Annotated in this window: 39 protein-coding genes and 2 CRISPR repeat arrays (1 of these 41 running past the window's edge); of the genes, 33 read left to right on the forward strand and 6 right to left on the reverse strand. The window is 70.8% G+C overall.

What is annotated here, in order from left to right; all coding sequences use genetic code 11:
• Positions 1-92: 92 nt before the first annotated feature.
• Positions 93-2,226: direct repeats of the CRISPR family, unit length 28 nt; unit sequence GGCTGACCCCCGCATGTGCGGGGAGGAG.
• 1,868 nt (positions 2,227-4,094) lie between these two features.
• From cas3 to ACIRYZ_RS36350, 10 genes are all read left to right on the forward strand, one after another.
• Positions 4,095-6,926 carry a CRISPR-associated helicase Cas3' gene (gene cas3 / locus ACIRYZ_RS36305; protein ID WP_402952554.1) on the forward strand — a complete coding sequence of 944 codons (2,832 nt, stop codon included), beginning with the start codon at positions 4,095-4,097 and terminating at the stop codon, positions 6,924-6,926.
• Between the two features lie 211 nt (positions 6,927-7,137).
• The gene (gene casA, locus ACIRYZ_RS36310; protein WP_402952556.1) at positions 7,138-8,730 is read left to right on the forward strand and encodes a type I-E CRISPR-associated protein Cse1/CasA; all 1,593 of its coding nucleotides are present in this window, start codon (positions 7,138-7,140) and stop codon (positions 8,728-8,730) included.
• On the forward strand, positions 8,727-9,503 hold the full coding sequence (gene casB, locus ACIRYZ_RS36315) for a type I-E CRISPR-associated protein Cse2/CasB (RefSeq protein WP_402952558.1): 777 nt from the start codon (positions 8,727-8,729) through the stop codon (positions 9,501-9,503). The genes casA and casB overlap by 4 nt, the downstream gene beginning before the upstream one ends.
• A gap of 51 nt (positions 9,504-9,554) precedes the next feature.
• Positions 9,555-10,727 carry a type I-E CRISPR-associated protein Cas7/Cse4/CasC gene (gene cas7e / locus ACIRYZ_RS36320; protein ID WP_402952560.1) on the forward strand — a complete coding sequence of 391 codons (1,173 nt, stop codon included), beginning with the start codon at positions 9,555-9,557 and terminating at the stop codon, positions 10,725-10,727.
• Positions 10,724-11,551 carry a type I-E CRISPR-associated protein Cas5/CasD gene (cas5e, locus tag ACIRYZ_RS36325; RefSeq protein WP_402952562.1) on the forward strand — a complete coding sequence of 276 codons (828 nt, stop codon included), beginning with the start codon at positions 10,724-10,726 and terminating at the stop codon, positions 11,549-11,551. Before cas7e ends, cas5e begins: the two co-directional genes overlap by 4 nt.
• A complete protein-coding gene (cas6e, locus tag ACIRYZ_RS36330; RefSeq protein WP_402952564.1) occupies positions 11,548-12,204 on the forward strand; it encodes a type I-E CRISPR-associated protein Cas6/Cse3/CasE in 657 nt (218 codons plus the stop codon). The genes cas5e and cas6e overlap by 4 nt, the downstream gene beginning before the upstream one ends.
• A gap of 62 nt (positions 12,205-12,266) precedes the next feature.
• Complete coding sequence (gene cas1e, locus ACIRYZ_RS36335) at positions 12,267-13,190, forward strand: type I-E CRISPR-associated endonuclease Cas1e (protein ID WP_402952566.1); 924 nt, start codon at positions 12,267-12,269, stop codon at positions 13,188-13,190.
• A gap of 28 nt (positions 13,191-13,218) precedes the next feature.
• The gene (gene cas2e / locus ACIRYZ_RS36340) at positions 13,219-13,539 is read left to right on the forward strand and encodes a type I-E CRISPR-associated endoribonuclease Cas2e (RefSeq protein WP_402952567.1); all 321 of its coding nucleotides are present in this window, start codon (positions 13,219-13,221) and stop codon (positions 13,537-13,539) included.
• Positions 13,540-13,560: 21 nt separating this feature from the next.
• A CRISPR array of direct repeats spans positions 13,561-15,052; the repeat unit is 29 nt; unit sequence GTCCTCCCCGCGCGAGCGGGGGTCAGCCG.
• A 39-nt stretch (positions 15,053-15,091) separates the two neighbouring features.
• The gene (locus tag ACIRYZ_RS36345; RefSeq protein WP_402952569.1) at positions 15,092-15,721 is read left to right on the forward strand and encodes a hypothetical protein; all 630 of its coding nucleotides are present in this window, start codon (positions 15,092-15,094) and stop codon (positions 15,719-15,721) included.
• Entirely contained in the window at positions 15,721-16,548 is an 828-nt protein-coding gene (locus tag ACIRYZ_RS36350; RefSeq protein WP_402952570.1) for a DciA family protein, read from the forward strand. Before ACIRYZ_RS36345 ends, ACIRYZ_RS36350 begins: the two co-directional genes overlap by 1 nt.
• 130 nt (positions 16,549-16,678) lie before the next feature.
• On the opposite strand, the gene ACIRYZ_RS36355 is transcribed toward ACIRYZ_RS36350, so the two are convergent.
• Both ACIRYZ_RS36355 and ACIRYZ_RS36360 read right to left on the reverse strand, forming a co-directional pair.
• Positions 16,679-17,980 carry an ISAs1 family transposase gene (locus ACIRYZ_RS36355; RefSeq protein WP_402952620.1) on the reverse strand — a complete coding sequence of 434 codons (1,302 nt, stop codon included), beginning with the start codon at positions 17,978-17,980 and terminating at the stop codon, positions 16,679-16,681.
• A gap of 260 nt (positions 17,981-18,240) precedes the next feature.
• Positions 18,241-19,038 carry an alpha/beta fold hydrolase gene (locus tag ACIRYZ_RS36360; RefSeq protein ID WP_402952572.1) on the reverse strand — a complete coding sequence of 266 codons (798 nt, stop codon included), beginning with the start codon at positions 19,036-19,038 and terminating at the stop codon, positions 18,241-18,243.
• Positions 19,039-19,075: 37 nt separating this feature from the next.
• On the opposite strand from ACIRYZ_RS36360, the gene ACIRYZ_RS36365 reads away from it, so the two are divergent.
• Complete coding sequence (locus ACIRYZ_RS36365; RefSeq protein WP_402952574.1) at positions 19,076-19,756, forward strand: TetR/AcrR family transcriptional regulator; 681 nt, start codon at positions 19,076-19,078, stop codon at positions 19,754-19,756.
• Positions 19,757-19,831: 75 nt separating this feature from the next.
• Complete coding sequence (locus ACIRYZ_RS36370; RefSeq protein WP_402952575.1) at positions 19,832-20,680, forward strand: GIY-YIG nuclease family protein; 849 nt, start codon at positions 19,832-19,834, stop codon at positions 20,678-20,680.
• Between the two features lie 194 nt (positions 20,681-20,874).
• On the opposite strand, the gene ACIRYZ_RS36375 is transcribed toward ACIRYZ_RS36370, so the two are convergent.
• Together ACIRYZ_RS36375 and ACIRYZ_RS36380 are read right to left on the reverse strand one after the other, a co-directional pair.
• Entirely contained in the window at positions 20,875-21,306 is a 432-nt protein-coding gene (locus tag ACIRYZ_RS36375; protein WP_402952577.1) for a hypothetical protein, read from the reverse strand.
• Between the two features lie 43 nt (positions 21,307-21,349).
• Positions 21,350-22,981 (reverse strand): DUF4157 domain-containing protein, encoded by a 1,632-nt coding sequence (locus tag ACIRYZ_RS36380; RefSeq protein ID WP_402952579.1) that lies wholly within the window; start codon positions 22,979-22,981, stop codon positions 21,350-21,352.
• Between the two features lie 478 nt (positions 22,982-23,459).
• Between ACIRYZ_RS36380 and ACIRYZ_RS36385 the strand changes: the two genes are divergently transcribed.
• The 15 genes from ACIRYZ_RS36385 (at position 23,460) to ACIRYZ_RS36455 (ending at position 36,875) form a co-directional block, all read left to right on the forward strand.
• Positions 23,460-24,029 carry a hypothetical protein gene (locus ACIRYZ_RS36385; protein WP_402952580.1) on the forward strand — a complete coding sequence of 190 codons (570 nt, stop codon included), beginning with the start codon at positions 23,460-23,462 and terminating at the stop codon, positions 24,027-24,029.
• 47 nt (positions 24,030-24,076) lie between these two features.
• Entirely contained in the window at positions 24,077-25,309 is a 1,233-nt protein-coding gene (locus ACIRYZ_RS36390) for a tyrosine-type recombinase/integrase (RefSeq protein ID WP_402952581.1), read from the forward strand.
• The gene (locus ACIRYZ_RS36395; protein WP_402952582.1) at positions 25,309-27,657 is read left to right on the forward strand and encodes a tyrosine-type recombinase/integrase; all 2,349 of its coding nucleotides are present in this window, start codon (positions 25,309-25,311) and stop codon (positions 27,655-27,657) included. Before ACIRYZ_RS36390 ends, ACIRYZ_RS36395 begins: the two co-directional genes overlap by 1 nt.
• Positions 27,658-27,701: 44 nt before the next feature.
• On the forward strand, positions 27,702-28,409 hold the full coding sequence (locus ACIRYZ_RS36400) for a hypothetical protein (RefSeq protein ID WP_402952583.1): 708 nt from the start codon (positions 27,702-27,704) through the stop codon (positions 28,407-28,409).
• 123 nt (positions 28,410-28,532) lie between these two features.
• Entirely contained in the window at positions 28,533-28,850 is a 318-nt protein-coding gene (locus ACIRYZ_RS36405; RefSeq protein ID WP_402453897.1) for a hypothetical protein, read from the forward strand.
• A 724-nt stretch (positions 28,851-29,574) separates the two neighbouring features.
• Positions 29,575-29,844, forward strand: coding sequence for a hypothetical protein (locus ACIRYZ_RS36410; protein WP_402952584.1), 270 nt, complete (start codon positions 29,575-29,577; stop codon positions 29,842-29,844).
• Positions 29,769-30,683 (forward strand): Mu transposase domain-containing protein, encoded by a 915-nt coding sequence (locus ACIRYZ_RS36415; RefSeq protein WP_402952586.1) that lies wholly within the window; start codon positions 29,769-29,771, stop codon positions 30,681-30,683. Before ACIRYZ_RS36410 ends, ACIRYZ_RS36415 begins: the two co-directional genes overlap by 76 nt.
• Complete coding sequence (gene istB / locus ACIRYZ_RS36420) at positions 30,680-31,519, forward strand: IS21-like element helper ATPase IstB (RefSeq protein ID WP_402952588.1); 840 nt, start codon at positions 30,680-30,682, stop codon at positions 31,517-31,519. The genes ACIRYZ_RS36415 and istB overlap by 4 nt, the downstream gene beginning before the upstream one ends.
• A 101-nt stretch (positions 31,520-31,620) precedes the next feature.
• Positions 31,621-32,274 carry a class I SAM-dependent DNA methyltransferase gene (locus tag ACIRYZ_RS36425; protein WP_402952589.1) on the forward strand — a complete coding sequence of 218 codons (654 nt, stop codon included), beginning with the start codon at positions 31,621-31,623 and terminating at the stop codon, positions 32,272-32,274.
• A 286-nt stretch (positions 32,275-32,560) separates the two neighbouring features.
• A complete protein-coding gene (locus ACIRYZ_RS36430; RefSeq protein ID WP_402952591.1) occupies positions 32,561-32,749 on the forward strand; it encodes a hypothetical protein in 189 nt (62 codons plus the stop codon).
• 48 nt (positions 32,750-32,797) lie between these two features.
• Positions 32,798-33,373 carry a Uma2 family endonuclease gene (locus ACIRYZ_RS36435; RefSeq protein WP_402952593.1) on the forward strand — a complete coding sequence of 192 codons (576 nt, stop codon included), beginning with the start codon at positions 32,798-32,800 and terminating at the stop codon, positions 33,371-33,373.
• Between the two features lie 1,174 nt (positions 33,374-34,547).
• On the forward strand, positions 34,548-35,150 hold the full coding sequence (locus ACIRYZ_RS36440) for a replication/maintenance protein RepL (RefSeq protein WP_402952594.1): 603 nt from the start codon (positions 34,548-34,550) through the stop codon (positions 35,148-35,150).
• On the forward strand, positions 35,144-35,524 hold the full coding sequence (locus ACIRYZ_RS36445) for a hypothetical protein (protein WP_402952596.1): 381 nt from the start codon (positions 35,144-35,146) through the stop codon (positions 35,522-35,524). The genes ACIRYZ_RS36440 and ACIRYZ_RS36445 overlap by 7 nt, the downstream gene beginning before the upstream one ends.
• Before the next feature lie 73 nt (positions 35,525-35,597).
• Positions 35,598-36,254, forward strand: a complete 657-nt coding sequence (locus ACIRYZ_RS36450) for a GIY-YIG nuclease family protein (protein WP_402952597.1) — start codon at positions 35,598-35,600, stop codon at positions 36,252-36,254.
• 405 nt (positions 36,255-36,659) lie between these two features.
• Positions 36,660-36,875 (forward strand): hypothetical protein, encoded by a 216-nt coding sequence (locus ACIRYZ_RS36455; RefSeq protein WP_402952599.1) that lies wholly within the window; start codon positions 36,660-36,662, stop codon positions 36,873-36,875.
• A gap of 78 nt (positions 36,876-36,953) precedes the next feature.
• Here the strand turns inward: ACIRYZ_RS36455 and ACIRYZ_RS36460 are convergent, their stop codons facing one another.
• Together ACIRYZ_RS36460 and ACIRYZ_RS36465 are read right to left on the reverse strand one after the other, a co-directional pair.
• On the reverse strand, positions 36,954-37,568 hold the full coding sequence (locus ACIRYZ_RS36460) for a hypothetical protein (protein WP_402952601.1): 615 nt from the start codon (positions 37,566-37,568) through the stop codon (positions 36,954-36,956).
• A 224-nt stretch (positions 37,569-37,792) separates the two neighbouring features.
• Positions 37,793-39,268: an HNH endonuclease gene (locus ACIRYZ_RS36465; protein WP_402952603.1), complete on the reverse strand. Its 1,476-nt coding sequence runs from the start codon at positions 39,266-39,268 to the stop codon at positions 37,793-37,795.
• Between the two features lie 645 nt (positions 39,269-39,913).
• Here ACIRYZ_RS36465 and ACIRYZ_RS36470 point away from each other — a divergent pair.
• The 6 genes from ACIRYZ_RS36470 to ACIRYZ_RS36495 all read left to right on the forward strand — a co-directional run.
• Positions 39,914-40,324, forward strand: a complete 411-nt coding sequence (locus ACIRYZ_RS36470) for a hypothetical protein (RefSeq protein ID WP_402952605.1) — start codon at positions 39,914-39,916, stop codon at positions 40,322-40,324.
• 524 nt (positions 40,325-40,848) lie between these two features.
• Positions 40,849-42,030, forward strand: coding sequence for a hypothetical protein (locus tag ACIRYZ_RS36475; RefSeq protein WP_402952607.1), 1,182 nt, complete (start codon positions 40,849-40,851; stop codon positions 42,028-42,030).
• 518 nt (positions 42,031-42,548) lie between these two features.
• A complete protein-coding gene (locus ACIRYZ_RS36480; protein ID WP_402952608.1) occupies positions 42,549-44,711 on the forward strand; it encodes a HEAT repeat domain-containing protein in 2,163 nt (720 codons plus the stop codon).
• 1,309 nt (positions 44,712-46,020) lie between these two features.
• Positions 46,021-51,180, forward strand: coding sequence for an acyltransferase domain-containing protein (locus ACIRYZ_RS36485; protein WP_402952622.1), 5,160 nt, complete (start codon positions 46,021-46,023; stop codon positions 51,178-51,180).
• A complete protein-coding gene (locus ACIRYZ_RS36490; RefSeq protein ID WP_402952609.1) occupies positions 51,177-54,383 on the forward strand; it encodes a type I polyketide synthase in 3,207 nt (1,068 codons plus the stop codon). The genes ACIRYZ_RS36485 and ACIRYZ_RS36490 overlap by 4 nt, the downstream gene beginning before the upstream one ends.
• 18 nt (positions 54,384-54,401) lie before the next feature.
• A protein-coding gene (locus tag ACIRYZ_RS36495) for an amino acid adenylation domain-containing protein (RefSeq protein WP_402952611.1) crosses the window boundary here: on the forward strand, positions 54,402-57,671 show its beginning. Its footprint extends 4,719 nt past the window's final position; only the first 3,270 of its 7,989 coding nucleotides appear in the window; its start codon is at positions 54,402-54,404; the stop codon falls past the right edge of the window.

Genomic DNA, 57,671 nt, shown 5'->3' on the forward strand with positions numbered 1-57,671 from the left:
CCCCACCGCCGCCGACAACGACTGAGCCAGCGAGAGCGCACGATGGCCGACGATTGAACCGTTGAGACCGGCCTCAAATTGGGCCGTTGCCGACACCGCAGGTGCGGGAGGAGATAAAGGGGCACCCCGACTACCAGGCCCACGCCAGCTGACCCCCGCAGGTGCGGGGAGGAGCTGGACGCGGCCGCGGCGCCGGTCGGGATGAGCGGCTGACCCCCGCAGGTGCGGGGAGGAGTCACCATGACAAGTAGGTTGACACTGAATCAGCGGCTGACCCCCGCGGGTGCGGGGAGGACGCTGTGGCGGTCACGGCTGGGCCCCGGAGGACCCCCGCGGGTGCAGGGAGGACCAGGGCGAAGGTTCCGGCCGCCTCGGCAAGGTTGGAGGACCCCCACAGGTGCGGGGAGGACCGCATGATGTCCGACGCCCAGTTCGCGTGGACCGGCTGACCCCCGCGGGTGCGGGGAGGACTCGAGCTGCTTGGCGGCCTCGTGCTCCGTGGCCGGCTGACCCCCGCGGGTGCGGGGAGGACTGGGAGTTGCGCATGCCGAGCTGCAGCATCTGCGGCTGACCCCCGCCTGCGCGGGGAGGACGCGCTAGTTGTGAAGTAACAGGCACGTCCGGCTGACCCCCGCCTGCGCGGGGAGGCCCCCGGACTCAACGGCACTCGCAACGGCCGTAAGCGGCTGACCCCCGCCTGCGCGGGGAGGACCCGTCGAGGTCGAAACCGCCCCGGCCTGCGGCTGACCCCCGCGGGCGCGGGGAGGACCTGGTGGGGGTCGCCACCCAGCTGCCGCTCGAGGGCTGACCCCCGCGGGCGCGGGGAGGACGTGTAGTAGCCGCCCGTCGTCGGCACGTTCAGCGGCTGACCCCCGCGGGTGCGGGGAGGACCTGCTCTACCGGGCGACCGACGTCCAGCTCGGCGGCTGACCCCCGCATGTGCGGAGAGGAGCACGGCTGGGCTGAGATCCAGCAGACGTTCAACGGCTGACCCCCGCCTGCGCGGGGAGGACTGCGGGTGCTCGATCCTCGCGCTGCCGGTGGCCGGCTGACCCCCGCCTGCGTGGGGAGGACTCCGGAGTGTGCGAGGCCTCCTCCAGCTGCTCCGGCTGACCCGCCTGCGCGGGGAGGACTCGAGCAGGGCGGCGCGGTCCGGCCACGCGGCCGGCTGACCCCCGCGGGTGCGGGGAGGAGGAACGCCTCGTGAAGTGGCGCAGGCACTACTGCGGCTGACCCCCGCTCGCGCGGGGAGGAGCGCCCCCACCGCCCCGCCAACTCGAGCATCGCCGGCTGACCCCCGTTCGCACGGGGAGGAGGTGGGCCCACCACCTGCGCACCTCCTCGGCCTCGGCTGACCCCCGCATGTGCGGGGAGGAGGTCAGCGACCGCGCCCGCGAACACTTCGACGCCGGCTGACCCCCGCATGTGCGGGGAGGAGCGCCCACCGGGGAGTCCCGCCAAGGCCCCCGCCGGCTGACCCCCGCATGTGCGGGGAGGAGGTAGGTCGAGGTTATGTCGACTGAATCTCCGCCGGCTGACCCCCGCATGTGCGGGGAGGAGCGCTGGCCGCGATAACACAGGAAACCTGACCTCGGCTGACCCCCGCATGTGCGGGGAGGAGGAGACCGACGGCATGTCCACCGGCGTGATCACCGGCTGACCCCCGCATGTGCGGGGAGGAGTTCGCCACGGCCGCGCCGAGCGCGAACGCCGACGGCTGACCCCCGCATGTGCGGGGAGGAGGACCCGGAGAAGGGCGGCGCGGGACTGATCCGCGGCTGACCCCCGCATGTGCGGGGAGGAGTGGGTGGCCGGCGACGTCGGCGCCGACCGCGACGGCTGACCCCCGCATGTGCGGGGAGGAGAGCAGCTTGGCGGCGATCGGCAGCCAGGACACGGGCTGACCCCCGCATGTGCGGGGAGGAGAAGGGCGCCAGCGACGACCAGCTCCGCCAGTTCGGCTGACCCCCGCATGTGCGGGGAGGAGCAGTTCGGCGAGCTCGCCGAGGTGGTGCAGGTGGGCTGACCCCCGCATGTGCGGGGAGGAGACCCGAGAGCGTTTCGCCCGCGCGCCAGAGGGCGGCTGACCCCCGCATGTACGGGGAGGAGCACAGGACGTTCCCCCGCACGCGGCCCCGCGGCGGCTGACCCCCGCATGTGCGGGGAGGAGTGACCCTCCAGCAGTCGATGATGAAGGGCCTGCGGCTGACCCCCGCATGTGCGGGGAGGAGCTGGTACTGGGCGGCGGTGCGCTTGGGCAGCAGGAGGCTTTCTGACCTGCGGCGCAGCAGCGGCTTTGCTGTTTCTTGACTGGTCCGCCGCCCGCACCCGCGGGCGGCTGAGTGAGGAACCGAGCGAACTCCGTCGGCTGACCCCCGCGGGTGCGGGGAGGACACCACCAAGACCGCCAAGAAGAGCGTCTCCCGCGGTGACCCCCGCGGGTGCGGGGAGGACTCGCGACGATACGAGGCCGCCGACCCGGCGGCCGGCTGACCCCCGCGGGTGCGGGGAGGACCCCGGTTGTCGGCCCGGCTCATGTGTCGCCTCCGGCTGACCGCCGCGGGTGCGGGGAGGAGGCGGCGGAGTTCACCGCGACCCGCAGCCTCTCCGGCTGACCCCCGCATGTGCGGGGAGGAGGGCGGGAGGGCGGTCCTGATGGGCATCCGTTCCGGCTGACCCCCGCATGTGCGGGGAGGAGTGGACCAGCAACGCGTAGATCTCGGCGCATCGCGGCTGACCCCCGCATGTGCGGGGAGGAGCGCCCCGATGCCCGCTTCCTCGGAGCCGGAGCCGGCTGACCCCCGCGGGTGCGGGGAGGACCGGCCGGGCTGGCTCTACCCGGGCGACTACGGCGGCTGACCCCCGCGGGTGCGGGGAAGACTCCTGGACAGTGACATCAACATGGACGGACGCCGGCTGACCCCCGCAGGTGCGGGGAGGACCGCATGTCGCGCGCCGCGTCCAGGCGGGAGGCCGGCTGACCCCCGGGTGCAGGGAGGACCACGAGAAGGCGCTCCTACTGGCGGTCAACAACGGCTGACCCCCGCGGGTGCGGGGAGGACCCGAGGCCCCGTTTCGGGCCCGGCCGCCTCTTCGGCTGACCCCCGCGGGTGCGGGGAGGAGGCCGCGATTCGCGCCGGCCGCTGAATCCCGGCTGACCCCCGCATGTGCCGGGAGGAGGGCTCAGGAGAGGGATGTCGGAGTTTCCATACTGGCTGACCCCCGCATGTGCGGGGAGGACCTGTGTTGGGTCCACCGCGCGCTGCATCGCATCGGCTGACCCCCGCGGGTGCGGGGAGGACTATCCGGCGATCGGGCCGTCGTCGTCACCCACCGGCTGACCCCGCGGGTGTGGGGAGGACGCGGAGAGGTTCACCGTGGGGCGGTTGTCCCGCGGCTGACCCCCGCGGGTGCGGGGAGGACTACTGCTCCTGGAGCTCCGTCAGCATCGGGAGCGGCTGACCCCCGCGGCTGCGGGGAGGACGAGCGGTTGTACTGGCGCCCCCTGATCGTGAGCGGCTGACCCCCCACGGGTGCGGGGAGGACGCCGACATCAACGGCGAACTCGAGGCTGGCGACGGCTGACCCCCCGCGGGCGCGGGGAGGACTTCGCGGACCCTGGGGAAGACCCTCACCGTTGCGGCTGACCCCCGCGGGTGCGGGGAGGACTCCGCCCGCCGCTTGTGCGTGAGCGTGTGCCGCGGCTGACCCCCGCGGGTACGGGGAGGACCTCATCTGTAGCGCCACGTCCGGGTAGGTGTCCGGCTGACCCCCGCAGGCGCGGGGAGGACCTTTCTGACCTGCGACGCAGGAGGGTCTTTGCGATTTCTTGACCGTGCTGCAGGGGGGATGTGATTGGCAGTTCATTGTTGTGGTGTCAAGGTGCGGTCCTCATCGTGTCACGGCGCAGGCCTCGTCGGACGGTCAAAACTGCAGATGGCTCTGCACCTGCGAGGAAGAGGCGGCGCAGTCTCCTCGGCGCCAGTGCGGCTGGCCCCCACCTGCCCGGGGAGGGGAGCCTGATTCTCCTGGCCAGAGGATTACGGCGACTGCTAGTGGGTTGATTGTCAGTGACGACTGATAGACCCTCAGTCATGATTGACAGCAGTCGTGGTGGAGTCGCGGGTTCGGTCGAGCCGGATGCCCGGTTGTGGGGTAAGCACGATGGTCTGCCGGGTGCGTATCCGGTGATCTGCCACCTCCTGGACACCGCCGCTGTGGCCGGTGCGTTGTGGGATGCGGTTCTGGGCGAGCGGGTCCGCGGGCGGGTTGCAGAGGCGGTCGGGAGTTCGGAGGAGGACGCCCGGCGGCTGGTGATGCTGTGGGCGGGGCTACACGATGTCGGGAAGATCACACCGCAGTTCCAGGGGCTAGTGAAGGGCGAGTTCGCGAAGCTGGCGGGGGAGCCCGGCTACGCGGAGGATGATGGGGCTGCGCGGCGTGCTGGGTTTCTGGCGCACGAGGCGGCGACGCACTGGGGCCTGGTGGAGTTCTTCCGGGAGTGCGGCTATCCGGCGGGCAGGCTGGTCAGGCGGTCGCCAGCGCATCAAATCGCCCAGCTGCTGGGTGGCCACCACGGGTGCTTCGCCGAATCGCTGCTGGCCAAGGAGGTCGCGAACCCCTCCGGCCACCAGCCCGGGCTGGGGACCGCGCCGGGGTGGCGGGGACAGCGGCTTGCCCACGCTTTCGCGGTCCGGCGGACGGTGGGGGCGGAAAAGGCCCTCGAGTCGGTTCTGCCGGGGCCGGTGGCGGTGGTGATCGCGGGGCTGGTCGTGGTGTCGGACTGGCTGGCCAGCCAGGCCGACGTCATTGAGCCCCGAATGCCCGGCGAGGACTGGAAAGCCTGCGACGCAGAGCTCACCGAGCACTTCCAGTCGGTCATCAAGGCGGCACCGAGGTGGGTGCGTGACGCCGGGCTCGGGCGCGCGCTCTTCCCGGACAAGCTGTTCTCTCAGCAGTTCCCGTTCCCCCCGAACGCACTGCAGGCCGACATCGCGGAGCACCTGCCCAGCCAGGTGAAGGGGCCCGGGCTGCTGCTGGTCACCGCCCCGACCGGAGACGGCAAGACCGAGACCGCCCTCCACGCGGCCTCGGTGATGGCGCGGGCCTCCGGCGCTTCCGGGGTCTACTTCGCGCTGCCGACGATGGCCACGGCGGACGCCATGTTCACCAGGGTCCGCGGGTTCGCGGAGGCAAACATCGAGGGCGACCGAGCGCTCACCCTCCTGCACAGCATGGCCTGGCTGAGCCCGGACTACGCCGCTGGCCAGGGCTCGACGGACGGGACCGCCGTGCTCGCGGACACCGAGGCCGGCCAGTGGCTGCGCACCGGGCGGCGGGGTCTGCTCGCGCCGCTCGCCAACGGCACGATCGACCAGGCGCTCACCGGAGTGCTCCCGGTCCGCTACGGATTCCTGAGGCTGTTCGGCCTCTCGGACAAGGTGCTGGTGGTGGACGAGGCACACGCCTACGGCCCGTGGATGCACAGCCTGCTGGTGCGGCTGCTGGAGTGGCTCGGGGCATTCGGCGCCCCGGTCGTGCTGCTGTCGGCGACCCTGACCGGCAAGGCGGCCTCGTCGCTCGTCGACGCCTACCGGCGCGGCGCCGGATACCACGAGCCCACAACCGTGGAGCCCTGCTACCCGGGCTGGCTCTTCGTGGACGCCAACAGTGGAACGGTGTCCGAGCCGCACAAGGTCGGCAGCAGCCGGGCCCGCACCCTGCGGATGGAGAGCCGCCGGGTGCACTGGGACGTCCGGGACGCGGACAGTGCCGCGAAGGAGCCCGGACAGCAGGGACGCCGTGCGGCGCTTCGCGAGATCCTGGCCCCGGCCACCACCGAGGGCGGCTGCGTCCTCGTCTGCTGCACCACCGTGGACGAGGCCCAGCGCACCTACCGCTATCTGCGGTCCGTCCTGCCCGAACTCGCTGCCCGGGACGGCGGCCTGCGGCTGCTCCACTCCCGCTTCCCCGCCCACGAACGGCAGCGCATCACCGCCGAGTGCGAAGCCGCCTACGGGAAGCCCGCGAACAAGGCGGCAGCGGCCGTACCACGCGAGGGCTCGATCCTGGTGGCCACCCAGATCGTCGAGCAGTCTCTCGACCTGGACTTCGACCTGATCGTCTCGGACCTCGCCCCGCTCGCGCAGCTCCTCCAGCGCGCGGGCCGCGGCAAGCGCCACGAGCGCCCCAACCGACCGGCGTGGACCGGAAAGCCCAATGAGCCGCGCATGATCGTGCTGGAGCCGCTCGACGACAAGGGCCGCGTGGCCGCACCCCGTACCTGGGGCACCGTCTACGACGCTTCCCTGCTGAGCCGCACGAGCCTGCTGCTCGAGAAGCTGCCTGGCGGCGTGATCGGTGTTCCGGGGGATGTCCAGTCGCTGATTGACGAGGTCTACGCGGACGATTTCGGGGCGGGCCTGGAGCCAGCCGCCGCGCGGGAGCTCGAGCGGGTGGACGCCGAGCGGATCGCCTCGGCCGTCGCGCAGGAACAGGTGGCGCAGCTGATGGCGATCGACGCGCCGTACGACGTCGTCGACGACCTGTTCCGGCTGAGCGAGCGAGGCCTGGGCATTTCGGAGGACCTGCTGACCACCCGTCTCGGGGCCGACAGCGGACGGGCCGTGTGCCTGTTCGAGCGCGAGGCCGGGACGTGGAGCCTGGCCCCCGATCACGACGTGCCGCTGCCCCCGGGCACCGTGGACCGGGAGGCCGTCGCACTGATCATGCGGCACACGGTGCCGTTGCCCGGCAGCTGGCTGGGCGGTCGCACCGACGAGAACGCCCCGCCGCAGTCCTGGAGTAAGCGGCCGCTGCTGGCTGGCCTGGTGCTGGTGCGCATGCGGCGTGACGGCGAGCGCTGGATAGGCCGGCTGGGCGAGCGGGAAATCGAGTACTCGGACGTGGGAATTTCCGCGAACTAGCCTCGTAAGCACCGCACTTGGCACTACGTTGATCGTGCTGGTCCCGGACGGGATGCCCGTCCGAGACCAGTGTGACCCCCGCCTGCGCGGGGACCGTTTCAGCGATGCGGCGGCTTCGTAAGCACCGCACGGCTCACCCCCGCTAGGCGCGGGGACCGCGCAGAGCCTACCCACCCTTGTGATCATCCGTACCTGCCTCGCCGGAGGCCGCATGTCATCCGCACCACCCACTTTCAACCTCGTCGACGAACCGTGGATCCCCGTCCGGTGGCTCCCCCGCGACGAGGGGGAGAATCATCCAGAGCACGGCACGGCCCTGCCGGTCGAGGTCGGGCTGCGTGAGCTCCTGCTGCACGCGCACCGGATCGAACGCATCGCGATCGGCACCGCGCCGGCTCTGTCCGCGCTGTATCGGATCCTGTACGCGCTGACCGCCCGCATGACGGGACTCGACGAGGCCGGGCCTGGGGTCTGGTCGGAACGCCGCCTCGATGTCGCGGACCGCTTGCGCTTCGACCCGACGACGGTCGCGGAGTTCACCGGACGCCTCCGCGAGCGCTTCGACTTGTTCGACCCCGTGCGCCCGTTCCTCCAGGACCCGCGCCTGGCCGGGCAGTGCGACCCGGCGAACACCGCCGGCGTCGACAAGCTCATCACCACCCGCCCCTCGGGCAACAACCACTCCTGGTTCCAGCACGTCAACAGCGCGGCTCCCGACCTGCCCACCCCGGCCGAGGCAGTCCTGCACTTGCTCGTCTGGCACTACTACGGCCCCTCCGGCCGGTGCTCCAGCCGCACCGTAGGAAGCGTCAAGGCCGCCAACAGCACGGCGGGCCCGCTGCGCAGCACGCTGTCGTACCACCCCGAGGGCGCGTCGCTGTTCGAGTCCCTGTTGGCCGGGCTTCCCGAGCCCGGCCGCGATGTGAGGCGCGGCAGTGACCTGTGTCCGTGGGAGCGTGAGGAGTTGCCCGATCCCGTTGCCGCGCCGCCGGCGCTCAAGGGTCCGTGTTCGGGGCTGACGGCCCGGTCCCAGCACGCGCTGCTGCTGGTGCCTGACGACACGGGCGGGCTGGTCCGGGACGCGTTCATCACGTGGGCCTTCCGCGACAAGATCCCGCGCGAGGGTGATCCCTACCTGATCTGGCAGACCAGCAAGGAAGGCAATGCGTATCCGCGGCCGGCCGATTCGCAGCGGGCCTTGTGGCGGGACCTGGATGCCCTGCTCCTGCAGGAACCGGCCGGCAGTGCGAAACCGCGGCGGCCCGCCGTGTTCTCGACCGCTTGGGAGGTCTCGGAGGAGCTGAGGGTGCGTGCGCTCGGCTTCGAACAGGATGGGCAGGCCAAGGACGTGCAGTTCGTGGACGCCTCGACGCCGCCCGTGCTCGGGTTCGTCGAGCGTGGCGGGGGAGCGGCGATCGCGATCGAGATCGGGCGGCTGCGTGTGCTGGGCGAGCGGTACGGCAACCGTCTCAACCGGGCGGTTAAGAAGGCCTGGGCCGGTTTCACTGACGCTCCCAAGATCCGCGACTGTACGTGGGCCGTCGACGCCGCGGCCCGCTACTGGCCGGCCGCCGAGGCCGAGTTCTGGAAGCGCCTCGATGATCGCGACTTCGACGCGGCGCCCGGGGCCTTCCGCGTCCTTGCCGAGCGGGCCTACGACACCGTCACCTACAGCGCGCTGGGAACCATGCGCGGGGCCAAGGCCGTCACGGCCGCGCGCATCGAGCTGTACGGCGGGCCCGCGAAGCAGCCCGCCAAGACCGGCGGGCCCAGCACCCGCACCACGAGCACGGAGGACACGTGAGCCACACTGCCGCCATCCCGGGGCCCGCCAAACCCGCCGACGACGAGGTCCCCCGCCCGAATGCCTCCGACGTGGTCCCCACGCTGGGACGGGCACGCGCCTTCACCACCAGGATCGACATGCGCAGCCATGAGGACGCCGGGGTGCGCGCGGCCCTGCGCCGCGGGGTGGGTAAGGACCTGGACGCCGTGCCGTTCATGCACCGCTTCGTCGCCTCCTGGCTCACCGACGAGCAGACGCGCAACCGCGACGTCCAGCGCGCTTACTACACCGTCGCGTCCCTGATCGCCGCGCAGCGCCGTGACCAGTACGCCGCGGCGAAGAACCAGGCGCAGACGAAGGACGATCCGGCAGGCGGGCCGGACCAGGACGCACCGGGCCCGCAGAACGACCCCGGCTCCGCCGCCAAGCGGAATCCTCCGCGCAGCCTGGGCCATGCGTTCGCCGACGGCGTCCTCAAAGGCGGCCAGGGAAGCGGCCTGCGAGAGACCTCCGCCGAGACCCGTCTCAACCTGCTGACCCGTCAGAGCGTCGACGGGCTGCACCGTCACCTGCCGGGCGCCGTCCGCCAGCTGCGCGAGCGGGACGTCGAGGTCGACTGGGCCCGGCTCCTCGTCGACCTCTGCCAGTGGCGGCGCCGCTCTGCAACCATCAAGCGGATCTGGCTCCAGGACTACCACCGGACCTTGCAGAAGGACGGCGAACGCCGGGCCCGCGCCCAGGACGACCACCACAGCGACGACGCCGGCGACACCGAGAACACCGACGCCTGACCACGGCTGGCCCGCACGACCACCCGTACACCCGCCTCGAAGGAGAAGAGCATGCCCGTCCCCGACCGCACCACCGCCCGCTTCCTCGACATCCACGTCGTCCAGAGCGTCCCGTTCGCCAACCTCAACCGGGACGACAACAACTCCGTCAAGACCGTCCGCTACGGCGACACCGAACGCACCCGCGTCAGCAGCCAGTCCTGGAAGCGCGCCGTCCGCGAGTACTACCAGGACAACTTCGGCGAGCAGGCCCTTCGCACCCGCCGCATCGGCGCCCGTGTCACCCGGCTCCTGCAGGACGAACACGACTGGCCCGCCGAACTCGCCCAGCGCGCCGGCCAGCACATCGCCGCCGGCAGCTCCATCAAATTCGAGACCGCCAAGGACTCGCCCGTCATCACCACCAACGCCATGGTCTACGTCCCCGAAACCGCCGTCGCCGAACTCGCCGCCCTCGCCGCGGCCCACCGCACCGACCTCGAGAACGCCAAGGACATCAAGAAGACCACCGACAAGAGCGTCCTGCCCAAGGACGCCATCGACGCCATCCTGCGCTCGCGCAACGGCATCATCAATCTCTTCGGCCGCATGCTCGCCGAAGTCGACGACGCCGGCGTCGACGGCGCCGTCCAGGTCGCCCACGCCCTCACCACCCACCCCACCGACGTCGAACTCGACTACTTCTCCGCCGTCGACGACGTCACCTCCGCCTGGGGCGACACCACCGGCAGCGCCCACATGGGCCACGCCGAGTTCAGCGCCGGTGTCTTCTACCGCTACGCCACCGTCGACCTCGCCGACCTCGCGCACAACCTCGGCGGCGACCACGCCGCCGCCCGCGAACTCGCCGCCGGCTTCGCCGAGGCCTTCATCCTCTCCCTCCCGCGCGCCAAGAAGACCGCCACCGCCCCCCACACCATCCCCGACCTCGCCCACATCGCCGTGCGCAGCGACCGCCCCCTGTCCTACGCCGCCGCCTTCGAACAGCCCGTCCTCTCCCGCGACAACGGGGGCTACGCGGCGGCCTCCCGCACCGCGCTCGCCCGCTACGCCACCGCCGCGAACAAGCTCCTCGCAGGGCGCGGTACCCTCGCCGCCGGGTGGGCCAGCCTCGAGGAGAAGGACCTCCCCGGCCTCGGCACCCGGGTCGACTCCTTCCCCGACCTCATCGACACCGCCATCGAGGCCGCCTTCGCCCCCGCCCCGGTCAAGGCCGGCGCATGAGCCCCGACGCCACCGCTGCACGGGGGCTGCTCCTGCGCCTGGCCGCGCCGCTGCAGTCCTGGGGCGAGATCAGCGAGTTCAACGAACGCGACACCGCACCGTTTCCCACCCGCTCCGGCGTCATCGGACTGCTGGCAGCCGCCCTCGGCCGCAAGCGCGGCGACGACATCAGCGACCTCACCGCCCTCTCACTGACCGTCCGCGCGGACCGGCCGGGCACCATCCTGCGCGACCTGCACACCGTCGGCGGCGGCCTGCCCGCCTCCCGCACCGTGACCACCGCGGAAGGCAAGAAGCGCTCCGGCGCCACCGCCACCCTGCTCTCCCACCGCTACTACCTCACCGACGCGGCCTTCACCGCGGTCATCACCGCCGAATCCGGTCTCCTCGACGAGTGGGCCCAAGCGCTGCAGAACCCGTACTGGCCCCCCTACCTCGGCAGGCGCTCCTGCCCGCCCGAGGGCCCACTGCTCCTCGGCCTGGTCGACGACCCCCTGCACCACCTCGTCAACCTGCCCATCGCCCGCCGCACACCCACCGACGACACCACCGTCGACCTCGTGTTCCACGGCGACCAGCCACTCGACCGGCTCGGCGAACACCCCCAGCCCGGTGAGAGCAGCGGACACACCCCCGCAGGTGAGGTGACCGACGATCCCCTCACCTTCCACCCCCGCCGCCGCGCCTACCGCTCCCGCCCCCGCTACCAGCGCACCCTCACCCTGCCCGCCGACCACTGCAAAGGCCTCGGCGCCAACTACCTCACCGCGCTCGCCGACTATCTCGGCCGGCATACGACCCGCCCCGAAAGCATCCCCGCATGAACCTGTGGCTGACCCGGATCATCCCCGACCCCCGCAGCCGCGACGCCCGCCGCGACACCGCCGGAGCCGTCGACCTGCATCACCGGATGATGTCGCTCTTCCCCGACAACCTCCCCGACCCCGAACCGCGCCGCCGGCTCGGCATCCTCTTCCGCAGCGAAGCCACGCCCGCAGGCCACCAGATCCTCCTCCAGAGCACCCAGCCACCCGACCTCAGCCGCCTCCCTTCCGGCTACGGCCAGGCCGCTACCAAAACCCTCACGCCCCTGCTGGACGCCCTCCGCCCCGGCCTCCACATCCGCTACCGCATCGCCGCCAACCCCATCCGCAAACCCGGCCGCACCACCCGCGAGCTCTACCAGCTCAAAACCATCGTGCCCCTCCAAGGCACAGCCGCCGACGACTGGTGGGCCCGGCAGGCCGAAACCAGCGGCCTGCGCCTGGGCACCCTTCACTCCAGTCCCCTGGACGCCGCCAGAGGAGCCCGGCGCAGCGACCGCAGCCAGGTCCAGCACCACAGGATCCTCTTCGAAGGCACCGCCGTCATCGCCGACGCCGACCGCCTGCGCACCCGCCTCACCGACGGCATCGGCAAGGGCAAGGCCTACGGCTGCGGCCTCCTCAGCATCGCCCCCCACCGGGAACCCGCGTGACCACCCGACGCCGTCCCGCCCGGGGAGCCGCCCGCCGGAACCTGGCGGCTCCCACCGTCGCCATGCTCCCGCGCATCGCCGACTCCCTCTCCTTCCTCTATCTCGACATCGTCCGCGTCGTCCAGGACGACACCGGCGTCTGCGCCGAAATCACCAGCGTCGACCGCGGAACCGAAACCGTCTACCTGCCTACCGCCGCCCTTGGCTGTGTCCTCCTCGGCCCCGGCACCTCCATCACCGCCAGAGCCCTCGCCACCCTCGCCCGCCACGGCACCACCGTCGTCATCGCCGGAGCCGGCGGCGTCCGGTGCTACGCCGCTGTCCTCCCTGACTCCCTCACCACGGTCTGGCTGGAACGCCAAGTCCGGGTGTGGGCCGATGACACCAGCCGCCTGGCCGTCGCCACCGCCATGTATGAGCAGCGATTCGGCCGCGGCACCGCTCCCGCGGGCAGCAACTTCGCCCAGCTCCGCGGCTTTGAAGGCGACCGGGTCAAGGCCCTCTACCGTCTACTCGCCCAGCAGCACCGCATCGGTCGCTTCCGCCGCAACTACGACCCCAAGTCCTGGGACACCCAGGACCCCGTCAACCTTGCTCTTTCCTCCGCGAACACGTGCCTTTACGGCATCGTCCACGCCGCCATCCTCGCGCTCGGCTGCTCCCCTGCGCTCGGGTTCATCCACAGCGGCAACCAGCAGGCCTTCGTCTACGACATCGCCGATCTTTACAAGGCCGAACTCACCATCCCGCTGGCCTTCTCTCTCCACTCGTCGCCGTATCCGGAAGCCGACGCCCGGCGCGGCTTTCGCGAGGGCCTGCAGCTGTTCCGGCTCCTACCGCGCATCGTCGCCGACATCCAGCGCTTGCTCGCACCAGAACAGCAGATGGCCACGCCTGACCCCGAGGAACAGCTCGTGGACCTCTGGGACCCCGTCTCAGGAGTGCTGCCCGGCGGCGTGAACTACTCGACGGAGCAGGCCCTATGACCGCCTCCCTGCAGCCTGCTGGACAGTCATGACAACAATGACCGTCCTGTCCGCAACCGCTGTCCCTGATCACGTCCGAGGAGCCCTGACCCGCTGGCTCCTCGAGGTCACCCCTCAGCTGTACGTCGGCACCATCTCCGCGAAGGTCCGCGACGAACTCTGGCACGCCGTTAGTGAATGCATCGGTAACGGAGTGGCTGTACTGGTCCACCCGGCATCCAACGAGCAAGGCTTCGTGCTTCGCACAGCGGGTGAGCAGCGACGAAAGCCCGTGGACTTCGACGGGCTCACACTGGTGGCGATGACCCGCCGGCATCACCACCAAGGTCAAGAAATCGCAAACCCCTAGAAACATTGCAGGTCGGAAAGGGTCCTCCCCGCGCGAGCGGGGGTCAGCCGGCGAACGGCCACCACCCGCGCCTCCTGCCCTCGTCCTCCCCGCGCGAGCGGGGGTCAGCCGCTCGCCGACTCACCGGGGCCCCGGTTGTGGACGTCCTCCCCGCGCGAGCGGGGGTCAGCCGGAGATGTACACCCACTTCACAGACCCTCGGCGGTCCTCCCCGCGCGAGCGGGGGTCAGCCGTCACCGAGCCCGTGAGGCCGAGGGCCTCGCGCGTCCTCCCCGCGCGAGCGGGGGTCAGCCCCGAGATCGAGTCCCTCGCCCGCAAGGCACGCCGTCCTCCCCGCGCGAGCGGGGGTCAGCCGCCGAGGACGCCTGTATCACCCTCACCATCCCCGTCCTCCCCGCGCGAGCGGGGGTCAGCCGCGAGCTCGTGTCCGCTGGGTCGACGACGAACCGTCCTCCCCGCGCGAGCGGGGGTCAGCCGTCGTGGCGGGCGACGCGCGCCAACCGCCGCCTGTCCTCCCCGCGCGAGCGGGGGTCAGCCGCCGAGACCGGCGATGGCGGCCAGGCCGTGCTGGTCCTCCCCGCGCGAGCGGGGGTCAGCCGGCCGCCGCGCGCCGCACGGCCGAGGCGAAACTGTCCTCCCCGCGCGAGCGGGGGTCAGCCGACGGCGCGCAGCGGGCCGGGCGGAACGGGGGAGTCCTCCCCGCGCGAGCGGGGGTCAGCCGGGGAACTGGATTTCCTCGACCGGCCCGTTCGCGTCCTCCCCGCGCGAGCGGGGGTCAGCCGCCGCGCAGAGCGTCGACCCCGAGGCGGCCGAGGTCCTCCCCGCGCGAGCGGGGGTCAGCCGCTCACCAGCCGGTCGGAGAGGGCTTCACGGAAGTCCTCCCCGCGCGAGCGGGGGTCAGCCGGTCCTGACGGACGCCATGCGGGCGATGGACGCGTCCTCCCCGCGCGAGCGGGGGTCAGCCGCCGTGACGGGTGCAGCCGGAGCGGCGCCGGGCGTCCTCCCCGCGCGAGCGGGGGTCAGCCGGAGTCGTCAAAGGCCCAGACCGTGGTGGTCCGTCCTCCCCGCGCGAGCGGGGGTCAGCCGTCGGCCCAGCCGTCGTCTGCCGGAATCCGTATGTCCTCCCCGCGCGAGCGGGGGTCAGCCGATTTACCGGCAGGAGGTTCCCGTCTCGGTGCTGTCCTCCCCGCGCGAGCGGGGGTCAGCCGGCGGCCGAGGCGGAGCTGCTGGGCACGGTGCTGTCCTCCCCGCGCGAGCGGGGGTCAGCCGTACCTTGATTTGCAACGTAGTTGGGCGAATGCGTCCTCCCCGCGCGAGCGGGGGTCAGCCGGCCGCCGTCGACCAGGCCGAGAAGGAGAAGGCGTCCTCCCCGCGCGAGCGGGGGTCAGCCGGCGGCCTCCTCGTCGGCGGCGTGGGCGAGCAGGTCCTCCCCGCGCGAGCGGGGGTCAGCCGGCCACCACGGCCAGCACGATGTGCCGGGCGGTGTCCTCCCCGCGCGAGCGGGGGTCAGCCGGCGATCACGGATGCCCACCGGCCTGCCGCAGCGCCGCGAGTGCGCCCACCTGGCCTCCTGGACACCGGCTCCGACTGCACGACGTGCGAGCAGCGCCTTGTCGACCGCCGTTCCACCCGCTGGGCCCTGGTCCGCGAGGCGGTCTCCGCGCTGCCGGACGGCGCCACCGCCGAGCAGCACCGCACGGCGATCGATGCGCGGCTGCACCGGCACGCGATGCTGCGCGCCGAGCAGCAGGTGGCGGGCCGCAAACGGGCCGAGCAGCGGCGGGCGGAGGCCGAGGCCCGGCGTGCCGACGAGCTGCGCGCCGAGATGCTCCGCAACCGGCCCGCCGGCGCCGACCTGTCCGGCATCCGGGCCTCCGACCTGCTCACCGTCCAGAACGCCGCCGCTGAGTACCGGGCCAGCGCCCTCGTGCTGCTGGCCCGCTCACCGGAGGCCGACGCTGAGGCCGAGCTGGCCCACGCGGCCGCGATGCGTTCCGCTCACCGTCACCCCACTCGCGGCTCGGCCCTGGCCGCTGCCGATCGGGCTGCCGAGAAGGCCCGCACCAACACCGCCCGCCACCTGCTCGTCCGCCGCCTGGGGGCCGTTGAGGCCCTGCGCACCCGCGCTGACCAGATCCGCGCGGCCGCCGCCGAGCAGGCCCGTGAGGCGGTGAACGCCTGATGCCGCAGCCCCAGACCAGCGGTGCCGACCTGGCCCGCACTGCCCTGCGCGCCGCCCGCCAGGCCTCCCGCACCAGCGGCAATGCTCCCGTCCAGCGCACCACCCGGCAGACCACGGCCGCGCCGCGGCGTGGCCCGCGCGAACCCGAGCCGATTGCGGACGTGTTCCTCGCCCTGGTCGCCGCCCACGGCTGGACCCTCGGCACCGCCGGCGGAGGCCTGCGCGACCGCTGGCCGACGATCGTCGGCCCCGACGCCGCCGCCCACTGGCACCTCGCCGGCTACGACCCCACCATCCGCCGCCTGCGCGTGGTCGCCGACTCCCCGGCCTGGGCCGCCCAGCTGCGCCTCCACCACCGCCGCATCCTCACAGACCTCGAGCAGCTGCGCCCCGGCACCGTCCGGGCCATCGACGTCCGCGTCGGCCCCGCCCCCGTGGTGCAGCACGACCAGGACCCCGACGACCGGCCCACCCGCCGTGACGACCGGCCCACCGCCCAGCCGGCCCGGCCGCCGTTGGCCGACAACACCGCCTACCAGGACCTGCGCCGCCGGATGCGCGAGGACGCCGCCGCCCGCCAGGCCGCGCTCGACGAGACCGCCGCCGAACGGGAAGCGATCCTGCGCCAGCACTACAACCGGCTGCGCGAGCCCGAGGACGCCCACCACCGCGCGATCGAGGACACCCCGGCCCCCGACGCCGACCACCACGCCCGCCAGCAGCGCGAACGCCACCGCGCCGCCCTCGCCGTCGCCCGCGCCACCCGGGCCGGGGCGATCCCACTGCGCACCGCCCGCCCAATCCCGCCGTTGACCGGAGCGGCGTAAGCCGCAACCGGCTTCGCTCATTTGGGGAAAGCCGGGACAACCGCGCGGCGGTGCGACAGGGTGGCCGCGACAACCGTCTGTCGGCCCCGCTCGGCAGGGCCCCGGAGTGTGCTGCAGATGTCCGGTTTGATCACGTGATGCCGTGGAGTCGGAGGATGGCGGCGGGGTCGGTGTGGGCGCGTCTGGCACCGGCGGCGTTGGCCCAGCCGATCGCGCGCAGGGTGCTGCGGACGATGTCGCCGAGGCCGGCCATGATGGCCGGGGCGTTGCGGGTGCGGATGGTGCGTGCGTCCTCGCCGAACACGACGTCTCGGATCCAGTGGACGCTGTTCTCGATTGTCCAGTGGTCGCGGGCCCAGGCGGCGATCTCCTCGGCGCTGGCCTGCTCGGTGGGCAGGTCGGTGACCGCGTAGACGATCTCTTCGCTCCATTTCTTCGTGCCGAGTGGGCGGCGTCGTCGGCGGATGCGGACGACCTGGCGCGCGTGGGGAAAGAGGAGGTTGTTGACGGAGGCGACCTGGACTTCGCGGATTTCCTCGCGGCCGTGGCCGCGTTCGCGGGTGCGGTGCAGGACCGGGATCTGCTTCCAGGGAAGGGACTTGAGCTGCTGGGCCAGGTGTTTCTGGTTGCCCTTGACGGACAGCAGGTAGTGGGCGCCGCGCTCCTCGACCAGGCAGCGGGCGTGCTCGCGCTGGGCGTGCAGGGCGTCCAGGGTGACCACCGCGTCCTTCAGCTCCTCGTCGGGGATGTCCTCCATCAGAGGCTGGAACTCGGGGATCTCGTTGGTCTTGGCGCCCACCTCGCGGGCGGCCGCGGTCAGCGCGTCGTGGTGGCGGACCGCGGAGAACACGTAGATCTGGGTGCCGTCCGGGCGCTTCGCCCCGCGCAGGCACTTCCCGTCCGCCGCGAACGCGACCCGACCTCGGGGCCTGGCGTCCCGTTCGGCCGCACGGTGGTGGGCCCGGCGCTGCTCGCGCTCGGGAAGTCCGTGCGGGGTGAGTCCGCTGGGGGCGGCCGACGCGTGCTGACGCGCCAAGGCGGCCAAGCGCTCGAAGCCGGCTCGTGTCAGCTCGCTCGCGTCGACTCTGCCGTATGCGTCGCGCAGGGTCTTCTCGTCGGGGCAGCGCATCCGCCCGGCCATCGGGTCGTACGGGCAGCCGAGTGCGGCGAGGGTCCGCTGGTCACAGCGGCGCGCCCACTCACCGATCGACACAAGGGAGTTGTGGCCCGCCGCTGTCATCGCGCAGACCCCGATCGCCAGCAGAGTGGCCAACCGGTAGCGCACCCCGCGCGGGTCACGCGGATCCGGAACCCGGTCCAGCGCGCGCAGGAGCCCCTCGGGCTCCACGGGATCCGGGGCGGTCGGCCCCGCGGCGAGGGAGGGCGCGTACGACGGCGCCCCGGTCATGGGAGAAGATGGAGCGACGAGCACGGCACCCTTGCAGATCTTGAGCGTAGAGAACTCCATGATCCACAAGGGGCCGTGTTCGCTTCACGCCGGGGCGCCTCCGGCGCTCACGAGATCAAACCGGAGGCCCGACCGGATGGCGCCGTGGCACGTTCCGTCAGGCATAGGCGATGCCGTCGGCCGGGAGGACTCCGGTGCGATGGTGACTACTGCGGCCTCGATTGCTTCGACCTGGCGTGCAGTCGCTCGGACTGCCGCCCATACGCTGGACGCCTTCTTTGCGGTCAGCACCCGGCCAGGCTGTCGATGAGTCCGGCAAGTTCTGTGGGCGCGTGGATGTGAGCGAGATGACCTTGTCCCGGAAGAACCTGGATGCAGGGCTGATCCAGGCGGCGCCGAATGCTTTCGAACGCCGTCCCATAGGGGCCCGAGCCGATGTTGGCCTCGCCGATGATGAGGGTGGTGTGATCCGCTCGCTGCGCCAGCATCTCCGGAGCTGGAGACGCGTTGAGTGCGGCCAGCTCCGCATGAAGCGGCTCGCTCAAACGCCGCAGCATCGACCAGCCCTGCCGATCCGCGCGCAGGGCTTCGACATGGTCACTGCGAAACCCTGAGATGTCCATGTTGACGATCTCGACGCTGCGATCCCAGTCCCGGTCATCAGCGGCAGCCGCCAGCGCGGGCAGCGCGTCGCGGGCGAAAGGGCGAATCACAGGTTCATACGCGATGACCTGCTTCACCGAATGTTCCCCTGCTGCCATCAAGGCGATCAGTCCGCCGTAGCTCCAGCCGAAGAGGGCTTCCGCGCCCTGGATCTCGTTCAGCACCGCAACCAAGTCTGCGATCTCCGTCTGGAGCGCGTAGGCGCGGGTCAGCGGGCCCGACGGTACTCGCCCGCGCCGGTTGACGACGGCGACCGACGGCCAGGCGTGGATCTCACGGGCGACGTGGCGCCAGGTGTGTGCGTCGCTCATGACTCCGGGCACCATCACGAGGCCCGGCGCATCCGCATCGCCGTAGACGTCGATCGTGACCCAGCTGTCTGGAGACACGGCCACTGTTTTCTGAATCGTTCGCTCCATAATCATATTATGGAGCGAGTGCTCTACAATGCAAGCCATGTCCACGCTGCACCCTGGCCGACCCCGCGCCTTCGACCGCGAGCAAGCCGTCCTCGCCGCAGCACGCCTCTTCTGGGAAAGCGGCTACTCGGGCACCTCGACGCGGGCCCTCACCCACGCGCTTGGGATCTCCACATCCAGCCTCTACGCCGCCTTCGGCAGCAAGGCAGGCTTGTTCGAAGAGGCGGTGAAGACCTACGCCGAGCGCTACCGCGAGATCTACCGGCAAGCCGTCGGCGAACGCGACATCCGCCTTGTCGTCGACCACATCCTGACTCACTCGGTCTACGAGTTCACCCAGCCTGCCGATCAACATCCCGGATGCCTCGTCACCAGCGCCGTGTTGGCTGACAGTGCGGAGACCATCGACGTCCGCACGTACATTGCCGATCTCCACCAGGACAACGAGCGCATACTCCTGGCCCGCGTCCAGCGAGCGGCAGAAGAGGGGCAGCTGCCCGCCGACGCCTCTGTGAGCGCGCACACCGGACTCGTCCAGGCCGTCTGGCACGGCCTGTCCGTCCAGTCCAACCTCGGTGTCCCTCGTGACGAGCTCCTTGCCGCGGCGGACCTCGCGATCCGCCAGTTCGCCAGGCGCCCGTCGGCGACTATCTCGCCCGAATCAGCGACAACCGCCAGCCCGACACCACGCGTTCAAAGTCAGTCGCAGCCCGCCTAAATGCGACATTCCTCTACTTCTCCGGGGCCCTGCCCGCTCGGCGCCGCCAGACAATCAGGAGAGAGGCAAATGTGCATGAGCGAGCAGGACTCCACAGAGACGCCTCCACCCTTGAAGCGGATCGTCTATGCGATCGGCAGCAGCGCCTCGTCGCTGGTGAAAATCGGAATCACCAAAAATCTTCCACAACGGTTGCTGCAAATTCGCACGATGTCCCCACTGCCCCTCTCAGTCACCTGGCAGCACGAGACGGAAGATCTGCAGCTCGAAAACAAGCTCCACCGACACTTCGCCGACCGTAGACGGCACGGCGAGTGGTTCGACTTCAGCGGCCTCGCCGTCGACCAGGCCCTGGACAGCGCAGTCCTCTGCCTGGAGTCCCGCCTCCCGGCGCAGCGGTCCGCCGAACCGGTGGAACGCCTTGAAGCACCGGGTCTCGACAGAAATTCCCCAGACTGCAACTGTGGCCATTCCGTTCTGCTGCACTCTGGGCCGAATGTCAAAAACGACCCGCCGTATCTTTGTGCTGCAAACGACGGGCACGGATTCGACTGCATCTGTCTCGGATACGACCCGGAACCGATGACCACGGAGAAATGGCTCAAGCTCGGGATGCGGGCAGACTATGCGGTCTATCATCCGGCTTTCCAACCCAAGGAAGTCCGGCTGACCTCACCGCTACGCCCGGCTCTGGCCCGCCTCATGCTGGGCGACCCGAGCGCCCACCCTGAGGGCCGCCGACTCGTTCTCCGGGACGTCGGCCTCTACCTCACCGCGCTCAGCCTGATCGAAGCCAACGGCTCGACCAGCGCAACCGAAATCGCCGAGGCCATCGGCGGGCATCTGTCCATCGAGACCGTCCACGCCGAGCTGGAGGCCCTCCTCGAGCAGGACCTCCTACGCACAGCGCAGCCGCCCGAGTAAGCAAGGCAACTGACTGTCGCTCTGCCGGACTATGTCGCCAGAGGTGGCCGAACCTGGCACGAGCGGCTGGTCCAGCCCCAGCGTGGGCCAGGTCGGGCCGCGACAAGGCGCTCCGCGCCGGCGGCGACCGGGGACCGACTCCCAGTGGGCCTGGAGCGGTGAGGCACGGGTGAGTGCCGCCGGCAGCCTCGTGGTCAGCCGTAGGCGGCGCTGTCCCACTCGGTGCCGGTGGCGGGTAGGGCCAGGGTGCTGTCGGGGCGGAGCCGGATGGCGACGGTCGCGCTGGGGGCCCGTTGGGGGTCCGCCCAGAATGCGGCCCATTCCCGTGCGAGCGCCTGCTGCCCGTCGTCGGCCCGGACACGGTCGTCGATCTGCTGGGCAGTGGCCTGTTCGTCGAACGGGAAGTTACGTCGGTCGGTCACGACGACCGACGCGATGGCGTGTTCAGCCAGTTGCCGCATCGCCGTCTCGGGGTCGGCGGCAGGGTCGTGCTCGGGGTAGGGGCCGCGGGGCGGGGCGTCCATGAGCAGGCGCAGGGCGAACACCGCAGTGCTGGGTACGTCCCCGGTGTCGGGGTGGACGGCGTGCAGGGCCAGGCACACCAGCTGCGGGGTCTGCTCGGTCACGCGGGCGTGCCACAGGCTTGACATGTCGTTGGTCGGCTTTCGGTCAGAGGGTGAAGGAGCCCTGGGAGATGGCCCGCGCGAGGCGGGCGATCTTCTGTGCGTCCAGGACGTTGTTGAAGGGGATCTCCTGCGGTTTGGTGGGACGTGTCGATCGCCTGGCTCCCGGCGGTGCCGCGGGAACGGGGAGCGGGAACATGGCCTGAGCGAGACCGCCTTCCACGTCGTCGACGGTGAGGTTGGCGCTGCCCCCGCTGCCCGCCAGGAACTGGTTGTGGGCGGTGGAGTTGGCTGTTCCGATCTGCTGCAGGAAAGCGTATTCGGGCTGAGTCCAGGTGGGGATGCGCGTGTAGTCAGCGAGGTCCTGGAAGCTCATGGCTGACAGCGCGACCGGCTGGCGGGGGTCGACCGGCTGGCGACTGGCGAAGGTGAACGTGGCGTTCTGCTGGAGCGTCCAGCACGGGTTCGCCTGTGTGCCGTCCAGCAGGTATTCGACGAAGCGCAGGGAGGCGGGGAAGCAGTCGGAGGCGGCTTGCTGGGCCCCGGTTCCCGCGGTCGCGTTGTAAGGATGGTAGGTGAGGGAGACGCCGCAGTAGACGTACCGGCGATTGGCGGGCGCCGCAGTGGCGTTGTGATTGCGCGCTGCGGTGACGTCCGCCTTCAGCTGGCTCTCGTGCAGGCTCTCGTAGCGCTGGTTGTCGCTCTGGGAGGCGACCACGAGGTTCTCGGCGCCGCCGTGCCCACCGGCGATGTTGTTGACGAGGTGGAAGCGGATCCAGTTGCCCTGCTGCAGGTGGCCGGCCCGCACGAGGTCCTGCAGGTAGTCCCACCCCGGCGGGTTCTGCTGGGGGGTGTTGCCCACGAGGGAGCCGTCGGTGACCATCTCCGACTCCAGGGCGCGCGGATACCCGGCCGACGAGCGGGTCTGCGTGTGGAGCAAGAACCCGACCCGGGGCGGGGCCGTGATCGGGGTGGTGGGAGGCACGGCCAGGCGCTGGACGGGCGGCGCGGTGGCGCCGGCCCGTACGCCCTCGACCGGGTCTGGCGAGGACGCGGGTCGATCCGCGACCGGCTGGTGCATCGCGCGGGTCGCGTTCGCCTCGGCTTCGCGTTCGAACCGGTCGGACGGGTCGGAGACCCGCAGCCCGTTGCCGTTGTCGGTACCGGCGACGGGGCCTTGGCGCTGCTGGATGACGTGGGTGAGCTCGTGGGCAAGGGTGTGCTTGTCAGCGCCGCCGACGCCGATGACGACGTGGCTGCCGGAGGTGTAGGCGCGGGCGCCGACCTCGGCGGCGGAGGCCTTGGCCGTGGTGTCGTCGTGGACGCGCACGTCGGAGAAGTCCGCGCCCAGGCGCGCTTCCATGTCGGTGCGGGTGGCGGTGTCCAGGGGACGCCCGCCGGTCGCCAGGACGTTGTGGACGGCGGAGCGCTGCACCGCAGCCGCCCCCTCAGCGGCCTGCTGGTGACCGCAGCCGGCGCCGTGCTCGTGCCGTTGCTGGCCGTGAAGCAGTCCGGCCCGGCGCATCATCTGCACAACGGCCGTATTGCCCACGGAGGCCTGCAGGGCGAGGATCCCCCGCGCGGAGGCCGGCACCGCCGAGGCGGTGCCGGGCGCTCGTGCGGCAGTGCGCGCGGTGGCCAACTGCTGGTCGGGTTTGTGCTCCTGCTTGTGTGGCACCGGTGCCGCCTACTATCGAAAGCCCCCTTTGTGGGGGCGGAGTGAATGAGCTGCGAACCTCCTTGAATACGGCATCCGGGCCGCCGCGACCAGAGGCGTGAGGACAGTCTTCACGGCCCCAAGGGCACGCCGGGAACCCCTTGCGGGCAACCTGGCCGCCGCCCGCGAGCGCTCCGCCACCTCCTGGTCCCACCTGAGCCGCCACCTCGGCGCTGCCCTGCCCGACCTCCACCCCGACGACCGGATCCAGGTCCTGCTCCGGGTAGAAGACACCACCGCAGCCGGTGACCTGTTTTTACCGGGGTGAAGTAGAGCCACGGCTTCGGCCTGTTGGGGAGCCAGCGGTTCTTCGGTGAGATTGAGAGCCAGTCGGTGTGATGGTGTGGAACATGCCGCTTTCGGAGTAATCGCGGGGGCTTGCGCCGTTCGGCCGTCACGCTGTGCCTGTTGATCACGGTCCAGGTCAGGGAGACCGCTGGTGCACAGGTCACGTGAGTGGCTATTCGAGAGGATCCGCCGGGCCCAGCGCGAGCAGGGGCTGTCGGGGCGGGAGCTCGCTGCGCGGTTCAAGGTGTCGCGGAACACGGTGAAGAAGGCGTTGGAGTCGCCGGTGCCGCCGAAACGCAAGGCGCCGCCGCCGCGCAAGAGCGTGCTGGAGCCGGTGAAGGGCTTCATCGACGCGATGCTGCGCGAGGACTTGGACGCTCCGGCGAAGCAGAAGCACACGATCCCGCGGATCATGGAGCGTCTGGCCGCGGAGCACGACTTCGAGCTGGGTCGGCAGACCACGGTGTGGGAGTACGTGAGGAAGCGGCGCCCCGAGATCAAGGCGGAGGCGTTGGAAGGCCGCCGACACCTGGACGGGATGGTCCCCCAGGCGAAAAGGCCGGGCGAGGAGGCAGAGGTCGACTTCGCGGACTTCTGGCTGGACCTGGCCGGGCAGCGACGCAAGTGCGTGCTGTTCACGCTGCGGCTGTCCTGCTCGGGCAAGGCCGTGCACCGACCCGTTGACCGCACTATCGGCGTGTCCTACGTGTTGGCTCGGTGAGGGCGAGGAGTCTCCGTTCGGGATGTTCCCGACGAGACGGAGACGTGATGGATCACGCTGCGGTGACGGCGGAACGCGAGGTGACTGGGCTGGTGGTGGCCCGGGTCGGCAGAGTGGAGGCGACCGGTGCCGCCACGCTGCCCTGGGTGGTTCTCGACGGGGCGGGCCAGCCGATCACGTCGGCAAACGAGTTCCTGCGGGAGTTGCTGGCCTGCGGCAACACTCCAGCTTCCTGCCGTTCCTATGCCTTTGACCTGCTGCGATGGTTCCGCTTCCTCGCGGCAGTGGATGTGGAATGGAGCCGTGCGAAACGAGTGGACGTACGCGACTTCGTCCTTTGGCTGCGGACGTGCCACAACCCGGCGCGGGACCGGAACCGACCGGATGCACCCGTGCCGGGATCGCTGAACGCGCGCACTGGCAAGCCGTACCTGAGGTCGGGCTACGCCCCGGCAACCATCAACCACGCGGTGTCGGTGCTGGCGGCGTTCTACGACCACCATCTGCAAACCGGGCAGGGTCCCGTCGTCTCCCCGGTGCCGCCGCAGTCCCGTGACGGACGCCGGCTGGACGCGCATCACAACCCGTTGGAGCCGTTTCGGCTGCACCGTCGTGGCGCCTACCGGCAGAAGCAGGCCCACCGCGAGCCCCGTGCTGTCCCCGACGATGTCGTCGAAGACCTGTTCACCTCACTGGGCTGTCACCGCGACCGGGCACTGTTCTCCATGTTCTTGTCCAGCGGCGCACGGGCCGCCGAGATGCTGGGCATGACGATCGGCGACATCCACCCGGGCGAGGGCCGGATCTACGTGCAGACCAAGGGCTTGGGCGGGGTGAAGGAAGCATGCCCAGCCTCCCCGGAAGCCTTCGCCTGGCTGGCCCTCTACCTCGGTGACCTGGCCCAGGACGGCCACCGGCCCGCCCCGGACGAGCCGGTGTGGTGGACCCTGCGCGGACAGACGCGCCCGCTGACCTACACCGCACTGCGAGCGGTGCTCAATCGGATCAACTCCCGGATCGGGGCGAACGTAACGCTGCACGACCTGCGGCACACCCTGTGTCTGCGCTTGATCGAAGACCCGGCCATCACCCTGGTCGACGCTCAGCAGGTGATGCGCCACCGGCGCATCACCACGACCAGCACCTACCTGCGGCCCAGGATCGATGAGGTCATCACCAAGGTCCACGAGCACTACACGCGGCCCAAGCCGCCACCGCGGCCGCTGACCGGCTGGACGTATGACCCGGACGACCTCGCCGACGTCTTCGGGAGCCGCTGATGGCCCGGCACGGCCGCGTCGCCCGCACGCCGGTCAGCCCACGCGACCCCGCCCTCCTCACCACCGTGCTGCCCGAACCAAGGAGCACGACCCGGGGCAGCGGCCGGGAAGCGGCGCATCGCGATGAACTCGCCCGCCTGGCCGAGAGGCTGCTGAGAGAGCCGACCGCTCGCAACCTATGGCGTCAGCAGCTCTCACTGACCCGCATCTTCGACTGGCTGGAGGGATTCCCGGCCGACACCTGGCAAGACCGATGGCTGCTGAGCGGTTCCGACGGACTGGGCTCCGGCTGGGGACCGCAGGGGCTCAGCGCGGGCACCCGGTCGCGGTTCACCGCTGGTCTCGGCACCTTGATCGTCCTCCGGGCGATCCGGCCCTCCTACGCGTGGCTCTTCGGCAGCCGCCTCCTGGGCGTCTACGACGCCTACCGTCGCCACAACCAACCGGCGCTGTTCGCCGAACTCACAGAGCGCGCCGGCGGACAGCGCTGCGACGAGCACGCGACCGAAGCCCTGAACGTGCTCACCCGCATGAGTATCGTCACCGGCAAGGACCTGCTGGCCTTCGACCTGGAGGACCTCACCGACTACGCCCGGGCCCGTCGGGACAACGGCCGGACGGTGACGGCCCTGGCCCTCGCCTACGACATCCTTCACGCCGTCGGCGGTCTCAAGGACTCGCCACCGACCCTGCGCGAGGCCCAGGCCCGCGGCCAGCTCACCCCCGCAGAGCTGATCGACCGCCACCCGATCGCCAATCGCGCGGTCCGCGACGTGCTCGTCCACTACATCGCCGAGCGATCCGCAGTCCTGGACTACGGCTCCCTGGTCAATCACGCCCAGATGCTGGCCGACCTGTTCTGGGGCGACCTGCAACGCCACCACCCAGCGATCTCCTCGTTCAACCTGCCCGACGAGGTGGCCCAGGCATGGAAGCAGCGCGTCCGGGTCCTGCCCGACGGGCGACCGCGCCGCACCGCCCACGCCGTGTTCCTGGCCGTCCGCTCCTTCTACCTGGACCTCTCGCAGTGGGCGATGGAAGACCCGGCCCGCTGGGCGACCTGGGCCGCACCCTGCCCGATCAGCGAAGCCGACATCCGCGGCTACATCAAGGAGACCCGTCACCGACAGGCACGGATGCAGCAGCGCACCCGCACCCTGGTCCCTGTCCTGCCGCAACTCGTCCGCGCTGCCGAGGCTCGGCTGCAGCACGCCACGCTCCTGCTACAGGCAGTCCGCTCCACGAAGCCGGGTGAGGAGTTCACCGTTGAGGGCTCGCGCTATCGACGCACCGGCCGCAACGGCAGCCACTGGCGCCCCACCGCACTGTTCCTCGCCCCCGTCGACGAGCCCGGTCCCCGCTTCGATGCCGAATGCGAGGAGAACAACGCGTTCTGGACCTGGGCGAGCATCGAGGTCCTGCGACGCACCGGGGCCAGGATCGAGGAACTCCTGGAGCTCACCCACCTGAGTCTGCGTCAGTACCAAGCTCCCACCGGCGAGACGGTGCCTCTGCTGCAGATCAGCCCATCCAAGACCGACCGAGAGCGCGTCATCCCCGCCGACCCGGACCTCGTCGCAGTCCTCGCCCGGATCATTCGCCGTATCAAAGGCACCGGGGAGCGGGTGCCGCTGCTGACCCGGTACGACGGCTACGAGCGGGTCTTCGGCCCACCGATGCCCCACCTGTTCCAGTGCCCCTCCCAGCACCGGCTCCAGGTCATCTCCCCCAACCGGATCCGCGAGCTCCTCACCGACCATGCGCTACGGGCTGGCATCGTCGACGTCGACGGGACACCGCTGAGGTTCACGCCGCACGACTTCCGCAGAATCTTCTCGACCGAGACGGTCAACGGCGGCTTGCCGATCCATATCGCCGCAAAGGTCCTTGGCCACCTCGATCTCAACACCACTCAGGCCTACGTCGCGGTCTATCCCGAGGAAGTCGTCCGCCACTACCGGCAGTTCATCGACCAGCGCCGGAGCCACCGTCCCGGCGAGGAGTACCGCGAGCCCAGCGGAGCCGAGTGGCAGGACTTCCGTGACCACTTCAGCCTCCGGAAGGTTGCCCTCGGCACCTGCGACCGGCCCTACGGGACCCCGTGCCAGCATGAAAGCGCCTGCGTCAGGTGCCCCATGCTCCGCCTGGACCTGGCCCAGGAGCCCCGGCTGCTGGAGATCGAGGCCAACACGCGCGAGCGCCTCGGGGAGGCCCAGCGGATGCAGTGGCTCGGTGAGGTCGCCGGGCTGCAGGAGAGCCTGCGGCACATCGCCGTCAAGAAGCAGCAGGCCGAACGCCTACGGGCACAAGCAGGGCGGGGAGAGAGCGGACCCGGCTCCCTCAGCTGAACAATCACATTGACCAGCGTGGGCGAGATAGAGATCGTGAGCCCATGACGGACAGCACATGGCTCAACCGCGATCACCAGCTCATCCCCGGCAAGGAGGTCTTTCGCAGCGAGCGCAGGTTCCACCTCTTGGCCTACACGGCGAGCCACGGCCAGCTCCTGATGCGGAGCATCGGCCGGCCCGACGAGCCCGGCGAGCCCGAGACAACGATTGACGTGCTCTTCAAGCCCGCCGCCGTGGTGAAGATCCGTGACGACTACCGCGGCTTGGCGATCAGATGCGCGACCGCGGCCGAGAGCGAGCAGGTCAAGACCGACCACGCCAGCGTGTCCTTCAGCCGGGACGATCGCGTCTTCGTTCTGGAGAGCCAGGGTGAGTCCGACTACGTGGTCGCCATGGCCGTCGGTTGGAGGGAAGGGGTGCTCGGCCGCACGCAACAGAGCTTCTTCAACGACTTCTACCCCGACAGGCCGATCTGGCCCAGCCAGCCGCTCTCCGGGGTCGACGCTGGCCTCAACATCGCCTCGTCCCAGGAGCTCATCGACGCACTGCTGGCTGAGGACAACGCCGCGGTCCGCCGCGAGCGTCACCGCCGCGTCTACGTCGTTATGACGCGGGTGATCCGCCCCGACGGGCCCGACGTCACCGGAGCGGGCGTCTTTCTGACCAGAGCCGACGCCGAGGACGCCCTGGCCGTGATCACCGCGAAGTCAGTCCACTGCTGGATTGAAGAGCTCCCGATCGCGATCTGACCAGGATCCGCTCAGGCGCTGTCGGCGTACGAGTTGAAGTGCAGAGGCAAGTACGAGTGATCGTGCAGAGCTGTCTGCAGAACGCGGTCCTATGCTTCCTGGCCGTAAGGCATGATCGCGGGTATGGCAGAAGCAAATCTGGATCAGCTGGCACAGTTGTGGGATGAGTTCAGGGCCATGCCCTTTCCCCGGGGCTTCTACCTGCGAGAGCCCGAGGGTGAGTGCATGGTGATGATGGACTCGACGCTCGCTGGCTGTATCTCGTCGGCCTTGGACGGCCCTCTGGATGACCGGAACCGAGACATCCTGCAGGGACGCATAACAGTCCTTGGAACGATCCTTCCGTCCATCGCCGATGACGAGTACGCCACCGAGTACTTCACGCACTTGCATGGGACTGCCGTGCTGGCCGCTGAGGTCGATGGGGATCGAAGCAAGTAGTGCTGGTCAGACCGGTCAGGCGACCCCACCTACCGGCTCAAGAACCGCCTCACCGCCATCGAAGGCGGGGCTGGCATCGCCTGACCACGCTCCCGTTGGTCTCGCTCCTGGCGATCAGCGGGGTGTTGTCTCAACTGACACTCGAACTGAACGATGTCGGAGCCGGGCGGCTATGAGTTCCATTTCGACCAGCGTCCCCACCAGCCCGGTTGTCGCCAACTCATCTGCCAGGGTCCTTGCCTGCACGAGTGTCAGGTCATGCACCTCTCGAAGAGCACGCAGGACAGCCACCGGACTTGCCTCGGGCTCTGTCAGCCGGAGCCGAGCAGGTCCGTGTTCGGCCAAGAGCGCCTGACGGATCTCCTCTGGGGTCTCACGGCCGCTGTCCTGCTCGCACCACCCGACGGGGCATGTCCGGCAGGCCCCTTCAGTTCCCCACCACAGGCGCCCACGGTCGACGAACTGGCCGATGTTTCGAATCAGCACACCGCCGCAGGCCTCACACGGCGCTGCGATATTCACGCCCTGGCTGATCACCTTGCTCCTCGTTGTCGGCCCCGACCCTGGATGATCAAGCAGATTCTCTCAGGCAATCAGCCTGATGCACTCTGCACGTTCATCCGTACCTGGCTCTGCACGTTCGTAAGTACGCCGACGGGCGCCCTCGATAGTGCAGAGAAGCGTCTATGCGACCGCGTCCCAGGAGGCGTTCCTGGAAGGGCACGTGGAGGCGTTCACGGTGCTGGGCGGGGTGCCGTCGGTGCACATCCGCTACGACAACTTGAAGCCGGCGGTCAAGCAGGTGCTGTTCGGCCGCTCCCGGCTGGAATCGGCCAGGTGGGCGTCGTTCAAGTCCTGGTACCAGTTCTCGGCGTTCTACTGCGCGCCGGGCGAGGACGGTGCCCACGAGAAGGGGGGGTGGAGCACGAGGGCGGGCGGTTCCGCCGCAAGCACCTGGTCCCGCCGCCGCAGGTGGAGTCGCTGGCGGAGCTGAACGAGCGCCTGGCTGCGATCGACATCGCCGAGGACGCCCGGCACATCCACGGCCGGCCGACCTCGATCGGGTTCGACTTCGAGGCCGAGCGCGAGCGGCTGCGGTCGCTGCCGGCGGACGACTACGACTGCGGGATCGACCTGACGCCGGTGGTCGCGCGCAACTCCCGGATCACGGTGAGGCAGTGCTACTACTCGGTGCCGGCGAAGTTCATCGGCGCGAAGGTCCGCGTCAAGCTGCGGGCGAACGAGTTGTGGGTGTTCGACGGACGCAAGGTCGTCGCCCGCCACCCGCGCCTGACGCGCCGCTACACCTACCACGACTTCCTGGACCACTACCTGGAGATCCTGCTGGTCAAGCCCGGCGCGTTCGCCGGAGCCTCGGCGCTCGCGCAGGCCCGCGCGGAAGGCGGCTTCACCAAGGTCCACGAGGCGTTCTGGGCGGCGGCGAAGAACAAGGCCGGTGACCGTGAGGGCACTCGGATGCTGATCGAGGTCCTGCTGCTGCACCGCCAGCTCCCGGCCGAGGCCCTGGTCACGGCGATGGAGACCTGCCTGCGGGTCGGGTCGGTGAGCACGGACATGGTCGCGATCGAGGCCCGCAAGGCGATGGAGGGCACCGACGCGGACGACGCCGAGCTCCTGGCCGGCCCCGACGAGGCGGCGACGGACGACTCCACTGCCACCACCGCGGACGGCGGGGCCCGGGTGATCTCCCTGCATGCCCGCCGCCTGCCGCCCGACCCGCGCCAGGCACTGCCCGACATGAGCAAGTACGACCGGCTGCTGAATCCGGTCGCCGGCCGCGACAGCCAGACCCAGAAAGGCCACGGCGCATGAGCCCGATCACCGTCACCGACCAGGACGACGAGCAGGACACCGGCAAGGTCCCCGGCCGCAGGATGTCGCTGCCCGGCGACCCGGAGGACATGCTCATCGACGAGGCATGCCGGGAGCTTCGCCTGCCCGCGTTCCGCGAGCGGTTCATCGACCTGGCCGGCACCGCCCGGCGCGAGCAGGCCACCTACAAGCAGTTCCTGCTGGACGTGCTGCAGGTCGAGCTCGCCGACCGGGACCTGCGCCGCCAGCAGCGGCTGCTGCGGCTGGCCCGCTTCCCACGGCCCAAGCGGCTGGAGGACTTCGACTTCGAGAAGAACCCGAACGTCACCCCCGAGGTCGTCGCGGACCTCAAATCCCCGACCTGGGTCCGCGAGGGCCGGCCGCTGGTGCTGATCGGCGACTCTGGCACCGGCAAGTCCCACCTGCTGATCGGCATCGGCACCGCGATCGCCGAGACCGGCCTGTCGGTCCGCTACACCACCACCAGCGCGCTGGTGAACGAGCTCGCCGAGGCCGACGCGAGCCGCCGCCTGTCCTCCGTGATCGCCCGCTACAGCAAGATCGACCTTTTGTGCCTGGACGAGTTCGGCTACCTCAACCTGGACCGCAAGGGCGCCAAGCTGCTGTTCCAGATCTTCACCGAGCGCGAGGAGCGCAAGGCCACCGCGGTCGCCACGAACTCACCCTTCACCGAGTGGGACAAGACCTTCGGCGACGCCCGCCTCTGCGCGGCCATCGCCGACCGGATCACCTTCCGCTGCACCCTCATCCAGACCGGCACCGAGTCCTACCGCTACCAAGCCACCCAAGAATCCCTCTTCCCGGCAACGAAGTGACGACCCAGCAGCCCTGAAACACACGCCCCTGTCGGAGCCAGCCGAGCGTGGACCGTGGCCGCGGTGGGCACGCCCTGGCCACTGAACTACGGTCTCTGGCTATGAACACTGAAGCCTGGTTGGCAGACACCCGGACCTCCTACGACACCGTCGCCACCAGCTATGCGGACCAGGTGCGCGACCTCCTGGACCAGACGCCCTACGAGCGCACGGCCCTGACGCTGTTCGCCGACTTTGTGCAGGCCAGCGGCGGGGGGCCAGTCGCGGACGTGGGATGCGGGTCGGGGAGGATTACGGCCTACCTGCGTGACCTGGGCGTGGACACGTTCGGGATCGATTTGTCGCCCGCGATGATCGAGGTGGCTCGGCGTGATCATCCCGGCCTACGGTTCGAGGTCGGTTCCATGACGGATCTCAACCTCGCCGACGCCTCGATGGCGGGCCTGGTCGCCTGGTACTCGCTGATCCACGTCCCTGACGACGAGATCGGCTCGGTCTTCACGCACTTCCGGCGGGTGTTGCGGCCCAGTGCTCCACTGCTACTCAGCTTCCACGTCGGTGATGAGTCACAGCTGAAGACGCAGGGCTACGGCGGCCACCCGATGAAGACCTACGTCCATCGCCGCCAGCCTGGCCAGGTGGCCGCCTGGCTCAACGATGCCGGCTTCGCGGTCGAGGCGCAGATGACGCTCAGCTCAGCCGAGAGCCCGCTCGGAGCAATTCTCTTCGCGCGCCGCCAGCCCGATGCCCAGTAGGGCCATAGCTCGACTCGTTCTTGCAGATCGCCTGCACAACCAGGTGCGGGCCCGTGGCCGCGACTTGTCAGGGAGGCGACCCGGGCCCGCGATCACAAGCTACCGACGCTCCGGCCCCGGCCCTTACGGACACTCCGCCCGGCGCACCAGGTCACCCGATCAGTGGCTCCCAATCTCGCCGGAATGGCTCCCGAACTCGACGGAGAACACCCGCCACGGTCGAGTACGTCACCGCCACGAACGGCCTAGACCCGGCTCCCGTTCACGCCGAAGCGATGGCTCTCATATGACCCGACAAAATCACGGTGACCCGCTGCTCTCCTCCCTGCTCGCCGCCAGCGACACCCAGCACCCGGCCCTCTACCGCGAGGTGGCAGCCCGCCTCGGCCACCAGGTTCCTGCTGGCGCCAACGAGACCCGCGCACACTGGCAGACCGAAGTCCTCCGCCTGCACCAGCAGTTCCGACACCGCTGAACCATAGTGGGCGGCCCCGGGGCTGGCTGGCCCGGGACAATGGAGTGCGTGAGCGTTGCCGCTGTCGAGCAGCACGTCGGGCCGTGGACCGTGGACGACGTCCTGGCCCTGCCCGAGGACACCCATCACCGGATCGAACTCCTCGGGGGAGCCCTCCTGCTGACTCCCCACCCCGAGGTCCCCCACCAGCGCGCCAGCTCCCGCCTGGCCGTGCTCCTGAACACTGCCATCGAGGCCTGCGCCGCTCCGGTCGAGGTGCTGACGGCGATCAACCTGCTCGTCCCGGACGGACTGCTGATCCCGGACCTGGTGGTCGCCGACGTCGCCGCGGCCGCCACGGCTGGCCTCACCCTTCGCGCCAGCGACGTCCTGGTCGCGATTGAGGTCACCGCCCCGTCCACGCGCGTGGCCGCCACCGTGCTCAAGCCCGCCATGTACGCCGCCGCCGGCATCCCGCACTACTGGCGCCTCGAACTCGACCCCGCCCCACGCCTCCACCTCGGCCACCTGGAGGACGGCGTCTACGTCGACCGGCTCGTCCAGGCCGGCGAGACCACCCAGCTCACCGACCCGTTCCGGCTCGATCTGGATCCTGCGGTGCTGCGCCGTAGTCCCAGGCACTGATGAGCTTCACGTACATGTGACGTGACCCTGGGATCACGTCACATGTACGTGAAGGCGGGTTCCACTACCCAGTGCGGGGATGGACTCATGGTCCATTTCCGGGATTGTGGTGCCCCCAAGATGGACCATGAGTCCATCCCCGCCCCTTCGCTCTTCCCCACCCCTGCAACGCGCGCCGCCTGCCCTGCCGGCCAAGCCGGGAACGGGCGGCAACTGCGAACCGATGCGGACCGCGGCCGTGTGGGTGGCTGGGCGCGGCGTGCTCCGCCCCCGCACCCGTGGCCAGCGCCAAGGGCTGCGCTGGACCAGCCCCTGCCGCCTGCCCTGCGCCGCCGGATCCGTCGCCAGGGCCGTAGCCGGCCCCGCCGTCGGCCCGTCGCCGCACCGGTCACGCCGAAGACGGCGTGACACTGGGCAGTTGCCATCGAGAAGGTGGCCGATGCCCGTATGAGGTGGGGCCACCTGACGATCCGGCCTGCACTGAGTACCGCGACCTGCCTACCCACCGAGCGGTGGCCGACGTCACCACCCACCTGACGAGCACCGTGCTGCCCAACCTGACTACCTGGAGCAATGCCTGGAACCATCCGCAGCCAGCACCAAGGCACTGGACAGCGGCGCCCCCGAACCGCAGGGACGGACAGCGCCGTCGGAGAGCGAGTAGGCATGGAAAGGGCCCCCTGGGGCCCGGGTCCGGCGGCAGCCGGACTTCCGTGACTGGCGCAGTGACCTCCGCTGGTGAGGTCAGCAGGCCCACATGCCCACATTGGTGCCTGGCCCGGGTGGCGGCAGCGGCAGGGGAAGCCAGCCCTCCGGAGGCGACCTGCGGTAGGACGGGGCGGGCCCTTTTTATGTAAGAGGGAAGTCCGGCAATCATGCCTCTGACCTGCAAGCTTGGAAAATCAAAGGTATGGCTACGCCGACACTTTGGGTGTCTTGGGGTCACTGAACGCGGACATTCAGGCCCAATGTTTCGCACCATTGCGAATCATTGGGTCGACGTGGTGTGACGCCGCGGGGACGTCCGCATGATCATCCGACCTGGCCAGGTGATTCTTCCTCGTCGGAAGCTCGGCCATCGCCGCGACACGTGTTTCGCACCCACACGCAGGATTCTTCGCACTGCTGCGAAGAACGTGTAGCGTGACGTCGACACGAGCAAAGGATCACGGTCTTGGCACAGGCAGAGCGCGACAGCACCCGCAGGCAGGCGCCCCAGCGCACCCGCCAGCCGAGACTTCAGCCCGCCGGTCCCCAGCACCAGCGTGATCTCGCCGCCGAGATCGTCCGCGGATACGCCGGCCACCTCCCCGACGGCATCTACGAAGCCCGGACCCGGTTCTACCGCCGCGCCCCCCACGAAGTCCTCGGCTCCGACGGCTACGCCCTCCTAAGCCGCTACTTCGCCCGCTACGTCCTCCCCCAGGCGCTCATGTCCGGCGAGATGACCAAACTCCAGTGCGCCGTGCTGTCGAACATCGTCGGCCGGGCCGAGCGCGGCGTCTGCCACGCCATCCAGCGCGAGATCGCCGACGAGATCGGCACCAGCCGCTCGAGCGTCAGCCCCGCCCTCAAGCACCTGGCCACGCGCAACTACATCCGCAGCATCGGTCGGGGGATCTGGCAGCTCAACCCGCTCATCGCGTACAAAGGCAACGGGGACGAGCAGCAGGCGTTCTTGGCCGAACTCCGGGCGCTTGCCCTGGAAAACGGATTCCCTGACATCATCGGATTGGAAGCCGTCCAGAACGGGGACAAGGAGTCGCCAGCATGCTGATGGTCACTGACCTGTTCGGGATGCTGCGGCGCCTCGAACTCACCCCCACCGCGACGAACGTCCTGTCCGTCATGGTCGAGCGGCAGAACCCCGGCGGCGCCGTGCCAATCACCCAGCAGGACATCGCTGAGGAACTGCAGATCCTCCCCTCCGTTGTCAGCCGTGGGATGACCCTCCTCGTCGAGCGCGGCCTCGTCTTGCGCAAGGGCTACCGCTACCGCCTCCACCCCGCCATCGCCGGCTACAGCTCCGAACTTGAGATGCAAGCCGCCATGGCCCGCGCCGCACGCGAAGGCGTCCCGCCCATCCTGATCCCCGACTACCAAGCCACCCCGCCGAAGGCCGGCCGCTCCCGGCTGCGTGCGGTCGGCTAACCCCTACGAACCTGTGGGCGCCCCGCACTACGGTGACTGCAGATAGTCAGACCGTAGGGCGATTGGGGGGCTGGTGCAGCCAGCAGCGGAGTTCGTCTACCTGATCACTGCCGCAGACAGCCGGACCGCGAAGATCGGCCGCAGCACCGATCCGGAAGGGCGACTGGCAGCGCTTCAAGCGGGTTCTCCGGTCCAGCTGCTACTTGCCGCGACTTATCCGGGAGGGCCGCGACTGGAGCGGCATCTCCACAAGGAGTTCGACAGGTACAGGATCCACGGGGAGTGGTTCGACTTCGGCGACCAGGACCCCGTCGCTGAAGTCACCGCGGCGGCCGAAGCGTACGAACCCGAGCCAGGGCATGAAGACCGAGCAGGACGATACCGGGATGCCGGACCCCCGCTCCACACGCTGGCTCTCACCGGCGGCGAGTGGGCCACCATCGACTGGATACGCGAGCACGGTGGAGCGCAGACGCCCATCCGGGTTGCACCCGACGTCGTGGCGCCTGAAATCCTCGCCAGCACCACGACCGTCAAGGTCGCCCTCGCCCGCCTCGTCGGGCTCAACATTCTCCTCAAGACGAGCCCACGTAGCGGTACCTACCAGCTCAACCCCCGCCGGTTCTGGGAGGGCAGCAGCGCCGCCCAGTCCGCTGCGTGCCGCCAGGTGAACGCGCCGCCCATCGCACCAGACGAGAAGGCCCGCACGGTGACCGCACGACAGCGGTAGCGCTACGAAGGCCAGCTCGCCAACCTCGCATCAGCGCGTAGCGGACGAGACTTGCGGCGGCCCGGGCAATCGCCTGGGCCGTCTTCGTTGGCCCTGCCAGTAGGGCCAAAGCACTACCACCCGTGATAGTGGTCTGGCCCTACCAGCAGGGCCAGACTGCGAGGTGCGTGCGGCGGCGCGGCTTCCGCCAGGCGCCCGTTACCGCCAGCGGTAGCGGGATTGTCCCCGCAGGCTTGTGGCCGCCCCAGCCGGACGGCAGTGAGTGGTAGTTGTGGCTTGACCGCTTTGTTCTGGGGATCTGAAACAAGGGCCAGCCTCGGCCCTGGTAGCCAGGGCCAAACCGCTACCACCGGTGATAGCGGTTTGGCCTACCCGGCCTCGTCCCGGGCTGCGAGACTGGTGATCATGACCGACCGTCGCCCTCTCGCGCTGCCTGCCTTCTCCGAGTCCGCCACCGACGCGCCCCTGCCTGCCCAGTCCGGCGGGCGCCGGCTGCTGCCGGTCGAACAGGGCGCCGACTTCCGCCAGCCGCCCGGCGAGACCGTGGCCGGGCCCGCACCAGCCCGGCGCCGCCTCTCGCCCGGCGGTCTGACCTTCTCCGACCCGGACCGCCAGATCTGACCACTCTGCCGCAGGTTGCTGACCTGCGGCGGTTGAAAATCGTCCCTCAAATGAGGGCCTAAAAGTCGAAGGTCACGGCTAATTCGCTACCGAGCCGTCACCGGCCGATCCGGACTGCCCGAAACCAGGCGGTAGAGGGCCAGTTTGCACTATCCCCGCATTGTCCAGAAGCCTGGGCAACGGATGGCCGGTCCGTGCTTCAATCTCGTTCTGGAGGAGGCGTCCAAGTGCGTCACGGGTGTTCTGGGCCTGGCACTCGATATCACCGAGATCGGAAGTCGAGAGACCCAGCACAACTCCTCGCAATTGCCGGGTAATCTCCCACATTCCTGCGATGATGGGAGCGTCCCGCTCTACGCCACCGGACAGCGCCCGGGAAAGCTCGACCCCAGGCCGCGCGAGATCGGTCACGGCGACGGTCACCGCGTCCATTGTCGCCTCAGTGGCCCGGTCAAAATCAGCAATGTCGACAGCCCTGCCTGCCCGGAGATCCTGGACGGTACGGTTCACCACCCGAAGCCACGTGTGCCCGGCCTGCCGCGCCTTCGCCACCGTGGTGTGAGCGTCACTGCTCTGCTGCGTGTTGTCTCGGCGTCTTTCCAGCGACACCGGACCGTACACCGCGGCGATTGTTCCCAGGGCCGCCCCACCGAGGCCGCTAATCATACTGAACACTATCGTCGCATCCACCACAGCGCTCAGTGTGCCTCAGAAGCGCACTCTCCGAAGCGATATACCAAATTGATCACTCGCGGTGACGCTCAGCCCGCGCCACCGAGGAATACGCGACTCATCAACATGAGAGCCCACCAGTCAAGTCCCCGCCTCTGGCCTGCGGGGCTGCCAGCCGTCCATCGCTCGGACGGGGCGATTTGTACATTGCCCCGCCAGGGACCTTGGCCCGGTGGCATTGGTCGCTACGGGCCCGCTTGCACGATGCCGAGGCGTCCCTCCATAGCCTCGGCATGCCGGGCGCGGGCCACCTCCCGCAGGGATTCCTGCATGGCCTCCCGGCCTCGACCTCGGGTCTTCAGAGCGTGGCAGTTGGGGCAGAGGGCGATCATGTTGGCGGGGTGGTCTTCTCCACCGTCGGCCAATCCGATGATGTGGTCGACCTCCACGATCGGATCCCCGTCGTCGGTCGTCGCCCGAAACCCCGGACTGAGGCACGCCGGGTTCTCACAGCAGCGCTCGGACCGGGCGACGACCAGTGCACGCGCGACGGGCGAGCGGACCGGGCGCAGTACAACGGCAGCGCGGCGACGCCGGGAACGCTCGGCCTGGGTGTACTCCAAGGTGGCGGTCTTCTCCCGGTAGTCGCCGGCCCTCAGCAGGACGGCAGCGGGCCCGTACCAAGCCGTCGGTGGTGCTTCCGGGGACGAAGGCACCTGCGCCGGCACCGCAGGTGCGGGATCGCGAGGTGTCGCAGGCGCGGCGGGCCGTGATCCTGGCCTTGGTGTGTGGGCGTGCTCGAGGGTTCCCGAAGCGATCGGACCGAGGAGGTAACGCTGGATGCCCTCAACCGTACGGACGGCCCAGTCAACGGCGTCGTCACTCATTGCCTCCGAGCCGTCAGAAAACCTGCTGACGGCGGGGACAGGACAGTCGGCCCACAGGCTGAACTTCCGCTCAGGCTTCCACGACAGCGGGGTACCAATGAGCGCAGCCACCGATTGCGCGTCCTCGCGCAGCGCCGCCATCACTTCCAACTGTGACGCTGTCGGCCTGCTGTCGGCAGTCAGGTAAGCCCACACCGCCGGCTTTCCGGTGTTGCCGTCATAGGCGTTCACGGACATGGCGAAGCCATCGGGCGTTTTGACACTGACGGACTGGGGGCTCACGACGGCGCCACCGTCCAGGCGGGCGGCTACGGTCGCCAAGAACTCCCGCCGCATGGCGATTCGTTCGACCTCAGCCAGATGGATCGAGGCCCGGCCTCTGGGAAGGGGAACAGCGAGCGGCGCGGGTGCCTGCTGCCCGCGAGCAGACGATGGCTCACGGCTCACCGGGGGGAGAGCCGCGACGACGAACCGGCTCAACCGCTTCGCGACGTTCACCGCCCAGTCGACATCCGTGCCAATGACCGTGCCTCCGGGAAAATCCTTGGAAGGGTGCCATACCCGAACACGGTAAGAAGCCCGCACCGCTACCTCGTGAGAGCCCCAATGAAGTGCGGCGCCGACCTTTCCGTCGATGACAGAACCCTCGGATTCCAGAGCCGCCATCGCCGAGCGCACAGCCCGGCTGCGCCGTCCCAGCTCGGTCAGCCGGACGGTCACCATGGGGTGTTCGGCGTCCGGCGAGTGGATGATCAGGTCAGCAGCCTCCCCAGAAACGAACGCCTGGTTCTCATCGCTGGTGGCACCTGGCAGCCGTTCGGCCACAGCGGTCATGTAGTGCCGAAGCAGCGTCTGGCCTTCCAGTTGAGCTGTACGGACTAACCACGACTACCTCCCCCTCGGCAGACCGCACTGCCCGACCTGCTGTCCATTGATGTACCAGCGCCCTACGACATGACATGAGGAGGGTGAGCTGAGGCCTACCAGCCGTCCATCGCCCGGATGTCCCCGGACAGGGCGTAGCGGCGGCAGGCGAGGATCTCCTCCGTGGTGATGCCGCCCACCACCATGCGCATGCGCATCCGGCCGGGCCCGGCGCGGTGCGCAACCGACCCGGCCGGCTACCCGGCCAAGGCCTGCGGCGGCCGCGACTGCGATCCCCGTCGCAGTGCCCCCACCTGCGGCATCGCACTCCGCGCACCTGGCCCGCACCCGCTCTTGCGCATCGTGATTCGGGCAGTTGCGACCCGGATCGCACTGTCGCACCCGGCTCCGGCCGTTGCGCAGCCGGCGGGTGCGCGGGCCGTCGCAGTCGCAGCACCCGGCGGTGCAGCACACGCTGCTGCTGCACCGCCGAAAGCAGCAGCAGGGTGCAGCAAGGGCGGCCTTGCTACACGCCGAGCAGCAGCACGCCCGGGTGCAGCAAGGGTGGCCTTGCTGCACCCGTGACCGTCCGGTCCGGCGGGCGGTTGCACGGGCATGACGACCTCTCCGCTGTCCTGGCTGCCGCTGCCCTCCCCGGCCGACCGTGCCGAGGACGAGCCCGCCTCCGGGTCCGACGACCAGGCGCTCGACCCCGTCCAGCTGGCCGCGCTCCACCGGGGTCGCGACGCCGGAGAGGCCGCAGCGGCGTGGGCGCGCACCCACGCGGCCGCTGCCTCCCCCGCGTCGGCGGCCCGGTGCAGCGCCGCCAGCTCGGCCGCGCGCTGCACCGGGTCCTCGCCGTCGTGCGCCTCGGCCTCGTCGTGGGCGCGGGAGTGCAGCGGCAGCGCGGACAGCGGAGAGGTCGTCATACCGGGTGCAACCGCCGCCGGGTCCGGCCGGTCACGGGCAGCAGCGGGCGCAAGCAGCGCAGCCGCCCGGCTGCACGAGCAGCGGCCGCTGGTGTAGCAAGGGCGCCCTTGCTACACCACTCGGGGCAGCAGCCGGCGTGTAGCAAGGCTGCCCTTGCTGCACCCGCTGGCGGGCGGCGCTGCTCGCTGCCCGGCTGCGACTGCGATCGCCCGCGCAGCCGTGCTGCCCGCGCTGCGACAGCCGTCGCAACGCCGGGCGCCGGGGTGCGCAGGCGCCGGTGAATTTGCCGCCCATCGGGTGCGACGCAAACTCCCCACCGCAGGTCACGGCCGGTGCGAACGGGATCGCACCCCGCCCGCCGCAGGCCTCGGCGCGGCCCACCGACCCGGCCGCCGACGCCGCCGGCGGAACTCGCTGCGCAGCAACGGGCCAGCCCGCTGCGCAGGCGCAGCGGCCGGTTGCAGCGCTGCATGCGCATGCGCACGGCGGCGCTGCGCATGCGCAAGGACGGGTGCGCAGCGCTGCGCACCCGCTGCTGCGATGGGCTGCTGCTGCCTACCGGAGTGCGGAGTTCCACCCCGGGGTGAAAGGCGATGCTGCGCCGAACTAGCATCCCGATCATGAGTTTCTCCCCGGGGCAGAAGTCGATGGCCGAGCCGATGCTGTTCGGTGCGCCGACCTGCACGGTGTGCGGCAAGGAGATGGAGCCGAGCGCCACGGGCCGCCCGAGGAAGTACTGCTCGAAGGCGTGCTCGTCGAAGGCGGACCGCGCCCGGGAGAAGGAGAAGCGGGAGCAGGTGCTCACCGCGGCCGCCGAAAACCCCCGGGGCGAAACTCCGCCCCTCGCCGACCTGCCCGCCGATGGCCCGGCCGTTGAGCTGCTGGAGTTCGGCGAGGAGCTGCGCCGGCACGGCGAGCGCTTCCTCCTCCAGCTGGAGCGTGCGGAGCGTGAGAGCGATGGAGCCCTTGCCTGCCACGCCCTGGAGGAGATCCTCCGCGCCGCCGACGGTCTGGCCGCGCGCCACCGAGAGCTCGCCGAGCGGATTCTGAGCACGCATTCCACCCAGACGTCCACCCCCGGCGAGAGCGCCCCGGAGCCCCTCGTTTCACCCCGGGGCGAAACCGCGGCCTCGTCCGACATTCCCGCGAGGACGGGCGTACAGGCGTCGGCGGCCGCCCCCGGACCGGCGCCGGTGACTGGCGGCCCCGGCCCCGCGGACCGGCCCGCGCGGGTCTCGCCCCGGGGCGAAACTCCCCCGCCCACCGACCCCGTTCCGGCCCGGCCGCAGGCCTCGCCGACGCCGGTTCCTCCCCGGGGGGAAACACGGCCCGTTGCGCGCCCGGCCGTTGCGGAGCCCGTTGCGCCCCGGGGTGAAACGGCGCCCGGCGGCGAGCGGCTGCGCGGGCTCGTCGACCAGCGCCTCGCCCAGCAGCAGACCGCGAACTGGCCCACCCCGGCCGTGCCCGCTGCGGAGCGGCCACCCACCGAGGTCCTCGTCCCGGCCGATCCGATGCACCGCCGCCTGCCGCCCAGCGACGTGCGCGTCGCCCTCGATGCGGAGCGGTTCGGCGACTGGTGGGCGCTGGCCGGCTGGACGGTCAACCCGGACGTCTACCTCGTGACGGGCGAGGGCCACCAGGTCGGCTGGGTCGAGCGCGGCCTGACCGGCATCGGCGACCGCTGGGTGGCGGTGTACGAGAACTACTTCATCGGCGACATCAGCACCCAGGAGGCGATGCTCCACGACACCCCCGAGCAGGCCGCCTTCACCGTCCACACCGCCTACCTGCAGAACCTCTGACGGCGCTGCGGGCGTGATCCCGGTCGTGCCCGGCTGATCCAGCGCGCCACCGCCGGTGAGCTGCGGCATCCCTGCCGGACGTCCGCCCTTTGCGGCTCGCGAGCTGTAAACGGCTGGGTGCGGGGAGCCGTCAAGGCTACGATCCGGACCGTGAATGGCGACCCGGGCCGTAATTCGGCCGCCCCCGCTGACGTGCCGTTCGACGTGCCTGTGACTCCGATCGGTAGATTGCGAATCCGAGCCTTAGTTTGCGAACGGCGGTCCGGGGACTCGTTGCGGTGAGCCGTGACACGTTAGTTGGAACTTGGACGCGGTTGTTGGAACTGGAGCGCTGGTCGGATGTCGATGAGGCGGGGCCGGCGACGGCCGGCTCCCGCGCCGGGCCACGCCGTCAGGCGGGCGCGGGCGGTGGCGCCCTCTCCCGGCCGGCGGCACGGTCAGGCCGCGCACCCGGCGGGACCGCTCTCAGTGCGGGACGCGGGCTGTCGTTGTCGGTGGTGGCTGGCACTGTGGTCCGCGTGATCAACGATCTTGAAAGTGTCGACTGGTCGTCGATGAGCCATGCGTACGGGCCGGCCCACGAGGTTCCGGTGTGGCTGCGGGCGATGGCATCGGCCGACGCCGGGACCCGGGAGAGGGCGTTCGGCGACTACTACAGCGCGGCTCACCACCAGGGGGACGTGTACCCGTGCACCGTGGCGAGCCTGCCGTTCCTGTTCGCCCTGGCCGACGACCCGGCAACCCCCGACCGCGGCGCGGTCGTCCACCTGCTGCTCAGCATCGGGCGCGAGGCCGTCGACTGCGGCGACGACATCATCGTCGCGCCGGACGGCAGCGAGTCGACGGCCGCCGCGGACAGCGTGGCCATGCTGCGCGAGCGCTCCGGTGCCTTCCTCGCCTACGCGCAGGACCCGGACCCGTGGGTGCGCCGGGCGGGCATCGAGGGCCTGGGCCTGTTCGTCGAGGACGCCGACCGGGCGCTCGGGGCGCTGCGCGAGCGGCTGCCTGCCGAGGACGGGACCGTGGAACGGCTGCTCGTCGTCCACACGGCGGCGACCCTGGCACTGCGGCTCCCCGCGGCGCGCACCGCCGCGACGGCCTGGCTCGCCGCCCTGGCGGACGACCCGACGACGGAACCCGACATCCGGCTCGCCGCCGTCGTCCACCACGCCCGCTGCGGGGAGGACCGCGACGACGCCGTGCCGACCGCGATCGCCCTGCTGCGCCGGCTCGCGACCGCACCGGAGCGCGGGAGCGAGGAGGCCGGATGCCGGTCGGGAACCGGCTCCGGAGCCTGCGCGTGCCGGAACGGGCGTGAGGGCGAGGGCGAGACCGACACGCGGGCCGACGGCGAGACCGACACCGAGGCAGAAGCGGTCGCCCAGGACGGCGTTCCGCCGCAGGTCACTGCCGCGTTCGAGGACCTCGACCGGCACGGGTGGTTGCACGCCCCCACCACGACCCTGCTGCGCACCTTCCATACCGTCCTGAACGCACGGGTGCCCGAGCGCACGGCGCTGCTCACCGAACAACTCCGCAGCCCGGACCCCGCCGTCCGCTACGACGCAATCCGCATGGCCCAGGACCTCATCACGTCCTGGCGGGGCGAGCACACCGGCCTCGTCCTGCTCCTCGCCGACTGCCTGACGCCCAAGGACCCGTACACCGCCGCCGCAGCAGCCGAGAGCCTGCGGGCCCTGGGGCCCGTCGGCGAGCCCGCTCGCGAGGCGCTCGCCGCCCACGTCGCCGCCAACCGCACCACCCACGGGCCGAACGCCTGGGCCGCCACGAAGACACTTCCGGGACGCGCGCACCAGGAGGCCGTCATGGCCCTGGCCGCCCTCGGTGATCCCCGCGCCCTGCCCTGCCTGCTGACAGCGCTGGACGGCGGCACCGACGCCTGGCGCGCGGTGCAGGTCGCCGGCCGGCTGCGCCCGGGAGCCGGTGAGCTGGTGCCGCGACTGTCCCGGCACCTGGCCGCCGCCGACCTGTCGAGTGCGTGGGCCGACATGGGCACAGGCGCCCTGATGTCCGCCTTGGCCGAACTGGGTGACGCGGCCGCCGTTCCCGCGCTCACCGACGCCGTCACCGCCGCCGTCCGCCATGACCAGCCGCGCCTCGGGGCCTCCGCGCTGAAGGCACTCGCCGCCTTCGGCACCGAGGCCGCGTCCGCCCTGGACGTGGTCCGCCCGCTGGCCGACGCCGCGGACGTGAACCTGCGCGCGGCCGCCACGGCCGCGCTCTGGGCGCTCGAACGCGACCCGGCCGACGTCGTGCCCCGGCTGTGCGACCTGCTCGATACCCACGCGCACCACGACGCGGCCGATGTCCTCGGCCTGATCGGCCTGCCTGCTGCGGCCGCGCTGCCGCGCCTGCGCACGATGCTGACCGCCGGGTACGAGTGGACCCGCGTCCACGCCGCGACCGCCCTGTGGGACATCGCCGGCGAGGCCGAGGCCGACGTCGTGGTCCGGACGTTGCTGGCCGCCTGGGAGAAGAACGACGCGACGTCCAACCACGTGCTGGCTTGCCTGGATCGGATGGGCCCGGCCGCCGCACCCGCCCTGCCCCGCATCCGGGTGGAACTGGCACAGGCCCGCCGCAGCGGCCGCTTCGGGCGCGTCGCCAACGACGAGGAACTGCAGCGCACCTGCCGAACCGTCCTGGCCCGCCTGTCCTGACTGAGCCGAAGACACTTGTCCTGAACCGCGAGGACAACGAACTCCCGGCAGAGCAGGCACTTCGTGCCAGCTGGTCGGCGCGCGTCAGGGGCCCACCGGTGCGCCCCTGACGCGTAGCCACACCCCGTCGTGCAGAGAGCGACGCCGGTCGGCTGGCGCGGGACTGACCGGAGAACCGGTGGTCGGGGCCGGCCCCGGGGCGGAGATGAAGCTCGACTGGTCCACCGACCCGGTGGCGGTTGCCCTGCGCGACGCACTGGCTCGACAGATCCCCGAGTTCCCCGCCGTCCGCTCTGCGTGGGCGGCTGCTGCGCCGCCTCGAGGCGGTAAGGGCCGGTTCCGCCGCCTACTGGAGTCCGCGGCCGTACCCGTTCGCGGGGGTGTCGGCCGGCAACTACCACCTGGCGCTGCCGGTGGTCGCCACCACGCTGCGGCTGCTCGACGACCACGGCGCCGACGCTGCGTGTGGCGGCGCTTCGACCGGGCAGCGCGCCGACGCCGCGGCAAGACCGACGCCGTCGACGCGGAAGCGGCGGCCCGCACCCCCGCCACAACCTGAACCTCCGGGCGGGGCCTCGTGGCCGGTCAGTCAGCCGCTTCCTGAGGGGCGTCCGGCGGGGCGGCCCGCTTCATTTACGGGCACCGGGCTGCGCTCCGCCTTCGCCGGGCAGGGGCCACTTCCTTTGAGACCGGACATCCACACCGTCTGCCCCGCCGACCACCCCGTGTGGGGGTGGCACTGTTACTGCCGCTCCGTTTCCCCGAGCCGACCGCACAGTGCCACTCGCTGGCACTCCCGAAGACGCCTGCCAGCTCTACCGCACCACTCCCGACACGCCACCCACGACAAAGGCTCCCGGGTCAACCCTCGAAGGACTTCCCGAGCCAACCACTTAGGTCCTGGGGCAGCAGGGCGCTGTCGAGGACGCGGGTGAGGCGGTCGGCGGTGCGGGGGCTCGGGTGTACTCCGGATCGCTGTGCGCCGCTGGCCCAGCCGGACCCCGGCGTCAAGACGCTGGCCGCCCGCGTCAAGGACAGCGAAGAGACCGCCGCCCCGCCGACCCGAAGCGATATGACACAGATCACCTCATGCCAAGAGGGCGGCCGGTCCTGCGGCCGTGATGACGGACAGCGTTGCAGGTCCCAGGGTTGGCGGCCTCGACTGACGCGCGCATTTCACGTCCTCCAGGCGGTCGGGCCACCCTCCGCGGCCGGTCGGCCAGGAAATTTCGGGTCCTCTTCGACAAGATCGAGATATAGTCAACCGCATTGACGATCACGGGGGGTGTTCGACATGTCTGGTTCATCCATGCGTCCATGCGCGAGCGACATCGCGGACTGGCTCGCTGCTCGGGTCGGAGAGGATCTCCAGTTACCTGAGGCGGAAGTCGACCGCGGCGCGACGTTCGCATCTCTGGGCCTGGGCTCCCAGGCCGCCGCCGCTCTGATCGCCCGCCTGGGACGGCACCTTGGGTGCTTCCTGCCCGTGGCTCTGCTGTGGGCCCACCCGACGGTGAACGGATTGGCCGCCGCCGCGGCCGGAGAGGACACGGGCTCCCAACTCCCGGGCGCGACCCGGTCGTCGGCCGGGGATCCGGCCGAGCCGGTGGCCGTCGTATCCATGGCGGTACGCCTTCCGGGCGCCGACTCCCTGGCCGAGCTGTGGGAGTTGGTGCTCGCCGGGGCGGACGCCATCGGTCCGCCGCCGGCCGGGCGGTTCCCGCGGAACGGTCCCTTCCTGCCCGACGCAGGCTATCTCCGGCAGGGACTCGACGAGTTCGATCACCGGTTCTTTCATTTGACTCCACGTGAGACGGCGACCCTCGACCCCGTGCAGCGGCTGTTCCTGGAAGTGTGCTGGGAGGCCATCGAGGCTTCGTCGCTCCCGCGCACCGGCCTGGCCGGCAGCGCGACCGGGGTCTACGCCGGCAGCATCTGGAGTGAAAACGCCGCGGCCGCACGGCCGGGCCGTCACACCGTGCACACGGCGACCGGCTCCAGCCTGTCGATGGTCGCCAACCGTGTGTCGTACCGCTACGACCTGCGGGGCCCGTCGGTCACCCTCGACTCTGCCTGTTCCTCCTCCCTGGTGGCCGTGCACCTCGCCGCCCAGGCCCTGCGCCTGCGGGAGATCGACGCCGCCATCGTGGGCGGAGTCAACCTGCTGCAGTCCGCAGCGACCACGGCTGACCTCGTAGCCTTCGGCGGTCTTGCGCCGGACGGGCGCAGCAAGGCGTTTGCAGCCTCAGCCGACGGCTTCGGTCGTGGTGAGGGGGCGGTCGCGCTCGTTCTCAAGCGTCTGTCCGACGCCCAGCGGGACGGCGACCACGTCTGGTGCCTGATATACGGGACCGCCGTCAACAACGACGGGCACACCAACGGGCTGACCGCACCCAGCCCGGCGGCGCAGCAGGCCGTCATCCGGGAGGCGCATGCCCGCGGCGGTACGGATCCCGCGCGGGTGAGGTACGTCGAGACGCACGGGACCGGCACGACCCTCGGCGACCCCATCGAGGCGACCGCCCTGTCGGACGCCCTCCGAGGCGGGACGGCCCCGGTCCTCCTGGGGACGCTCAAGGCCAACATCGGCCATCTGGAGGGCGCCGCCGGAGCGGCGGGACTGGTCAAGGCCGCCCTGGTCATGCACCACGGCACCGTGCCCCCGTGTGTGGTGTCCGGCGCCACCAACCCGTACATCGACTTGGACGCGCTGAACCTTGCTCTGCCTTCCAGTCCACTCGAACTGTCGCCGCACGAGCCGGTGTTGGGTGGCGTCAGCAGCTTCGGTTGGGGCGGCACCAACGCGCACGTGGTGGTGGGACCGTACGGCCAAGGAGTCTCTCCGGCGCTGGACGCGCCAACCGCGTCGCAGGCCATGGTCGCGCCGGAGCGGGACCGCTCCGGCACCGCCGCTGGCGCCTGCCGCCCCGCCTTCGTGTTCTCTCCCTTCGGTGGTCAGTGGCAGGGCATGGGCCGTGAACTGCTTCAGTGTGACGCGGAGTTCCGCGCGGCTGTCGTGGAGTGCGACCGGGGCGCGGCACCAGTGCTCGGCCGTTCGCTGCTGGAGCTGATCGCCTCTGGTACCGATCTGGAGCCGTACGGCGTGGCCGTCGGCCAGCCGGCTGTGTACGCGATCCAGGTCGGCCTTGCACGGAGCCTGGCGGCACGTGGCGCACAACCAGGCGTGATCGTCGGGCATTCGCTCGGCGAGATCGCTGGCGCGGTCGCGGCCGGCGCCCTCACTGCGCAGGAGGGCGGCCGGATAGTGGCCCACTACGCGGCAGCGCAGCAGCGGCTGACAGGCCGGGGCGGTGGCATGGCGGTGGCGGCGCTGTCTGTGGCGGAGCTCGAGCCCTACCTCGCCGCCCGGCCCAATATCGTTGTGGCTGGCATGAGTTCGGCCCACTCCACCAATCTGTCAGGGCCGGAGGGCGAGCTGGACGACCTCGTGGCGACCCTCACCGGGCTTGGCCACAAGGCCAGCCGCATCAATGTCGGCCTTGCCGCGCACGGTCCGCACATCGACGAGGTCCGGGATGAACTGGTCGCCGCACTGGCGCCGGTCGACCAGTACCCCCCGGACGTTCCCATGGTCTCCGCCCTCGACGCGCGGGTGATGAACGCCGGCGACTTCACGGCCGAATACTTCGCCACAGCCCTGCGTGAGCCGGTCGACTTCGCCACCGCGTTCGCCCACCCGCTGGTGGGCGAACGTGACCTGGTGGTCGAGATCAACGCCCATCCGATCCTGGACGCCGCGCTACGCGAGACGGCCGACGAGCACATCCGGGTCCTGCCAGCCTACGCGCGTTCCGGCGATCGCCTCGCCGAGGTCGCCGCAGCATGTGGCGCCGCGCCCGCGTCCACGGAAACGCTTGTGACGCTCAGCGCCCACACCCCCGCCGCACTGGCCCGGCGCTGCCGCGACGTCGCCGGGTGGTGGCCGGAGGACTGCGGTCCTGCCGACCTCGCCCCTACTCTGGGCCACCTCGCCACCCTTCCGTACCGTGTGAGTCTGGTGGCCGCCGACCGCGACGAGGCGGTGGCCCGCCTACGCGAGCGCGCCGAGAGCCTGGAGACCACCGGGGCGGCGCCGGCCGCCCGTGGGCCCGCCCGCACTGTGTTCGTCTTCCCCGGTCAGGGCGGTCAGTGGCAAGGCATGGGCCGGGACCTGTACGCCCGCGAGCCGGTGTTTGCACGGCACCTGCGCCGCTGCGACGAGGCCTTCCGGCAGGCCTGTGGAATGGAGATCCTGCCGCTGCTGCTGGAGGACACCCGCGAGGAGACCTTCATCGACGTCGCCACCGCGCAGCCGCTGCTGTTCGCGATGCAAGTGGCACTGGCCCGCACTCTGGAGCACTACGGAGCCGAACCGCACGCGGTGGTCGGTCACAGCATGGGCGAGGCGGCCGCCGCGCACTTCGCCGGTGCGCTGTCCCTGCAGGACGCCGCAGCGGTCATCGGCCGACGCTCCCGGCTGATGGAGGGCCTGACCGGCGTCGGCGCCATGCTGGCGACCGAACTCACCCTGGCGGAGGCCGAGGACCTGTGCTCGGGCATCCCCGGAATATCGGTGGCGGTGAGCAACTCCCCCCGTTCCACGGTTCTCTCTGGCGAGGCGGCGCAGATCGCGCGCACCGCCCGGGAGCTCACCGAACGGGGTGTGTTCAACCGACCCGTCCGGGTCCAGGTGGCCTCGCACAGCCCGCAAATGGACCCGGTCCTGCCGTCGCTCGTCAAGGCCCTCGAGGACATCTCCGCGGGTCCGTCCAGGCTGCCGATGTACTCGACGGTCCTCGGCCGAGTGGCCGACGGCACCGAACTGGACGCCGGCTACTGGGCCCGGAACCTGCGCGATCCCGTCCTATTCGCCGACGCCACCACCCGGCTCCTGGACGACGGCTACACGTGCTTCATCGAGATCAGCCCGCACGCGGTGCTCAGCCCGGCGATCGACGAGACTGCCCGTGGGCGGGATGCCGTGGTCGTCGCCGTCCTGCGCAGACAGCAGCCGGAGCGACCGGTCCTGCTTGCCGCGCTCGGCCGGCTGTACGAGGCCGGGGTCCCGGTCGACCTGACCGCGCTCAACCCCCCGATCGGTTCCCGGCCGGTGCCGTTGCCCTATCCCTGGGAACGGGTGTCCACGCCGGTGTTCGCCGGCCCACCCGGCGGCTTGGGAACTGACCCTCTCGGCGTTCGCACCGAGCTGCCGCATGACCCGGCGGTCTCTGTCTACGCGGGACGGCTGGACACCGCCGTCTGGTCACTGGGTGACCATGTCGTAGGCGGGCGCAGCGTGGTTCCCGCTGCGGCGTTCGCCACGGCTGCGGCACACACCGCCGCCCCGATCGTCGGGGACGGACCTGTGACCATCCGCGGCCTACGGCTGGCCGTGGCGCTGGAGGTAACCGGCGTGGAAACGGTCCTGCAGACCATGGTCCGCGACACCGGGGCAGGCGTCACGACCGAGTTCTTCGGCCGTGATGGCGGGACTTGGACCAAGGTGGCCACCGCGAGGGCCGAACGCGCCGCAGAGGTGCCGGACCACGGCGCGGCGCCGGTCCGCACGCCCGGTTCCGAAGCGGAAGTCTCCCCGGAGGCGCTGTACCAGCGGTTCGCCGCGCGCGGGCTGGCCTTTGGACCCCAGTACCGGCGTATCCGCCACCTGACCATCAGTGAGGGTGGCGCAACGGCTCTGCTGGAGTGGGATCCTCGGCACGCCGACCCCCTGCTGCCCGTCGATCCGCGCCTGCTGGACGCCGCGCTCCAGGTCGCCGCCGCCCCGTTACTGACCGGGCCGCGCACCTTGGACGCCGAATGGACGGTGCTGACCACCGGTATCGGTGAGGTGACCCTGCTCGCCCCGCCGGGCGCCGACCCGCGGGTGGTGACCTCCCTAGCCGCGGGGCCGGAGGTCGGTTCCTTCATCGCCGACGCCGAACTGACCGGTGACGACGGCCGACCGGTGATCCGCATCCGGAGCGTGGAGATCCGCACGGTCCCCCTGCACCTGTCCGCTTCGGACAGTGAGGCCACCAGGTCCCCGCAGGACGAGCTGGCCGCGTTGCCGACCGTCGAACGCACCGGGCGCCTGACCACGCTCGTCCAGCAGGTGGTCGGACAGGTGGCGGACCTTCCGCCCGCCCAGGTCGACTTGGCCGAGCCCTTCCACAGCCTCGGCATCAACTCGATCATGGGCTTGGAACTGCGAAACCGCTTGGAACGCCTCCTCGGCACGGCCCTGTCGCCGACGGTGGTATGGAACCACCCCACCACAGAGGCCCTGGCAGCCGAACTGTCCCGTCGACTGGAGCTCGCGGGTACGGCCGATACGGGCGTGGAGCCTGGACAACGACCCGAACCGCGCCACAGCACGGAGCATGGCACCTCCGCACTTGCCGAGGAGAGCGACCTCGACGCCCTGCAGCGAGAACTGGAAGAACTGGAAGCGATGGTGGGGGAACTATGACCGCAGACGCGGAGACGGGCGCACGGCTGCGCAGCGCCCTGTCAGCCGTCAAAGGCCTGCGCGCTCAGGTGGAACAGCTGACGGCGGCCCGGCGCGAGCCCGTCGCGATCACCGGTATCGGTCTGCGGCTCCCGGGCGGCCTCACGAACCCCGCAGCGCTGCACCAGGCGCTGACCGACGGCCGCGACCTGGTCGGCGAGATCGGCCCCGCGCGCTGGAATCATGAGGAGTTCTACGACCCCGATCCCGAAATCGTGGGGCGGACGCCCTTGCGGCACGCTGCGCTCGTCGACGGAGTCGACACCTTCGACGCCGCCTTCTTCGGCATCTCGCCCCGGGAGGCCGCGCATATCGACCCCCAGCAGCGGCTACTTCTGGAGGTGGCCTGGGAGGCGTTTGAGGACGCCGGGATTCCGGTCGGCCGGCTGGCCGGCTCGGGCACCGGCGTCTACGTCGGAGCGAACTCCAGCGACTACCTCTCGATGCAGCTGGCGCGTCCCGAGACGGTCGACCTCTACACCGTCGTCGGCAGCACCAACTGCATCATCGCCAACAGGCTCAGCTACCAGCTCGACCTGCGCGGTCCCAGTCTCTGTGTTGACACCGCCTGCTCTTCCTCGCTGGTGGCCGTGCACCTCGCAGTCCAGGCCCTGCGCGCGGGCGAGTGCGACACCGCGATCGCCGCAGGGGTCAACCTGCTGCTCTCACCGGCGACCATGGTCGCTCACTCCAAGGGCCTGCCGCTGTCGGCGGACGGGCGATGCAAGACCTTCGACGCCGCAGCCGACGGCTATGTCCGCGGCGAGGGAGTGATCGCCGTCGTCCTGAAGCGGCTGTCCGACGCGCTGGCCGACCGCGACCGCGTCTACGCGGTCATCCGGGGATCGGCCGTCAACCAGGACGGCCGCACCAACGGACTGACCGCCCCCAGCGGGCGGGCGCAACGCGACTGCATCACGGCCGCGCTGCGCAACTCGGGTGTCACACCGTCACAGGTCGGATTGGTGGAGGCACATGGGACTGGAACAAGCCTGGGCGACCCCATCGAGGTGGAGGCCATCGCTGAAGTCTACGGCTCGGTGGACGGGCCGGACTGCCACCTGGGATCGTTGAAGACCAACATGGGCCACCTGGAGGCCGCCGCCGGGATCGCCGGGCTGGTGAAGGCCGCGCTCGCCGTACACCACCGGTCGGTCTATCCATCGCTGCACCTGAAGGCGGTCAATCCGCACCTGCGGCTCGACGGTACACGGCTGCGCCTGGCGCGCGACCGGGTCCGGCCCTGGGAGGCCGGTGACGACCAACGGCTCGCCGCCGTCTCGGCGTTCGGAGCCGGCGGCACCAACGCGCACGTGGTGCTCGGGCCGGCCCCGGCCGGACCGATGGCGGAGGAACTCACCGCCGCGTCTCCCGGCGCCCCGCTGACCCTGCGTCTGTCCGCGGCGGCCCCGGCCGCCCTGGCCGAGCTCGCGGACCGGTACGCCGCGCTGCTGGACGCCGCCGACGAGGACCGCGTGCGGGCCGTGACCGCGGCCGCTGCCCGCCGCAGAACCCCGCTCGCCACCCGGATATCGGTCTCCGCCGCCACCCCCAAGGAACTGGTCCAGCTGCTACGGGAAGCCGCCGAGGGCCAGCCCGGACTGGCCGGCGTGACCGGTACGGCCCGGGGCAGCGGCGGCACGGTCTTCGTCTTCCCCGGCCAGGGGCCCCACTGGACCGGGATGACGGCCCGGCTGCGCACGACGTGTCCCGCCTTCGCCGAGGCCGTGCACGAGGTGGACCGCGCCATGAAGCCCGTGCTCGGCCGGAGCATCCTCGATCTGATCGACCACGGCGACGCAGGACAGCTGCCCACTCGGTATGTCCAGCCCGCCCTGTTCACCGTCGCTGTGGGGCTCACCGCGGCCTGGCGAGAGGCTGGCATCCGTCCCGACGCGGTCATCGGCCACAGCATGGGCGAGGTCGCCGCCGCGTATGTGGCCGGCGCCCTGTCCCTGTCGGACGCCGTGACGGTGATCTGCGAGCGGTCGCGACTGCTGGCCGGGCTCGACGGGCAGGGCGCCATGCTCGTGGTGGGCGTCGGCCAGGAGCGGGCCCGTGCACTGTGCGAGGGATACGACGACATCTGCGTTGCGGTGGTCAACTCACCTGGTTCCACCGTGCTTTCGGGAGCCCGGTCGTCCCTGGAACAGGTGGCGGCCCGGCTGGCCACTGAGAATGTCTTCAGCAGGTTCGTGGCCGTGGACGTCGCCTCGCACAGCCCCCAGGTGGACGTGCTATGCGAGGAACTGCCGCGGGCCCTCACCGCCATCCGACCCAGCGCCCCGGAGCTGGACATGATCTCCACGGTGACCGGTTCCACGCTCACCGACGCCCCTTCTCCCGCCTACTGGTACGCCAACATGCGCGAGCCCGTGCGCTTCGCGGAGGGCATCGGACGGCTGCTTGCGGACGGGCACGACACCTTCATCGAAATGTCACCGCATCCCACGCTGGTGGACGCCCTGGACGAGCTGTGCGCGGAGACCGACGGCCAAGCGGTGGCCAGCTGGTCGCTCCACCGCGACCTGTCGGACGACATCGCGCTGGAACGGGCCTTCGGCTTTCTGTACGTCCACCGCCGCCGTGGGCCCTGGCCGTGTCCCGCCGGCGAACCTTTCGCGGAGCCGGTGCCCATGGTGACGCTGCCGAGCTATCCGTTCGCCCGGGAACGGCACTGGTTCACCGCGGACCAGTGGGCGAACCCTTGGATCGGCCGGCCTGTGGCCGCCGGGCCCGCCACAGCGTCCTGGGCGGAGCCAGAGCAGCCGCAGAACCGGCGGTGGTCCGCGGAGGAGGTGACTGGCACCGTGATCCGGGCAGTCGCCGAGACCCTGCGCTTCGATGAGACCGCCCTCGACCCGGACGCCGGATTCTTCGCCCTGGGGATGGACTCCATGCTGGCCACGCGCCTTGGCACGCGCCTGGCCCGAACCTTCGGACTCCCCCTGCCCACCCGCCTGATGTTCGAGCACCCCACCGCCACCAAGCTCGCCGCGTACCTCACGAGCTCCCTTCGGCGGGAGTGGGGCGTGGAGGAACCCACAAGGACACTGGCGGCCCGGCGCGCTCCCGCCGCACCGCAGCGCACCACGCCTGAGGGGCTCGGCGACGACGACCTCATCAAGGCGCTCACCGCGCATCTTGAGCGCTCGACCAGCTGACGCACGGGGGAAACAGCCATGACCACTCAACTACCGGACGACACCCGGGGACTGATCCGATCCGCACTGGAGCGCATCACGTCCCTCACCGACGAACGGGACGCACTGCGCAACAGGATCAGCGAACCGGTCGCCATCGTCGGCATGGCCGCGCGGATGCCCGGCGGCGCACACGACACCACCGCCCTGTGGGAGCTGCTGGCTCAGGGTCGGCAGGTGACCGGCCCCTACCCGAACGCGAGGCTGGACGACGTGCCCGGCGGCTTCCCCGGCGGGCTGCCCACGGGTGGGTTCCTGGACTCGGTCGACCGCTTCGACGCCGAGTTCTTCGGGATCTCCGCGCGCGAAGCCCGCTTCATCGACCCGCAGCAGCGGCTGCTACTGGAAGTCTCATGGGAGGCGCTGGAGAATGCCGGCGTCCGACCCGCCTCCCTCAGGGGCGGCAGGACCGGCATCTACGTCGGGGTCACCAACAACGACTACATGCAGGCATTGCTGACCCACACGGCGCCCGAGGAGCTGGAGGCGTACGCGCTGACGGGCGGCGCCTCCACGTTCGCCGCCGGGCGGATCGCCCACTGGCTGGGCGTGCACGGTCCCAGCCTGTCCGTCGACACCGCCTGTTCGTCCTCCCTGGTCGCCCTGCACCTGGCGGTCCAGGCCCTGCGTGGCGGGGACGCCGACCTGGCCCTCGCCGGCGGTGTCAATGTGCTCTTGTCGCCCGAGTGGTACACGGTGCTGGGCAAGGCCAGCATGCTGTCGCCCGAGGGCCGTTGCAAGACCTTCGACGCCTCGGCCGACGGGTACGCCCGGTCCGAGGGGTGCGGCGTGGTCGTCCTCAAGCGCCTTTCGGATGCGCGGGCCGACGGTGACCGCATCCTCGGCGTCATCCGGGGCAGCGCCGTGAACCACGACGGCCGCGCCAGCGGCATCACCGTGCCCAACGCCGAGGCGCAGCGTGAGGTGGTGCGGGCCGCCTTGGCCGCGGCGGATCTGTCGGCCGAGGACATCGACTACGTAGAGGCGCACGGCACCGGCACCCGCCTCGGTGATCCCATCGAGGTCAACGCGCTCGCCGACGTGCTGTGCACGCAGCAGCGCTCGGGCCCGCTGCTGCTGGGATCCATCAAGGCCAACCTCGGGCACCTGGAGCCCGCGGCGGGCGTCGCGGGCCTGATCAAGGTCGTCCTCAGCCTCCGGCACGGACTGCTCCCCCCCCAGCCAGGCCTGTCGAAGGTCAACCCGGAGATCGACCTCGCCCGGCTGGGCATCGAGGTGCCGGTCGGGGGGCAGACGTGGAAGCCCGGCGAACGGATCCGGCGCGCTGGCGTCAGCTCCTTCGGTGCCAGCGGCACCAACGCGCATGTCATCGTCGAGGAGGCACTCGCCGACCCGGCACCCGGCGAACCGCGGCGGGATCCAGGGGTTCACGTGCTGCCGCTGTCAGCCCGCACCGCACAGGGGGTGGCCGACCTCGCTCAGCGGTACCTGGACCGGCTCGGCCCCGCCGACGGGGAGGCACCGGACGCCACGGTCGCCGACCTGGCGTACACGGCCGGCGCCGGGCGCGACCACTGGCCGCACCGGTACGCCGCCGTCACGGTGAGCGCCACCGAGCTGCGTTCCGAACTCCGGCGGGTGGCAAAAGGAGAGGCCGTCCCGGCCGACCCAGTGGGGCGGTCCCGCAGGAAGACGGCGTTCCTGTTCACCGGACAGGGCTCCCAGTACCCCGGCATGGGCGCCGACCTGTTCGAGCACTCGCCCGCCTTCCGCGACGGCCTGCTGCACTGCGCGGAGCTGACCGACGGTCTGCTGGAACGTCCATTGTTGGAAGTGATGTTCGCCCGAGACGACCGTGTCATCCATGACACGGCGTTCACCCAGCCGGCGCTCGTGGCGCTCGAGTGGTCACTGGCGCGGATGTGGCGCGAACTGGGCATCGAACCCGATGTCGTGGTCGGCCACAGCGTGGGCGAGATCACCGCCGCGGCGGTGGCCGGCGTCCTGGACGTCCGGGACGCGCTGGCCGTGGCGGCGGCCCGGGGCCGGCTGATGCGGGAGTTGACAGAACCGGGCTCGATGGCGGCGGTCTTCGCCCCGGAGGCGACGGTCCGCGCGCTGCTGGAAGGCCGGGACGACATCGGTCTCGCCGCCCTGAACGGCCCGGAGCACACGGTGATCTCGGGCCGCCCTGCCGCCGTGCGCGAGGTGCTGGCGCAGGCATCCGGGCTGGGCGTGCGGAGCAGACAGCTCGAGGCGGTACGGGCCTTCCACTCGCCTCTGATGGAACCGATGCTGGACGACTTCCGGCGGGAACTCACCGGGATCGCCTTCTCGGCCCCGACCCTGCCGCTGGTGTCGTCGCTGACCGCACGCGCGGTGGACGGGCCGGGCTGGAACGCGGAGTACCTGGTGGAGCACGCTCTGCGGCCCGTCGACTTCGTCGGCGCCATGACGACCGTCATGAACAGCGGTGCCAACCACTTCATCGAGACGGGACCTGCGCCCACGCTGCTCGCCATGGCGCGCCGGTTCGTGCCGGAGGAGCGGCGCCGCGGTCTATGGGCAGCCTCGTTGCGGCCCGGCCGTGCCGACCGTGAGGTCGTCGCGAGCGCCGTCGGCGAGGCCTACACGGTCGGAATGGACATCGACTGGCGGAAGCTGTGGGCCGGCCAGGACGTCCGGCTCACCGATGCTCCGACGTATCCGTTCCGCCGGTCGCGCCACTGGTACCAACCGAGCCGCCGGACCAGTGCCCCGGCCGCCCTGACGCCGACCGCCACCGTGCCGCAGCCGGACTCCGGCTCCCTCCTCGGCACGCGCGTGCCCACGGCGGGCCCGGGCGCGGCCTTCCTGGCAGCCTTGGACAGCACTGCGGACCCTGCCCTGGCCGACTGTGTCATCGGCGGCGAACCCATCGTCAACGTCGGCTTCTTCCTTGAGGCCGCGGTACAGGCCGCCCTGACGGTGAGCGAGCGGAAGACCGTCCACCTGGCGAACGTCACCGTCCCGCAGCGCCTGGGGTACGACGACGAGCGGCCCCCGACGGTCATGCTCACCCTGGAACCGGCGGGCGACGGCACCCTGCGCTTCGACTACCGGTCCGACCCGGCGGACCCCACGCTGGAGTGGCCCGTGCACTGCCGGGGCCGGATCGGCGCCTCACCGGCGACCGCTGTGCCGTCGGCCATCCCGGCCGCCAGCCCTGCGCACCGGATGACCGGCGCAGAGTTCTACCGCCAGATGTGGTCCCGCAAGCTCTACCTCGGCGACTCCGCCAGATGGGTG

Origin of the sequence: Kitasatospora sp. NPDC101155 (assembly GCF_044768305.1) — a bacterium.
GTDB lineage: Bacteria > Actinomycetota > Actinomycetes > Streptomycetales > Streptomycetaceae > Kitasatospora.

Coding starts and splice junctions, on each gene's coding strand:
- cas3 (WP_402952554.1), top strand. CDS start 4,095: ATGATTGACAGCAGTCGTGGTGGAGTCGCGGGTTCGGTCGAGCCGGAT.
- casA (WP_402952556.1), top strand. CDS start 7,138: ATGTCATCCGCACCACCCACTTTCAACCTCGTCGACGAACCGTGGATC.
- cas7e (WP_402952560.1), top strand. CDS start 9,555: ATGCCCGTCCCCGACCGCACCACCGCCCGCTTCCTCGACATCCACGTC.
- cas5e (WP_402952562.1), top strand. CDS start 10,724: ATGAGCCCCGACGCCACCGCTGCACGGGGGCTGCTCCTGCGCCTGGCC.
- cas6e (WP_402952564.1), top strand. CDS start 11,548: ATGAACCTGTGGCTGACCCGGATCATCCCCGACCCCCGCAGCCGCGAC.
- cas1e (WP_402952566.1), top strand. CDS start 12,267: ATGCTCCCGCGCATCGCCGACTCCCTCTCCTTCCTCTATCTCGACATC.
- cas2e (WP_402952567.1), top strand. CDS start 13,219: ATGACAACAATGACCGTCCTGTCCGCAACCGCTGTCCCTGATCACGTC.
- ACIRYZ_RS36350 (WP_402952570.1), top strand. CDS start 15,721: ATGCCGCAGCCCCAGACCAGCGGTGCCGACCTGGCCCGCACTGCCCTG.
- ACIRYZ_RS36360 (WP_402952572.1), bottom strand. CDS start 19,038: ATGGAGCGAACGATTCAGAAAACAGTGGCCGTGTCTCCAGACAGCTGG.
- ACIRYZ_RS36365 (WP_402952574.1), top strand. CDS start 19,076: ATGTCCACGCTGCACCCTGGCCGACCCCGCGCCTTCGACCGCGAGCAA.
- ACIRYZ_RS36370 (WP_402952575.1), top strand. CDS start 19,832: ATGAGCGAGCAGGACTCCACAGAGACGCCTCCACCCTTGAAGCGGATC.
- ACIRYZ_RS36390 (WP_402952581.1), top strand. CDS start 24,077: ATGGATCACGCTGCGGTGACGGCGGAACGCGAGGTGACTGGGCTGGTG.
- ACIRYZ_RS36395 (WP_402952582.1), top strand. CDS start 25,309: ATGGCCCGGCACGGCCGCGTCGCCCGCACGCCGGTCAGCCCACGCGAC.
- ACIRYZ_RS36400 (WP_402952583.1), top strand. CDS start 27,702: ATGACGGACAGCACATGGCTCAACCGCGATCACCAGCTCATCCCCGGC.
- ACIRYZ_RS36405 (WP_402453897.1), top strand. CDS start 28,533: ATGGCAGAAGCAAATCTGGATCAGCTGGCACAGTTGTGGGATGAGTTC.
- istB (WP_402952588.1), top strand. CDS start 30,680: ATGAGCCCGATCACCGTCACCGACCAGGACGACGAGCAGGACACCGGC.
- ACIRYZ_RS36425 (WP_402952589.1), top strand. CDS start 31,621: ATGAACACTGAAGCCTGGTTGGCAGACACCCGGACCTCCTACGACACC.
- ACIRYZ_RS36430 (WP_402952591.1), top strand. CDS start 32,561: ATGACCCGACAAAATCACGGTGACCCGCTGCTCTCCTCCCTGCTCGCC.
- ACIRYZ_RS36445 (WP_402952596.1), top strand. CDS start 35,144: ATGCTGATGGTCACTGACCTGTTCGGGATGCTGCGGCGCCTCGAACTC.
- ACIRYZ_RS36455 (WP_402952599.1), top strand. CDS start 36,660: ATGACCGACCGTCGCCCTCTCGCGCTGCCTGCCTTCTCCGAGTCCGCC.
- ACIRYZ_RS36465 (WP_402952603.1), bottom strand. CDS start 39,268: ATGACCGCTGTGGCCGAACGGCTGCCAGGTGCCACCAGCGATGAGAAC.
- ACIRYZ_RS36470 (WP_402952605.1), top strand. CDS start 39,914: ATGACGACCTCTCCGCTGTCCTGGCTGCCGCTGCCCTCCCCGGCCGAC.
- ACIRYZ_RS36475 (WP_402952607.1), top strand. CDS start 40,849: ATGAGTTTCTCCCCGGGGCAGAAGTCGATGGCCGAGCCGATGCTGTTC.
- ACIRYZ_RS36485 (WP_402952622.1), top strand. CDS start 46,021: ATGCGTCCATGCGCGAGCGACATCGCGGACTGGCTCGCTGCTCGGGTC.
- ACIRYZ_RS36490 (WP_402952609.1), top strand. CDS start 51,177: ATGACCGCAGACGCGGAGACGGGCGCACGGCTGCGCAGCGCCCTGTCA.